The organism is Pedobacter sp. UYP24, assembly GCF_054057295.1.
Genome location: NZ_JBSRZD010000014.1, coordinates 1 through 57671 on the forward strand (window position 1 = coordinate 1; position 57671 = coordinate 57671).

Genomic DNA, 57671 nt, shown 5'->3' on the forward strand with positions numbered 1-57671 from the left:
TTAGCGTGTAATGTTTAATCAGTACATGTAAAGTTAAATTTAGGACGATGTCAAGTTTTTTCAGGATTAGTGTAAAGCTATATCAGGACTAGACAATTCGCTGTTTAAAGGCAATTTAAACGAGGCTTAGTCGTGGTTTCTTCGTGTACGAGGTACCTTGAGTCGCACAAACCGCGACTATACCACGAAGAAAATACAAGTAAACTCGAAATAAAGCCAGAATGGAACCACTTAAAATACTCCATCATTAACACCGGATGCTGCACAGCATTAATTCTACGTAAATGCGATATTAAAATCGCTAATGTTCTTTACTCCTCTAAAAATCAAGTCCTTTTGACAAAGAAGTTTAGTTAAATTTCTGAATACAATATAGGTTAACCCAAACGCCAATTTTAGGGCAAAAACAACCGATAAATAGGGTGTAAAATTAGTATTTTTATAGGTTTAAAAAATGCAATTAAAGCGCTGTAAATCAACCAGTTTAATTCAAAAAAATTCCATAATTTATTTGGAAATCTCAACTATTTTTCCTACATTTGCATTTACAATAAAACGAGCTTTTGATAAGCTTCAATTATACCAATTTATCGGGTAAATCCGAACAATTAGTACACACCTGGAATACTCCGCCACTGCTGATCAGCTAAAAATAATAGGCATGTGTTCCGGTTTCAATTTTTTAATTAGTCGACTAGTTAAATTTAAACTGCCAGCTGCGATAGCAGGCAGCAGTAGTTCATTGACGTATTAAAAGCCACTAAGGCTTTGAATTAAAATCGCTTTTACGAAATACCTGGCTCTTACCTTTCTCTTACCAGGCTCTTAGATGGCTGGCATAAAAATGGACATTTATACCTCCTTTAGGACCCTTATATCTGTGCCAACCATATAAAGCGAGACAAAAAGTGATGGAGATATAAAAAAAAGTAGTGCTTTGGACCTAAAAGCAGCCAGTTAACAGGGAGTATGATATTCGAATCAGATTGACCCTTCATAAAGAACAAAAGTACTTTAACGTAGGCCATTCATGCTAAAGAAATATGATATGCCGGTAGTAGCTGCTAAGATCTATGCTTTATCTGAACACATCGAAGCGGAACTGCAGGCAGCGGATAAGATAGGGTATGCTGATACGTTTCATAACAACAGGGAGTGTATCCTGAAAAATGTTTTCGGTGAAAAAGACAGGTCCTTTGTCAGCTTTGACAAAGCTGATTTCAGGATCATGGAAGATCATCTTAATGAGCTGGAATTAAACCAACCACGATGAGTGCCTATTTGCGCACCTTTCTAAAATCTATTCGGGTAAATGAGCTTCCGGCTTCCCTCTCAATTCCTGATCAACCAAGTGAGCCAGAAATTTTGAGAAAGGACCGATATCCTGTTCCGTACTTGCTTTCTCCAATGCAGCCATATAGGCCGCTCTTTGCTGAACGGGGATTACTGTCCATGGATAGCCCCCGGATGCCAGCATGGTGTTCATCAGTAATCGCCCGATTCGTCCGTTTCCGTCCATGTAAGGGTGAATAAACACAAATAAGAAATGCCCTAATACCGCCCTCACGCTCGCTTCGGTTTCTTCTGCCAGTAATTCAAATAATACCGGCATAGCATCCCGCATTGCATCTACATTCAATGGCGTATGTTTAGAACTGGAGATGAAAACCTGGTTATTGCGGTAACCGGCCAGATCAGAGGCTTCTAAAATACCGGCTGTTACACTCGGATCAAACAATTCACGGTACCAGCCAGGATGATCTTTATCCAATTGTTCGCCAGGGTTGCTACCGTTAAGGATGTTGCTGATCGTATCTTTCACTTTTATAAACGCCTGCCAATAGCCCCTTGCTGCCATGGCATCTTTTTGCTTTTTATCTTCAGGGTTTGAATCCTTATCCCAGGCACCGCTGCTTACTCTTTCGATGAGTTCGGGTGTGACACGATAACGTTCAATAGAAAGAGAGTGATAAGCGTCGGTGATAAATACGTCATCGATATGTTTCAGGTAAGCTTCCTTATTTTCGGTCATCCCTGGCGCTGCCGGAAAATGCGCAATTACTGTAGGTCTCATGATCTGCCACATCAGCCGGAGTCGGTTTGCATAAGGCGACCTTTCCCTCGCTGATAATTTGATAGTGATCTTTTCTTCAAAGGGGTCTAGTTCGCGTATAGTGTAATCAGCAGAGCGCATTGCGCCAAGAATATTGTCCGCGATCCTATTCTGTCCAATATTTCTGAAGGCACCAGACAACCTGCCTGCTATAGAAGAGTGACCATTATTCAGTAACACCGGTAATAATTCAGAAGCATCCCTGACCAGTGAAAGCACGGTTCGGGCATCGATAGGGTTGCGCGCATAAGTATTAGCGGAAGCATAGATCAGCGCTCCTGGAAGGTTGTATAGCCGGATACCGTTTTGTTGTGTTCTTAATATTTTGTCAGGAAGTTCCGCTTTGAGGTTAAATAAGGTCGTATTAAATGGAAGGTTGGTGATTGTATTATTGGCCAATGGCGATTTAATAATCAGTTGATGCGGTACGGTGTAATTACCTGAATGCAATAGCAGCGATTGTTCCGCTGAGATACACCAGTCATCCCCGTACTTAAAATCCAAAAATTTAATGCAAAAGTCCCAATAGGAAGTATACCAGGAGGTACTGTCCCCCGGGCGTTCCTCTGGGTCTTTAGGTATATACCACCCCTTGATAATCTCTTTTAGGAATCCTTTTTTTACCAGTAATGCGCGGATTGAATTTTTCGGTATCTCGGAAGTATGTATAGCAACTACTCCTTTCGCTTGTAATTCCTGAAGTACCTGTAGTGCTTCAACTAATCGTTCTCTCGGTGTTGCCATAATTATGCTAGTTGCTATTTAACGGTTTTATCAAAAAAATCAATAAAACAATTACAAAAAAATGTAGAAAAACAATCATAAAGCAATGTAATAAAAAAATTATAAACAGTATTAATAAAACAATTACAAACAAACGTACAAAAACAATTATTAAAAAATGAAACAAAACAAATATCAACGGTAATATCAAAACATATGAAATGATCAGGCCAATAAGTACATGGTTTTAAAATGTACAACCCTTATATCATCTCCCCTACCCATCAAAATAGAAAAAGACATATACAAGGTCTTGACTATACGACAAATGATCCTTATATTTGGTAAAAATGTCGGATATGACTGTTTTAAATAAAAAATTAAATCCAATTGCCAGCCTGGTCTACCTCCTTGGGGGTACTGATCTTGTGCAAGAAAAAATCCGCTCTGCCTTTGACTTGATTTCCCTTAGCAATAAAGGAATAAAAAAGGCTTCTATGGAGGCACTGATCGGTCATATGGGCATGACCAAAAAGAGCTTCGCAGAAGAGATCCTTAATTTATCTGTAAAAACCATAGAACGAAAAAAGGATGATGATCTTCTGGATAAGTACACTTCCAGTCATATTATAGAAGTAGCCAAAGTTGTTGAACACGCTTACGAGGTATTCGAAACGGAAGAACGTGTACAAAAATGGCTCAATACATCTAACAGGGCGCTGAATCAAATGAAACCTTTGCAACTTTTTAATATTCCTACGGGCATTGCTTTAGTAAATCAGGTACTTGGAAGAATTGAGGAAGGTGTTTATTCTTAATGTTCGTTTACCGCATTGCCAAAAGCAAGAAACGAACATTAGATTTATCCGGAAATGGAGCCTTTAAAGAAGGCGGCCGCTGGAATAATCCGGGAACGTATATGCTTTACACCAGCGAAAATAGTTCTCTTGCCTACCTTGAAAATTTGGTTCATTTTGAAGCAGAAAATACGCCACCTCATCTCTACATCATGACAATTGAGATACTGGGCAGTGAAAAATTGATTTACCAATTACCAAAATCTGCTTACCCATCAGACTGGCAGGAAATTGGCAATTTGCAGAACAAGAATACTGGAGATCAACACATGAACAAACTAAATTTCCTCGCAATAAAGGCAAGGTCTGCTGTTAATCCTGCAGAATTTAATGTGCTGCTTAATCCACTATTTCCTGGTTACCATGACCTGGTAAAAGTAGTATCAATTGAGCAACTTCAAATTGATGCGCGTCTGGTAAAATAACACGGAAACATCAATTTAATTCTTCTGTTTACAATTCTGATAAAATTCAGGACTAAGTGTTAACAAAATTATCAGCGTTTTTCTGCATTTTTGACATTGAGCAAAATACTGGAGCAAAACCAGCCTAAACTGAAAAAAAATGAATTGGAATAGTAAGATGATAGCGCAGCTGGAATGGTCGGGAGATATCATTAACCGCGAGCAAAAGCAAGTGGTGGCGGATAAAATAGCAGCTAAGGTTAAAAATGGACAGGTAATTAGCGCTGGTTCAGGATCAACTGCTTTTATGGCCTTATTCTCAATCGCTGATCGGGTACGCAAAGAGCAGCTGGATGTTAAGTTTATCACAACTTCCATAGAAATAGCTATGACTTGCACATCACTCGGGTTACAGCTTACCACATTATTAGAAAATAAGCCAGACTGGCTATTTGATGGCGCAGATGAAGTTGGCCCCAATAGTCAGCTGATTAAAGGAAGAGGCGGCGCCATGTTTCAAGAAAAACTCCTGATGAACTCTTGTGTAGAAAACTACATCATCATTGATCCTTCAAAAATGGTGGATAAGCTGGGTTCAAAATTCCCGGTTCCAATTGAAATATTTCCACAATCCATTTTATATGTAGAAAGCAAACTATTAGAATTAGGGGCGGCGAGCCTTAATTTAAGACCTGCTAAAGGAAAAGACGGACCTGTAATTACAGAAAATGGAAATCTAATAGTAGATGCCTGGTTTGACAACATCGGTTCAGATTTTGAACTTAAAATCAAATCCATTACCGGTGTTATAGAAAGTGGCCTTTTTCAGCAACAGAAATTCGAAATTTTAATGTAATAAAAAAGTCCCTGCCATTGCTGGCAGGGACTTATATTAACACTTTTAATATTTGTTATTGCGTTGCAATATCAATGATAACGGTACGGTTATAGAAACGTTCTTCTGGTAACCCATTGTTAAATGGCGCATGGTCAAGCGCTTCACCAAAACCAACTGTTTCTATTTTAACTCCTGTTTTTCCTGCTTTTGTTAAAGCTGCTTCAAGAATCTGCTGTGCTTGTTTGGCACGTTCTACAGATAATTTGGCATTAGATGTTTCAGAACCAATTACATCGGTATGACCGTGAATGATTACAGTTGAGCCATCTACTATCAGCGGAGCTACTACATCTGTAAGGAATTTTTCGTAAGTGGCCACAGTTGTTGCTTTGTTAAAGTTAAACAAGATGCTATAACGGCTTCCGTTTTCTATAACTTCAGGCTGTGCTTGTAGATGCAGTGTCGATTCCTTTTTAGTAGTCGCACCAGATTTTGTTGTACCGGTCATTACCACCTTATAATCGGCCGATTGATTAGCACCCAATACGCTTGCGCCTGATATACTTTCCTGATTTGCATGGAAAGGTCCAAAATGCTGTATTGTTCCGGCTTGATCTGTTAGGTCAATCGTATAAGAACTTAATACTTTTTCAGCCTCGGGCACATTAAACAAAATTTTACTATCCATAGGATCAGTCTGAACGGTGTTGATTTGAACCGGCCTCATCATGCCACCTCCAACTTCCATCATCAATGCTTTAGAACTACTTTGAATATCTACTCTCCTATCACCTTCTCTAAGCAGCTCAAGCTCTTTCTTACCACCTGGTTGCTCAGATGGATTGATAGGTTTGATACGTCCATTTATGGCAATTCTATTTCCCGCGATATCAAAAGCACTGGTTAAATAGTTTTTAATCGCAGTAGCGAAAGTTTTACCCTCTGCCGAACCATTCTTGGAAGCACCACTAAGGACAATATTTATCGACTGATCACTCCTCATGCGGTCGCCCACAATATTCAAAATGTTGTAATAAACATTCATCTGTCTTGCAGAACGTCCGGACATATCTGGTGTTTCTTGGTTGTGCAATTGCATTTCTCTAAAATCAGTTGCCTGATCTTTTGATAATGCAATATAACGTGCCGGTATGGCTGTACTGCCTTGATCAAAGAACACATAATTTAGTAAAGGCAAGGTTTCGCTAACTTTATGACTCACCATTTTATCCTTAGGTGCACGTATAGAGAAGTTAACTTCAGGAATCATTACTGGAGGCACAGCTGGAGTTTCTTCCATAACGGCCTTTTTACCTTTTCCAAGTTTTAATGCAATACCTGCCCTTAGCGTAGATACCGACCAGCTTTCTATAGACCTTACATCCTGACCAAAATACGGATGATAGGATACAAATGGCGATATCACAAACTTAGTAGCACTTGCCGAACTAGAAACAGGAATATCATATCCCATACCTACCTGACCAGACACGAGTGTTTTTCGCATTTGCGATAATTCTCCTTCTTTATCGGTTTGTTTTAACTGCGTGTAAGAGAAATCCTTCTGTAGGTTGACCGCCACTCTGGGGCCAGCGAACAGATAGAAATTTCCGCCACCAGGACTGAACCGAAGTGCTGGCTCAATGGTAAGGTAGCTCAGTTTAGTAGATAAAGTAGCCGGACAATTGCAGGGTGCTACCACCCCATCAAATTTTCCGCCTCTGCCATCATAACCCAAGTTTAATGTACCACCCCAAATATTACCGGGGCGGTATTCTATTAAGAATGAACCAAATGGACGTACTCCCTTGCCTTTATGGAAGGCAGTAGGAACAATCAATCCATCACTAAGCCGCTGGGTTGTACCAGTATAGCGACTAATGTTTGCTGCTCCAGATAACCCGAACCACCAGGTTGGCTGTGTGGTTTGGGCCTTCGTATTAGATTGTATCATCAGCAGCATCAAAACGGAGCTGATGAGTGTTTTTATAGTATTATTCATGGTTTAATTTCTTTTTAAAATAAATCAATTTAGATAACTAGCTTATTGTGGAACATTAATGGTTGTGTTAACCATAGTTACCGATGCCACTAATGAAAGTGCTCTTCCGTTTAAAACTGTTTGAACAGCGTTTCCAGCAGTAGAAAAAGTTACACCAGCAGAAGAAATGATCGTACCTGTCATCACTCCACCACCAGCTGCGTTTATAGTAGCTGCGCTTCCTACATACCAGTATACGTTTTTAGCAAGACCACCATTAATCAATACTACACTTCTAGCACCAGCCGGGCCAGCAATACCTACAGTAAGACCTGCGGATGTTTGGAAAACCCATTCTGCATTTGCATTACCTTGTGCATCAAGTGTTAGCGTACCGTTGGTAATTTTAAATGTTCCACTGGCAGATTTATAGACACCAGGTGCCAACGTTAATCCACCAAGCTCTCCTGCGCCTGGATCAGTTCCTCCTGGTCTAGCAGCCGGCGAAATGGCATTATATGCAACATTTGCGTCCAATAATGCCTTTTGGGCAATTGCAAATGAAGTTGCAGTTCCTGGAGCCGGTGGAGCAGTATAAATTCTACCGGTTACATTACCCACATTAAGAGGTGTTTCCGTATAGATCTCATTTGTAGTACCGTCATGAAATCCTGTTATTAAAGTTGATGCGGCAGTTGTACCTATACTACCATTATTAATTACCGTATTCAATCCTGAATTGGTGATACCAGCGTTTCCTCCAAAAGCACCAAATAATGCTGCACTACCTAATATAGATACTGGCGGAACGATTAGCGTAAAGTTAGCCGTGATGTTTTTATTGGAAGTCATAACCACAGCAAGTGGGCTAACTGAACCAGAAGCATCACCCGACCAACCGCTAAATACATAGCCTGGGCTTGGCGTAGCGGTAAGTGTAACCGTTGTACCGTGGTTATAGGTAGGCTGATCTGGTGTCTTTAGAATAGACCCATTTACTGCCGTAGTAGTTAATGTATAGGTATTTAATACAAAATTAGCAACAAACGTTCTGTTAGTACTTAATACAAAGGTGTAAGAAGGGCTGGTTGACACCACTAGACCAGAAACTTTATCTGTCCAGTTTACGAAGGTATAACCTGTGTTCTTTGCAGAAGTAATGGTTACTGATGTTCCAGATGGATATGATCCTTCGCCATCTGTAGTTCCGCCTGCGGCAGGATTGGAAGAAAGTATTACGGCAAACTGCGTTGCAGGTACCGCTTTAAAGTTTGCAACTAGTGTTCTGTTTCCAGTAACTACAAATTGATAACTAGAGCTTGTAGACGCGATTACTCCGTTTTCTGTCCAGTTAACAAATGTATAACCTTGATTTGCAGTAGCAGTTACGGTTGCAGTTGTACCTGTTGTATAAGGACCTGAACCTGCAGTAATACCACCTGCAGCTGGAGCTGAAGATAAATTAATAGCGAAACTACCTGCTGGAATGGCCGTAAAGTTGGCAACTAATACCCTATTACCTGCCATGGTAAATTGATAACTTGAACTAGTTGATACCACATTGCCATTTTCCGTCCACGATGTGAAAGTAAAGCCTGCATTAGGAACGGCCGATACGGTAACGGATGAACCCTGAGCAGATGTTCCGCCTCCGGTAACTGTTCCACCAGCCAACGGCAAGGCCGTTATAGTTACTTGTGGGATGGCAGTAAATGTCCATTTGTAATCTGCTACCATAGCAGATTGGAACCTATCTTTAGCACCAGTAGTAACTTTGCCTGAATAAACCGCAAATGGAGTTAAAGGTACAGTTGGTTTAAACGTAAATACTTTTGGATCTGCAGTAGTAGCCAATTTACCTGCAACAGCCGTAGCGCCTTGCGTAATAGTAAAAGTTTGTGAATTAATACTGGTGGAATCCATCTCTGTATTAAAGGTTATAGAGATGACCTTGTTAAGTGCCACATCAACAGCTTTATCCATTGGATCCGTAGAAACAATAACCGGACAAACGCCCGTTATTTCGCCTTTAAAGTTGTCTTTTTTACAGGCGCTGAGAAAAACAGACAGCACGACGGTAAAACAGAATAAGACAGCTAATAGCTTAGTAATTTCTTTTTTCATTGTATGTGGTTTATTTAAGTAATTTGAGAAATATCTCTCTCCCCAAGCCGGAATTATTCCCGACAGTAAGTATTTCAGAATAGGCAAAGGCAGTGCCGACAATCAGGGGAATTTTTTCAATAAATGATAATTACTATTTGACAAGTAACAATAATTAACAACGTTATAAATAGAAGCGATATTAATAATTAATTATAGTAAATATTAATTACTAAGCTATTCTTCCTGATTTAAGCCCCATATGTAAAATAATATCGAAAATCTGATAATTATGAAGTGCTCTTATAAAAGGATAAACTGTAGTTTTGAGACTAATTCTTTGTCCTCAAAAACTAAATTAAAGAAAAATACGTACGGCTTAATGTAGTTTTAGTGGAAAGATGATAACTTTAGGCTCAAATTTTTAGACTTATTCTTTATGGCAAAAGCATCCGAAATTAAAGTAGGCAATATATTACGTTTCAATGGCGAACTGGTAAACGTTACTGAGATAGTACATCGTACTCCAGGAAAAGGTGGTGCATTCTACCTTGGAAAATTCCGAAATATTAAAACAGGAAAGATAGTGGAAGCACGTATGGCTACGGATGAGCAGGTAGAGATTTGCCGTGTAGAGACCAATGATTTCCAGTATTTATATGATGAAGGAGATTATTTTGTAGTAATGGATAATGTATCCTTTGATCAATTTAATGTGCCTAAAGCATTATTTGGCCCATCAGCAAAGTTCCTGAAGGAAGGTATGGATGTTATTGTTTCTTTTGAAAGCGAAGAGCCTATTATGGCTCAGGCACCTAATTTTGTGGAATTGGAAGTTACTTATGCTGAACCTGCTGTAAAAGGCGATACTTCATCTGGTGCATTGAAAACTGTAAGTACAGAAAATGGCATCGAACTTAAAGTGCCTTTGTTTGTAAACCAGGGAGATAGAATCAAAGTGGATACCCGTACAGGAGAATATGTTGAGCGTGTAAAATAATAAATGCCTGCATCCATTAAGGATACTTATTATGCAACAAACTAAGATTACCACAGTTTTCACAGACATCGGCGGTGTATTATTAACCAATGGTTGGGACCGCACTGCAAGAGCGGAGGCCGCACAATTGTTCGGCCTTAACCTCCCAGATATAGAAGAGCGTCATCACCTAACGTTTGATACTTACGAGGTGGGTAAGATTACACTTGATGAATACCTGGACAGGCTTGTGTTTTATGAAGACCGTAGTTTTTCAAAAGACGATTTCAAGAATTTCATGGTCAGCAAGTCAACTGCCTATCCGGAAATGATAAAATTGATTTGTGATCTTAAGCATAAATACGGACTTAAAGTAGCGGTAATCAGCAATGAAGGCAGGGAACTGAATCAATACCGGATTAATACTTTCAAACTAAATGAATTTATTGATCTGTTTGTTTCCTCTAGTTTTGTCCACTTTAGAAAGCCTGATGCAGACATATTTAAAGTGGCTATAGATATCTCGCAATGCGATATTACCACCAGTGTTTACATTGATGACCGTATGCTTTTTGTACAGATTGCTGAAGGCCTTGGACTTATGGGTATTGTTCATACCAGTTATGAGGATACTAAAGCTCAGCTTGCAGCGTTGGGACTCATCGTATAAAAGCGAGTAAGGGTAACTTTACTAGTAACGCTTTTCATTCATCTCATTACGGTAGCGGTCTGGCGAAAAACCAGTTTGCTTTTTGAACTGTCTGGAAAAGTAAGAGAAATCATTAAAGCCCAATTCACTGGCTATATATCCAATGGGATGGTCTGTATGGTGAAGCATGCGCTTTGTCTCCAGCATTACCCTATCCCGAATCACTTCACTTACCGCTTTACCCGTCACTTTCTTGATGATGCCATTTAAATAATGGGATGTTACACAAAGCTGTTCAGAATAGAAGGCTATGGGTTGCTGGGCAGCATAATGTTTTTCCAGTAGCTGGCTAAATTTATCCAGTAAAACACTATGCCCCGTTGCACGACTGATATTTTTCTCCGCCTCGTATAGTCGTTCCAGAAAATTAAGTAACAGAAAGGTAAGGGAACTTAGTGCGAGTTTTGAATGTGGTGTTCTTGAAAACTCGGCATACATCAATTGTAAAATCGGCTGAAGCAATAGTTTTGTTTCCTGATCAAGTCTTAGGTGTGGGTTTTTGTAGCTATTCCTTAAAAAAGAAAGTTTATCTAAGGCTTCTTTACTGGTGAAATTTAAAATAAAGAATTCTTCCGTAAACATGATACTCTCGCCTTTAACCGCAGCATGTTTTTCGATATGGTGCACCTGCCCTGGCGACATGAAGTAAACCGTATCCTGAGAAAGCTCTGTTTTATATTCGTCTACTACGTGTTTAGACGCCCCTTCTCTGATCCACAATATTTCAAAAAAACTGTGCTTATGGGGCCATACAAAAGAATTTGGTCGTTTTAAATCCTCAAATGGCAGGATCAGGAATTGCTTTTCTCTTTCGTAAAAAGGCGAAAAATCAGCCAGATGATAGGTAGTAACCATAAGTTTTTTCCAGTTCAGTTGCACATGTAAATTATCACAAAAGTACCAATTAAGTTCGTGTTTATGCTAACATCTGGTTTCAGTATAAACTAACTTTCCATACCGAAATATTAAAATGGAAGTGCTGCAAAATTTACAACTATGGCAACTGATTTATTAAGCTTTGACACCCGATATCCTTCTGTAGGAGACCTTAAAGTAAAGGCAAAAAAAAGGATTCCTAAATTTGCTTTCGATTATCTGGAAGGCGGATGTAATGATGAGGTTAATTTATTGAGAAATGAGACCGACTTCCATAGTATCACTTTAATGCCGCAATATTTAAAAGAATATACTGGTGTTGATACCAGTACTGAATTGTTTGGCCACCGTTATGATGCACCATTTGGTATTTCGCCAATAGGCCTTCAAGGCTTAATGTGGCCTAATGCTGCAGAAATATTAGCCAAATCAGCTGTTAAACATAACGTTCCTTTTATTTTAAGTACCGTTTCTACAAGCAGTATTGAAAGGATAGCGGAAGTTACCAATAGCAACTTTTGGTTTCAGCTATACCACCCTGCAAAAACTTCCATGCGAGATGATATTATCCAAAGGCTACAGGATGTAGAATGCCCTGTTCTTGTTGTATTGGTAGATGTTCCCTCCTTCGGATATCGTTCCCGTGAGATCAAAGCAGGCTTGTCCATGCCACCCAAAATGAACATCAGCAATGTTTTTCAATCAGCGCTCAGACCTTCCTGGTGCATTGAAACACTTAGATATGGCATCCCGGAATTCGCTACGCTAAAAAAATACATGGACAAAAGCCTTGACATGGGACAGCTTGGAGCGTTTATGAATGCCTCATTTGACAAGCGTGTAGACATGAAAAAAATTGCTGAGATCAGAAATAAGTGGAAAGGGAAACTCGTACTAAAGGGTATTGTTAGTGATCAGGATACAGAAAAAGCAATTGCCTTGGGAGCAGATGGGATAATCGTTTCCAATCATGGTGGAAGGCAAATTGATGCGGGTGAGTCCTCAATCAGATCGTTAGAAAATTTAACTGCTAAATACAATGATAAAATTACCATTATGATGGATGGTGGCCTTCGTTCTGGACCTGATATTGCGAGAGCGGTAGCATCTGGCGCAAAATTTACCTTTATGGGCAGACCATTTATGTACGGGGTATCGGCCCTTGGCCATAAAGGTGGAGATCAAACAATCGCGATCCTTAAAACGCAGTTTAAACAAGCAATGGAACAACTTTGCTGTGAAAAAGTTACAGACTTACCTGAAACATTGATCACTCCTAAATAGGGAGATTATAGCCTATTTAAATTAATTCTAAATAAATTTGGTCAAGTAACATCTCTGAGTTACTTTTGCGACCTAGAATTAATCTAAATAAGCAATGAAATATTTATACTCCATCTTTTTTTTATCCGCATTATTACTATCAAATTTTACGCTATCTGCTCAACTCGCATCTGCGATTGCCAATGCATCCATACGTGGTAAGATAAAAACAAATGATGGTCAGCCTGCGGCTTCAGTTACCGTCCAGATTGTTGAAAACAATAGAAAGACTTCAACAAATGAGTTTGGTGTTTTTGTATTTAACAATGTAAAAAGTGGCGAATACACCATTAAAACCTCTTCAGTTGGCTTACAGGTACAAACTCAAAAGGTAACTGTTACAGACGGTGTAGCTGCAACTGCAAACTTTACATTAACAGAAAGTGGTTCTCAATTGGATGAGATTGTTATCTCAACTTACAAATCACCAAATGTAAAGTCTATTATCGCGGGTAAAATTGCTATTCCTTCAAAAGATCTTCCGCAAGCAGTTCAGATTATAGGCACACAAGTTATTGCCGATCAACAGGCTAACCGCTTAAGCGACGTTCTGAAAAATGTAAACGGTGTTGCTTATGGCGAAAACCGCGGTGGTGTAAGCGGTGAGACATTTTTTGCTCGCGGTTATAGTTTGGGAGGAAACAATGTTTTCAAAAATGGTGCACGGACGAGTACAGGTGGTATGCCAGAAACAAGTACCCTGGAATCTGTTGAAGTATTAAAAGGTAGTGCTGCCCTATTATATGGCGGCGTAAGTGGCGGTGCTGTGGTAAACCTGGTAACCAAGAAGCCTAAATTTGAAAATGGCGGTGAAATCTCTTTCCGTACCGGAAGCTATGATTTGTATAAACCTAGTATCGATCTTTATGGACCTATTTCCAAAAAACTTGCTTTCCGTGCTATTGGAACTTATGAGAAAGCTGGAAGCTATAGAAATAGCGTACATGCGAATAGGGTTTATGTAAACCCATCATTACTCTATAAGCTATCTGATAAAACTGACATATTATTACAGGGTGATTATTTAAAAAGTGATTATACACCAGATTTTGGTATAGGAACAATTGATAACAAAATTGTAAACATCGGTCGCGGCGCTTATCTAAATGCACCTTGGGCATACAACAACACCAACACGGTATCTTCACAGTTAAGTATTAATCATCAATTTAATGAAAACTGGAAAATTAATGTCCTGGGATCTCTACAATCCTACAACAGGGATTATTTCAGTGCAGAACGCCCATTTGCAAATGCAGCTGGTGTTGCACTTCGTAATGTTACCCGCTCTAAAACAGAAGAGTTTACTTATAACCAGCAGGTCAACTTAAACGGTGAATTCAACACGGGGAATATCAACCATAAACTTTTAGTTGGCGCCGATGCAGACCAGTCTAAAACCACTTCTAATGGATTTGTTTATGGTCCCTCTAATGCAACTACTTTCAATTACGGAAGTGTGAATCTTTTGGATCCTTCTACATTTTTCGGCTCAGGAGTTCAGCCTGATGTAACCAACACAACGAGAACAAAAGCTCCAATTTATAGAATGGGTGCTTTTGTACAGGATTTAGTAACATTAACAGAACAATTTAAGGTTTTAGCTGGTATTCGCTATACTTTCCAAAAAACACCTGCTACCACTGTAAATACACTAGCTACCCATGCTATTGGCAAAGGATCTGCTGCAGGTAAAACTGAAAAGGCCTTCTCTCCAAAAGTTGCCCTAATCTATCAGCCATTAAAAACTACTTCAGTTTATGTAAGTTATGCCAATAGTTTAATTGCAAATACCGGCTTAGACATCTATGGAGCAACACTTAATCCATCTTTAGTTGATCAATACGAAGCTGGTATAAAGAATGATTTCCTTGATGGGAAGTTAACTGCCAATGTTACCGCCTACAGCATTAAAAACAGCAACTTTGCTCAGCAAGCACTAGTAAAAGCTGATGGTACTGGCAACGGCGACAGCAATATTAAAGAATTGAACGGCAAAACTTTAAGTGATGGTGTAGAATTTGATTTGACTGGAACGATACTGCCGGGGCTGAATTTCATGGCAGGCTATAGCTATAACTTTATTCGTTATACAGAAACAAGAGATAAAACGACAATTACGTATGATGTACCCGTTACTGCTGCCAACCCGACAGGAAAAGCAACGACAACAGTTGGTGGTACAGTTGAAGGTCAGCGTTTAGTAGCTACCACTAAGAATACTGCCAATGGATCTGTATTCTACACCCTTCAAGACGGAAGTTTAAAAGGATTGAAATTTGGTGCTTCTGCGTACTATACAGGAAACCGCAACGGTGGGTATAATGATACTAAAACCCAAACATCAAGCAGACTTATCCCTTTAAGCGATTTTACCACCTTCGATATTTCTGGAGGATATTCATGGAAAAAGCTTTCACTGCTTGCCAAAATATCTAACATTACCAATGAGCTGAACTATTTTGCCCATGAAAACTATAGTATCAACCCAATTGCACCACGTCAGTTTATTACTACTTTGAGCTACAAGTTCTAGTGTAGCATCTAATCCGGTCATTCTAAACGATGACCGGATTAATTATCCCACAATTCCTGGGTTGGATGGGTTGATTTTATCAATAGTCATAACCGTCAACTCCGCTTGGTTTAACAACCTGATATTTTTTCCCTCTATTGTTATCCATTGTTTCTGCTGAAATTCATTCAGTACTTTAAACAATGTTTCATAAGCCACCGCAGCAAATGAAGATAGATCCTGACGAGACAGCTCGATGGCTATATACCCCCCATCGTTTGTACCAAATTGCTTTTTAAGATTTAACAACGCCAACGCAATCCTTTCCTTAACAGGCATGTGTACCAGATTTCTCATCCTCTTTTCTGACTCCTGTAGTTCATTAGCAAAAAGCTTCATTAATGAATAAGTAAGCTTTGGGTTTACGTTTAAGGTTGATTCAAAAAAATCAAGATCTATAGCGCAGATCACTGAAGGTTCAATAGCAGTGGTGGTTACTGGGTAGGTGAGTTCGTTGCCCAAGCCCATGTGCCCAAGTATATCTCCAGGTTGCGCAAACCTGATGATCAGTTCCTTTTCTGCATCCCATCGCTTATGTGTTTTCACTTTACCCGAATAAACAAAGTAGATGTGGTTAACCGGCTCGCCTTCTTTAAAAATATGCTGGCCTTTCTTCAGTTCATAGTTTTTTTTATGGGAAGTGATTGCCAGCGCCCAGTCTTTGCTGCAGTGACTGCATAAGTAACATTTATTGACGTCACAGACATTTTTAATTTCTTTCATTCAGTTCTAACTACAAGAGCTTACAATATTAAAAAAGATAAAGCTTTATTACGACTTACTAAACTCATTTGTTTAAAATATTTTCAATACAACATAATAATTGTATTTTTGCAGAAATTTATAGCAAATAGTATTGTTTAGGCAATATAATAATATCTAAGACCATACAATTAAGTAGTATTCAAAACATCCAATGAAAAGAAATATCCTTTCAAACTCTATTCCGGTTTCTCCATTATTAAAGGAAATTGAAAACGGGCAAAATGATACAGAAAACCTATTTTATAAAAAAGGGCGACTTATCCGCATTTCATTTTATGCAGTATTGGTAGCGGTGTGCATCAGCCTGATTGCTAAAGTCTTGATTTCGCTTATTAATTTGGTGACTAATATTTCTTTTTATGGCACTTTCAATTTGGATTTTAAGAGCCCGCCGACTAATCACCTAGGGCTTTGGGTTATTGCGGTACCAGCCATTGGCGGCATCCTTGTTGGGTTAATGGCTTTATATGGCTCAAAAGCCATTAGAGGGCATGGTATTCCAGAAGCCATGGAACAGATTCTGGTTAATGAAAGTAACATCAAACCCTCTATAACATTTTTAAAGCCAATATCTTCTGCTATTGCCATTGGAACTGGAGGTCCTTTTGGGGCTGAGGGGCCGATAATAGCTACAGGTGGAGCCTTGGGTTCAACTTTAGGGCAGCTTTTCAGGATCACCGCAAACGAACGTAAAATCATTCTGGCTGCCGGAGCAACCGCAGGTATGTCTGCCATATTCGGCACTCCTATTGCAGCGGTTTTTCTTGCTATAGAATTACTACTTTTTGAGTTTTCGCCGCGCGCCATATTGCCGGTAGCTTTAGCTTGTATAACCGGCGCGGCTGGTCACCACTTTTTATTTGAATCAGGACCGGTATTCGCCATGCCTGAACTTACCGTCCCATCCAATACTGCTTTAGGTGTTTATAGCTTTTTAGGAATTATTATCGGGTTTATAGCTATTGGAATTACCAAAATCGTCTACTTCATTGAGGATGCTTTTGAGAAACTACCAATCCACTGGATGTGGTGGCCTGCAATAGGTGGATTGGCAGTTGGAATTATCGGGTACTTTGCACCACATACCCTTGGGGTAGGTTACGACAATATAATCGGCATTCTATCTGGAACCTGGTCTCTAAAACTCCTTTGTATGATTTGTTTCTTCAAATTCTTGTCGTGGGCCATTGCTTTAGGGAGCGGAACATCTGGAGGAACACTTGCACCTTTGTTAACCATTGGCGGTGCTGCAGGTGCTATACTGGCATACGGCATTCTTCAAATATTTCCTGACGCCGGAATTACACTCCCATTGGGAGCACTTATCGGTATGTCTGCTATGTTTGCAGGCGCCTCACGCGCATATTTAACCAGTATTGTATTTGCGCTTGAAGCCACCATGCAGTCTCAGGCCTTGTTGCCCTTATTGTGCGCATGCACTGCTGCATATATGGTATCTTTCTTCTTGATGGAAAATACGATCATGACTGAAAAGATAGCCCGTAGAGGTGTTTTTACACCTGATTCATTTGAGCCGGATGTTTTACAGCAGATCACGGTAGAAAAAGTGATTGGGAATGAAACTATTGTTGTTAATGCTGAAAGTACAATAACTGAGATTAGAACTTGGTTAAGCAAAAATACCACTAACGACAACTACCTGATCGTGGTGGACAATTCTGGTGATTATTTAGGTACATTAAAGATTACAAAAGTTTACGCGCATAGTTTATCACCAGAGGTTAAGATAAAACAGCTGATAAAGAATCAAGCCCATTTCTCTATATCCATTAAAGATACGTTGAGAAAGGCCCTGCAAACCATGTCGCAAACGGGAACAGATATCTTACCTATCTTGTCTTCATCAGATAACCCTCACCTGGTGGGCGCAATTTCCTACCGCGAGATTGTAAAAGCTTATCAGGTACAAATGAATACGGATGAGCATGAGCATGTAAAAATATCATTGAAACGAAAAAGGATGAAGATGATAGTAAGGCGCAAAAAGAGAAACGCTTAATATAAATTCCACTTCGTCCTTCATTTTAAAATTAAATTTTTACTGTTTAATAACTGCAGTTGAGTTTCCATTTAAATGAAAATTCCATTTTAGATCAACTACACAAAAATGTATGTCATTCATATGATTGCATTAAAGAAAGAGATATACATGTGTTAGTAATTTTTAGTTGTTTAGTTGAAAATTCAAACAGATAGATTACAATTGAAAAGTGTGAATTATATAATTAATCTACAGAATTCGATAAAATCAACCACTATAAAAAAATCAGCTTTGTAAAGCCAGATGCCTGGTCGATCAGGGATATTCTTTTGGCATCCTAATTTTTATCTTTAAAAATTTAAGAATAACATTATGACAAAAAAATTAAAAATTGGAATATGGATGGATCATTCTGTAGCCAACCTATTGGATTACTCAGGATACCCTATGCCCATCAATACAATTGAATGCAAATTTACCCATCAAGTTAAGGAAGAGGCATTAAAACGTGGAGAACAAACCATGCACGTTAAAGAGCAAAGTGAGCAAGCGGATTACTACAGACAATTGGCAGCAATTATCATAAAGTATGATGAGGTCTTGCTTTTCGGGCCTACTGAAGCCAAAACTGAGCTTTACAATAGCTTTAAAGACGACAACCTCTATTCAAAAATCAAAGTGAAGATCCTACCAGCAGACAAGATGACAGAAAATCAGCAATACGCTTTTGGAAAGGCATATTTTGAAGGTAATTAAGAGCTATTTAAATTTCACAAACATTTATATAAAAATAGTAATATCACAGCTAAATTAAATCAACATGGAACTTAATTACACTGTTACAGCAATATTTCTTATATTAATAATCGCACTGATCATTTTTCTAATCCGCAGGAACGGAAAAGATGAGAGTACATTTGAAAAAGAAGTGATCGATTCAGAAAAAAGGGTTGAAAAGCATGATAACGATCATGTATAACCTGCGAATTTGCCTGATTAGCAACATCAAACTTCATGACCGACATCACGTTCATGCTCAAGTTATTCCACTAGCTTTATTGATATAAAAAAAAGAAAATGGAAGCAAATCTAAGTATCAATAACCTTCAGGAATTATTAGATCTAAACACATCTCAGTTCTCAAGCGCAGAAATTGAACTAAAAAGAAAACTGATAGAATGGGCAAACAATGTCAGTTCAATGCAGTTGAAGATGATTTTAAAAAAGTATATCAATTTTACTACTCAGCATCTTCAACGGATGGATGACTTTGTAGAAAAGGAAAAAATTAATTCCGAAAGCCGAACAAATCCAATCATGCTGGCTTTCATAAATGTGATAGATGAAAAATCGGCTGCATGCAAAAACCCAGAGGTTAAAGACGCATGTTTATTGGCAGGAGTTCAATCGATCTGTCATTTTAAAATTAGCAGTTATGGAACAGCTGCAAGTTTTGCGAAACTTGCAGGCCTTGAAAAATTTGCTAGTATTTTTTATGAATCAGAGGTGAATGAAAAACACATTGATGACGAGTTGACGCAACTTGCAACATACGAAATCAATGCTAATGCAATGAAACCACTAAGTTTGACACAATAACAAGAATTGCAAATCCCTTTGTAATAAATATTTATTCAAAATATGTTACGTTGTTGAATCCTTAATGCTTTGTGGGTCTAGAATGTTACACTTCGCTCAAAACGTCCGGTCATTGTGTCTATTAAAATTTTATATACAATGGCTTCAATTTTTCCATTGATATCTGGTGCAATCGCATGAGATGGACCCTGATGAGGAGTATTTGTTAATGGCATTAATTTATGAATAATCCCCTGCATTGCTTGGTGTTTTTCACTCTCATCTGTGATTTCTTCAAATTTACCAGTCAAGATAACACTCTTCCAAGTAAACGTATCTTTTATCTGATCTACTAGGAGGCATACTCTGGAATTTTTACGCATCATGTCTATTTTTTTTCCGGTTTTGGAATGCGCATAAACAGTTAGCCCTCTATAAACATAGTTTATGGGTACCACATAAGTTTCTCCGTCAGCATGACACCCCAGATGACCTATTACCTGATTGTTCAATAGTTCCTCCATTGCTGTTATTGTAAGTTCTCCTAGCATAATTTATTGTAAATTGAGTACCATCATTGGCATAATAACAAATTTAGTGGATGATAAAATAATAAATACTAACAGAAGTCATGGAACACAATGACCGTAGTCATACTCAAAAAATAATCCAACCCCTTCTACTTTACTCTTAGATTCAAAGAAATGATATTTGATGCCAAACCAGTAGAACGTGTGTAATGCCCATAACGCAATTCGAGCATATTCAGGTGTTGCCAGCCAAAGACTCCTTTTGGCGGCGAAAGTCTAATTCCAACTCCATAAAAATCACTATTCAAAGTAGACAGGTCAAAATCACTGGTAAAATAGGTTGTTCCAGGTAAATGTTGTCCATATTCAGTAAAGTACCTCGTTCCTATTTGATTATTATATCGGTAAAAAGGGCTGATTGAAATAAATGAGCTAAGTTTTACTGGAACTTCCAGTTCTGCCGTGTGTGCCTTAATCCCCCAATTGTCCATATAATAACGATAAAATGCGCGTACCAATATATGGTCAGTTGCAAAGTAATTTAACCGCGCTGCAATCGGTAATTTATATCTTTTATCCGGCAACGTTTCCGCTTGTAAAGAGCCATCTGTAAAATAATCACGCTGATATTTGGTAGCCAATAACCCCTTTTGAAAAGAAGGTTCTGTAAGAATAACTACCTGTAGTTTATCATTAATTACTTGGGAAACTGAAAAAGACGAACTAAATGAGTTACGCGGACTATTTTCATTCGATCTGGAATCCCCCTTAGAACCAGAGCCTTGGTTTCCAGTTCTTAACTCCACAGGTAAGATCACAGTCCATGTATCCAAAAAGGCCTGAAGTTTAAAATCAAACTGGGTATTTTTATTAGGTGATAAGCGTGTCAGGTTAAATCCAGCACCCATCGACTGGTAGTCAAATTCGCTTGAATAAGAACCTGTAAACCCAAACGAATTGCCTGTAGTTTCATTAGAATGTGTCCAGTTTAAGGAAGGATATATTCTGGTATCTGCACTGGATGCAGAAGAAATACTATTCGGGTCTATTTTATCTGAAGAAGCAGATGTGTAATGATCAATTCCCAGTTCAAAAAGAAACGTGTTCTTTTTACCTACTTTATTGAACTTAGATAACTGAAGGTCAATTGTATTGGCGAAATCACTTAACTTTTCCGTACCTATACCTCCTGTAACTGCAGAGTTATTGCCTGTCTGGTTATAATAAGCAGATACCAGATTTATCTCGTCAATCTTTAGTTTGCGACTTTGATAATTAATGCTGTCTGAATGAACGGATTTCATTTTAATTTGTCCTTGGGCACTTAAAACACCAAGAAAAAGCATGATTACATGCAAATAGATCTTTCTCATGATTTATATCACTTAATTACAGCCGCATCCCCCACCGCTTTTACCGCCATTTGCACCGGAGGCTCCTTCCCGATAAAGCTGAAAACTTTGTTCAAATTTTTGCACTTTCCTAGCAGAAAGTGCCATTTCAGCATCATTAAGCTTATTCTTTTGATAAGGTTTAACAGCGCTACAGGCACTTAAGATGCTCACTATAGTTAATCCGTAACAAAATAAAATCACTGCATTTTTTGAAGATCTCATATCAGTATTTTATATTAATATTTTTAGAAGTATATACACGGTTATCATCATCAATGATGACACAGGCAACATTATTAAGTTGATTAATTAGATCCAATCCCACCTCTACCCCCATTACTACAATTGGAGTAGCCAACGCATCAGCAAACTCAGCACTTTGACAAATTATACTCACGCTCTTAATGCCGCTAACTGGAAATCCTGTTTTTGGATCAATGGTATGTGAATATTTCTTGCCCTCAATTACAGCATATTTTTCATAATTCCCAGATGTCGCTATAGCCATATTGCTAATGTTCAAAGCAGAAAAAGCCTGGTGCTTTTGGTTAGGATCTGCGATACCAATAGTCCACGGCCTCCCATCTGGTTGCAAACCCCAGGTAATTAAATCCCCTGCAGCATTAACAATTCCACTTTTTATCCCCAAATCTACCATTACCTGCTTGGCCCGATCCGCTGCATAACCTTTCCCTATGCCTCCAAATCCAATACGCATGCCCACATTTTTGAGCATTACTGTTGAATTTTCCACATTGACGAGCACATTTTCGTAGTTGATCAGATCAATTGACTTTAGTGCTATATCCTTGTCTGGAAGCGAAGTCATATTCACATCAAAATTCCATAGCCGTTTATCGATTGACCCGTACGTAATGTCAAAAGCACCCTGTGTAATGGATGATATCTTAAAGGAACGAAGCACTAAACCAATTACTTCTTGATCAACTTCAACTGGTTTAATTCCAGCAAAACGATTGATTTCACTAACCTGACTGGTATCTTTAAACGTACTGAATAGTTCCTCTATGCGCTTAATTTCAGCAATACCGGCATCAATGGCCTTATTACCAAAATTCACATAGGCGCAGATTGCTGTAAACTCAAAACGGTTTCCCATTAGTTTTATCGTTTTACTACAAGACACCTGTTCGTTCATCAGGTTATTTAACATCATGTGATTTGACAATTTCCGCTACAAACTGATCCGGACTTTCATCAGGAAATCCATCCCAAGCCATTATCAATTTGCCCTTTTCATCTAAAAGTACTGTATATGGAAACTTTCCATCGGGATTGTACTTTTCTGCCATAGCTTCGTTTAATTTTACTTGTACAGCTAAAAGTTTATTCTTTTTTTGCCTTGGGAAGTCTGCGCGAACAAGTATGAGGTGATCCACAGCATAATTCTCGAAAATTTTAGTTTCCAGAATTTCTTTTCTAAGCCTAATGCATGGTCCGCACCAGTCAGAACCCGAGAAATTGATTAAAATTTGTTTATGTGAATCCCCTGCCTGTTTAATGGCTTCATCCATGTTTCCCATCCAACTAAGTGATGGTGCAACTAAAAATAGTATTGAAATAAATATCAGTTTCATAGTACTAAGAATAAACCCTTAAAGAAGTTCCAGTTAGTTGTGTATGATAAGTGGTCAAAGACCTATTGGCAGGACCGTTGGTAACCGACCCGATCTCACTAAATGTAGCTCCATGATTGGCACAGTAAAACCTAGCATTGTTACTCTGATATACAAGATTATAATTTTCATGAGTGCAGGATCTCTGTACTGCTATATAGCTGCCAGAAGAATTTTTAGCAACAATAATACCATTGGAGATGAGATAGCCACCATTATTCGTCAATGCAGCATTTGCTGTTGCAGATAAATCCAAAGTAAAATCAATTCCTGTTGGAGCAGAAGTTTCCGGAGATCCGCTGTTATTTTTTGAACACCCAACGCAATTAATTATTGCAAATCCCGCTGCGCTTAAACCGATACTGTTTAAAAAATCTTTCCTATCCATTTTAATTTATTTTCTTTAATACTCATTAATTACGAACAATTCTAACACAGAACACGGTATTAAGCAGGGGAATTGATTAGTCCCGAATCTGAATACAATATCAGGTGAAACTCTGTAGACATTATGAAGTTAATTGTTAAATAAGGTTAAACAGTACTCCTGCGTATTCCTATTTATGATTAAACCTGATCTCAAAAACGTGCATATTTTCTTGATATAGATAGTCTACATTAAAATTTTGCCGGCTGCAGATTTGTTTTAAAATTGCAAGCCCTAAACCAGTTCCCTCAGACCTACTGTCTTTATAAAAACGCTCGAATATCTGGTTTTGATCCAAAGCGGAACCAAGACCAGTATTTTTAAAAATCAGCCCCTCCTCTATTAAAGTAATTTCAATATTTCCGCCCTCATAGTTATGCCTTATGGCATTACTCAACATGTTATTAATCAATATTTCAAGCAGGTACCTATTGGTAAATAATTGAACTGGATGAAGTGTTGTGATTACACTCAAGTTCCTATTCTGTATCAATTCTTGAAAGTAAGAGATCCGCTCTACCAATAAAGATGAAACGTCTACATTTTCATGGTCACTAATTAAATTATTGTCAATTTTTACTAGCAAGAGTAGGGATTGATTTAGCTTCTTGAGCCTTGAAGTGGCTTTATAAAGATCCGTCAGGGTTTCACTTTCTTCCTTTCCGAGCTGATCAGACTGTAGCATGGTGTCCAGTTTAGAATTAATTATTGCAAGAGGCGTCATCATTTCATGTGAGGCATTCTCTGTAAAAAGTCTGATTTCCCGAAAATCTGAGCGAACACGTAGTGAAATATCTAGAATGGATTGGTTCAACTCTCTAAATTCTCTAATCGGTGAATCGATAGTCTCAAATGGTTTATCTTGATTTAAATTAAATGTTTTAAGATTTTCCAACAATTGCCGGAATGGGCTCCATAGTCTTCTGATCATAAACCGATTTATCAGTAAAAGAACAAGCAGCAGCATTAATACTGGTATGATGATCACCAAAAAAATACTTTTTATTTGCTCTTCCCGCTCCACCTTGGAAGTTATGATTAAAACCTGATAGGGCGTCCCATTAAAATTGACACCCGTAATTAGATACCTTGCGGATTCTTTAATGCTCTTTTTAGGATTATAAAATACAGTATCAGCAAATCTTTTCTCTTTGTCCTCTTTTTTGACTTTCTTATACTCAATGATGAGGTTATCAAAAAATTCTGGTGCTGGCAAAATATTCTTAGCATGGGTATAATCCTTGACCTCCATCAATTCCTCTGAAAGGTAACTGTCGATCTGCTGATTGAGGTAAAACCCAAGCGTGCGGTAAAAAAGGAAACCAATGACGATAAGACCCAAACTACTTACAAACAACAAAACACGGTTATAACCTGTAAATAGTTTCATTCCTATTGAAATTTGTAACCAACGCCATAAACTGAATGAAAATAATCTTTTGAGCCTCCATCAGTTAGTTTCTTCCTTATATTTTTGATATGAGTGTACATGAAGTCAAAGCTATCAGCCATATCTGCATCTTCACCCCAAATGTGAACAGCCACTGCTGATTTAGAGATGACTTTTGATTTATTGGTTACAAAATATAATAGAATATCAAATTCCTTTTTAGTCAAGTAGATCAGAATATTATTTATCTTGATCTCCATTGAAGTCACGTTAATTTCTATTTCGTTAAAGAACACCTGATCATTTCCATTAAAATTTCTTCTGCGTACTATTGCTGTGATCCTTGCATTTAACTCAGATAGGTGAAAAGGTTTGACTAAATAATCATCAGCGCCTAAACTTAATCCCTCTACACGATTTTCAATGGAGTCTCTTGCAGAAATAATCAATACCCCATCCTGCTTTTTCAATTTTCTCAAGAGCCGAAGTAGGCCTAATCCTTCACCATCAGGTAACCCAAGATCCAACAAAATGCAGTCATATTCATATAAACTGATTTTTTCACTGGCCTGATCAAAAGTTGCCGCAACATCGCAGATATTCCCCTCGGCAGTTAAATACTGCAGAATGCTTCTTCTAAGACTTTCTTCATCTTCTAAAATAAGCAACTTCATCATCTAAATATCTAATTAAAATCTGAAGACAAACTGTAGGAGGACTAATAAAACTTTAAGAGGAGATTTTAATCGAATTTTTCCAGTCTGATGATTAAAGTCTAAGAATACGATGACGACCATCATTCCCACAATTGCTATCAATCGCCAATTTTGGTAAAGTAGCCGGATAAATTTGGCGTTGATCCTTTACTTCATTAATATAAGCGATAAAACCATGAAATTACACATCAGGAATATGGTCAGTAACCCGTGTAGGATGATCGTAAAAAACGAACTCGACGTACTTGGGTTAAAGTATGACAGCATAGCACTGGGAGAAGTTGAGGTGCGAAATAATCCGACTACCGAGGAGCATCGAAAATTAAAAGCTGCGCTATCCAGATTTGGCTTAGAACTTATGGTCGACAAAAAAGCAATGTTGATAGAGCGGATTAAAAATACAATAATTGATATGGTGCACCATACCAGTGAGCCGACGAAGATGAAAAACTCGAATTATTTAAGCGAAAAAATAGAACATGATTATACTTATCTCGCCAATATATTTTCGCAAGAAACGGGAATAACGATTGAACATTATATCATAAACCATAAAATAGAACGGGCTAAAGAACTTATTCTTTATGATGAATTAAACCTAACGGAAATTTCTTATCTGTTAAACTATAGCAGTGTTGCACACCTTTCCAGGCAATTTAAGCAGGTTACCGGTTTCACTGCATCTATTTTCAGAAATGCACCCTTGAAAAGTCGCATTGCCCTTGAAAACGTATAAATTATGAAAAACAGAAAAAATTATTTATAAACCAAAATGATATCCATCTCACAACAGACTAAAGCAGAAATCCATTAGATAAGGAAAAATTAAAAGACTAGATTTCCCGAATAGTTAATATTGCTGCAATAAATAATTTGTACTTAGCCACTAATTTTAACAGTTCTTTTTCCTGAAACAAATTTACCTGACTTTCTTAAGTTAATGGTAAGCAAGCCATTCCGGTAGCTAGCAGAAATATGCTCGGCAGATACGTTTTCCGGGAGTTTAAATGATCCTGTAAAAGAAGAACGGGAAAACTCCATTCTTGTATAGTCCTCGTCCAAAACACTATTTTCCCTATTAGATTCTGCCATGATCGTTAGCTGGTCTTCGTCTGTAGATATTTTAAAATTTCTTTTCTTAAATCCGGGTGCGGCTATCTCCATTTTTATTTTACTATCCCTGTCACGGATATTTACACCGTGGAATGGATCGCCTGCATTGCCGAAAGTATCGGTATCCCAAAAATTTTCTAATATTGAAGCTGTTTTTAGCGATTTTGTTGATTTTGATGGACTTGACATAAGTTTTGATTTATATGAACCGTAAATCTCCATATTAAAATAAAACCATCACATGACCTGACGCATTAAAATGGATGATAGTCATCGGCATTTTTAAATGGCATCAATTGGACCTGAATCATGTAATCTTATGATCCAAATCATGAGATAAGACACAAGCTATATCGATCTTTAAATCAGCATAATTTAAAACGTAGTCCATGAAAAACACAGAAGAAACTCAACTTACTAAATCTATCCTGGTATTGACTGACTTCAGCAAAAGCGCGAAAAATGCTGCACAATACGCTACTTCGCTCGCGGCACTTTTAAGAGCCAACGTCATCCTATTTAATTCATTTTTGATTCCAGATTCTGGATTTGATTCCTGGCCATCTGACAATTCAGGCTCTCTTTCAAAGCGAAGTAAGGAAAATTTATTAATAGAAAAGCAACGACTTTCGAATATTGTTGCCAGTGGAAAAGGCACTTTTAAGCCTACTATTGATTGTATAATTGATGAAGGGACAATCGCAGAAAATGTATGCGCTATCTTAACAGAGAAAAAAAATATATTTTTGGTAATAATGGGCGGGTATAAAACGGATGTAAGGGATGATACGTCCTTTGGAGTGGAAATCACTAAGATCCTCAATAAAGTGGCATGCCCTACCATGATAATTCCACCATCAGAACACTGTTTAATTTAATTGGCTCAGTCAAAAAGCTACTTCCGCTCAAATAACCAACCAAAAGGCCTAACCTTGTTTTCTGGACGTAGTCCATATTTCCTAATGCTTTTCTCTACAATACAGGAAATAGCCTCGTCGATACTGTCAGTTACCAGGAACAAATGGTCATCTTCCATGCCGATTGTCGAATTTCTCTTCATGAGCTCAATATGTTCAAGCAAGTCTTTATGGTAATCTTTGCCAAAAATTATGATAGGGAAATCCTTTATAGTGCGGGTCTGGATTAGTGTTAGCGCTTCAAAGAATTCATCAAGTGTTCCAAATCCCCCGGGCATAACCACAAAAGCAAAAGAATATTTAACAAGTAGGATTTTCCGTATGAAAAAGTGATTAAGATAAATCCATTTATCTAAATATGGATTGGGCTTTTGTTCAACAGGCAATTGTATATTACATCCCACAGACCTTCCTCCAGCTTCTTTAGCACCTCTATTCGCCGCCTCCATAAGCCCGGGTCCGCCACCTGTAAGTATCGTAAAACCTAACTTTGCAAAGGCTGAACCTGCATTTCGGGTCAGTTCATAATATGGATGATCTTCCTTAAACCTTGCTGAACCAAAAACCGTAATACATGGACCAATAAAGTGCATTGCCCGAAAACCCCGGATCATTTCCCTCATAATCTTGAGGGTAAATTTCAGTTCTGCCCATCGGGAATGTGGACCACTTAAAAAAACAATCTCAGATTTATTCATTTCATCTTTGGTTGATATTTTCATTAGAATACTTGAAAATTGTTTTCTTGAAATACCAGCAATGGTATATCGATATTTCTTGATAGCTTTTGTGTACAGCTTCCAGTGAATAAATTTTCAAGGAAGGTTTTTTTACGATGTACCATTGCAAAAACATCTATCAACCCATTTTTAGCAATCCAGTTTAACCCGTCGATTGTGTCTTTGTTCTCTACATGTCGGTAATAAATATTAGGATAATTGACCTTGTCAGTTACCTGACTTAAAAAGTAATCTATTTCATGCTGATCTGCCTTTTTGCTACCGATATGAATGATCAATATTTCTGCATTAAAAGGCCTTGCAAAGCTGACCAACGATTGGATAATTCCGATATCTGTATCATCTAAATCGCTGGCAAAGGCAATTTTATGGATAACCCCAGAAAAATTCTTAAAAGGGACAAGTAAAACCGGATATGTTGCCCTGTTAACTAAATCTTGACTATTGCTACCCAAAATCATTCTATTTATCATGCCTGCACCAAACATTCCCATTACCACCAAATCAATCTCTTTATCTTTGGAAAGCTTATCCACCATATCTATTATAGGACCAATAAACGTACAGTAATTTACCAGAGACTTTCCAATACACAATTCATCTTCCTCAGTTCTTAACTCTGCTGCTTGAAATTCCAGCTCTTCAATTGCTAAATCCCTTACCTCAATATATTGATCAGGCAATACTGGTGTAGAAAATGCGACAACCGGCTTTATAGCATGACACAAAGTGAGATCTGCTTTTAAAGTGTTTGCTAAGTACTTGGCAAAATGGGCAGCATTTTTTGATGGAGCAGAAAAATCAGTGAGTACCAGTATTCTTTTCATTAGTCTTTCTTTAAATGGATGTTAGGAAGAACAGGGAGCTTCTTTCTATTTGGAAGCAGCCTTTTACCTCTTGTGTACATCGCTGCTTCCAGCGCCACATCAAGGTGAAGGATGTCTTTGTGAAAAACGGGAAGGCCATCAATGATTTCGCAGGTTAGGTAGGGTTTCTTTCTCAATTGATCTTTTTTTCCATTAAACTCCCACCACCGAAGCCGCTCCATATTTATCGCAATTTTTCTCACTTCTGATTCAGGAATTTCATAACAATCTCCTACATACTGGCCCTTGATCAGCTTCATATAGCTTTGCAAATGAACATAAGTTATCGACTTGGGTTGAACAGCTATATAACAGCTGTAAAGTCTGCAGCATTGTTTGCATCGGCCAGTTCCCCACCTGCATTAAAACCATTAATTTTTACTACCTGATCTATGTTAGCTTTTGAGTAGTATGGGTTTAACTTCCCATAATGAAGATGATTGATTAAGGTGATTAAAGCATCTGTTAATAATATATCAAATCTTGCTTTATACGCATCAGGCACCGTTTTAGGGGCTTTGGTCATCTCTGGTAATTGCTCATAGCTTAGCTCAGTTGGATGATAGTCGGCATGCGACAGCCCGTATTGCAATACACAATCCAAGAGCATCATAGCTTCCCATAATTGTTTTGAATCCTTTTGATTTTTAATCCAGGCAGGCTGAAAGCCAATTTTTGTATAATAGCGTATTACAGATTTTGGGTAGTGCAGTTTCGTTAATTTGCGCTTATCTGATAACTGCACCGAAATTTGTTTAGAAAAAGAACTTACCTGCCCCTTGGCTGGGCTAACTGTCAACAATATTGACATCAGCCAAAATAACACAATTGAAATGGTTTTCATGAATATTGAATTTATCATAGCAAATATTCTAAGTACAAAAATGAGCAGGAGTTGCGTGTGAGCAAATGACATCGGTCATTGTATACCATGATTAAAATCATAGCTGCACCCACCCTCCTAGCCTATCTTTATACATATGTCATTATCATCCCGTTTTAAAAACTTTCTGGAAGAAACCGGGAACCTATCACGCTTTACTGCTCGTTTTTTTTCAACAGGAATAAAACCCAGGTATGAAAACAGGGAACTTTTTAACCAGTGTTACAATATTGGATACCTGTCATTTCCCTTAGTAGGTTTAACCGCATTTATTATGGGATTGGTACTTACAATGCAGTTAAGGCCGTCGCTGGTTGACTATGGTGTTGAATCTCAACTACCGGTAATGGTAGGGTTAGCTATTGTAAGGGAAATTGGCCCAGTAATTACTGCATTGATATTTGCAGGAAAAATTGGAAGTAGCATCGGTGCTGAGCTGGGGTCAATGAAAGTTACGGAACAGATAGATGCCATGACAGTAAGTGGTATAAAACCTTTTAAATATCTTGTGGCCACACGTGTATTGGCAACTACATTAATGCTACCACTGCTCACTATTTTAGGAGATGCAATTTCTCTTTTTGGCGCCTATCTGGGTGTAAATATTCGCTCGGTAACTAGTTTTAGTCTCTTCTTTCTGCAGGTATTTAAAAGCCTGGACTTTAGCGATGTTCTACCCGCAATAATTAAAACCTTGTTCTTTGGTTTTGCTGTAGGAATTGTGGGATGTTATAAGGGCTTCAATTCCAGTAAGGGTACTCAAGGAGTTGGGATTTCCGCCAATTCAGCTGTAGTTCTTTCCTCTGTTCTGATCTTTATCATAGACTTACTGGCTGTGCAAATCACCGAACTTATGGGCCTTAATTAGAAGAAATGGAAGCATCTAAAGCTGAACATGTCATTGTTATTAAGGATTTGATTAAAACTTTTGGAGATAAAACCATATTGGATGGATTTAATTTGAATGTTCAAAAAAACACTAATGTAGTTATCCTGGGTAAATCCGGATCTGGCAAATCTGTACTTATCAAATGTATCATTGGGTTACTGCAACCAGATAGTGGCAGTATCCTTGTATTTAATGAAGATGTAACCCAAATGAATGAAGAAGAACTAGATCAGGCACGATCAAAAATTGGTTTTCTATTTCAAAGCAATGCACTTTATGATTCTATGACCATCCGGGAAAATCTGGAGTTTCCTTTATTAAGACATTGGATTGACATCACCAGGCCTGAGGTGGACCGCCTGGTTAACGAAGCCCTGGAAAATGTTGATCTGCTTCATACCTTAGAAATGATGCCTTCAGAATTGTCAGGTGGAATGCTGAAACGAGTAGCCCTTGCCAGAACCATGATCTTAAGGCCAGAAGTTATTCTCTATGACGAGCCTACGACAGGACTGGATCCAGTGACCTCCAGAGAAATAGAAAATCTGATACTTAAACTGCAAAAGAAAAACCATACCTCTTCTATAATCATTTCGCATGATATGAATTGCGTTAAGAATACATCAGACGTAGTGGTGTTGCTACTGGAAGGTAAATGTTACACTCAGGGTACTTATGAAGAATTGAAGCAATCTACCGATAAAAATATACAACAGTTTTTTGAATAAATTTAAAATGGAAAACAAGAAAATAAATAATATCAAGTTAGGGGCATTTGTACTGTCGGGATTAGTCCTAATGATACTCTGTTTTTTTATAATTGGCAAAAACAACAACATATTTGGGAACGACTTTAAACTCAGAGCTCGGTTTTCCAACTTAAACGGTTTGACAGAAGGTAATAATGTGCTATTTTCAGGCCTGCAGGCAGGAACGGTCAAAAAAATTGAACTCATTAATGATAGCACGATTGAGGTCACCATGCAGATTAATAGTAAGGTAAAATCGTTCATTCAAAAAAATGCATTAGCAACTGTAGGAACTGAAGGCCTAATGGGCAATAAGGTGGTAAACATAAGCCCGGTAAAGGGAAAAAGCAACAAAGTTGATGAAGGTGATTTGCTCCAGGTTAAGAACATGGCAAATATGGACGCGATCATAGAAAAATTATCTCAAACCAATAATAATGTGGCCACTATTTCAGAGGTATTAAAAGGTACTGTAATGCGAATAGACAGCAGTGCCATCTTAAAATTATTAAATGATGAGTCTATTGGCGTCAGTTTAAAATCATCGCTCGGGAATATATACAAAACGACGAGCAACGCAAATGAATTGAGCATCGGCTTAAACCACATCATTAATGACATTAGAAGTGGAAAAGGTAGCGCAGGGCTTTTGTTGAGTGATACCACAATAGCCGGTACACTTAAAGATGCGATTGTACAGGTACGGGCAGCAGGAGTAAATGCAAATACCATGACTCAGGAACTGAATGTTATTGTAAGAGGTATAAATAAAGACATAGCAAAAGGCAATGGACCAATCAATACCCTCCTCAAGGATTCGGCAATGGCCAATAACATCAGCTTAACAATAGAAAACCTGAAGAAAGGTACTGATGGGTTTAACCAGAACATGGAAGCCCTTAAACATAATTTTCTATTCAGGGGATATTTTAATGGTCTTGAACGTCAAAAGAAAAAAGAACAGGAAAAAGTACTGGAAGCAACAGAAAATAAATAAGGTTTTTTACTAAATTTAACCGACTACCTAAAAACATATCAAATGGAATTTCATAAAATATTAATCGCAATTGATAGCAATCAAAGTTCAGAAAAGGTAGCAATAAGCGGTTTACAGCTAGCTAAACAGTTTAATGGGCAAATAGCACTGGTTAGTATTGTAGACCCAGATAGCGTAACTGATAATGATGGAGCAACAACTAAGGAGTTAGATGATATGATGGAGCACAATCTAAACCACAGTCAGCTTCGTGTAATTGAAAAAGTATTCAAGGATTTCCCGGTCAAGAGCTATGTAGAAAAGGGCGTACCCTATAAGGTTATTATCGATATTGCTGAAAGGTGGGGCGCAGATGTTATTGTGATGGGAACACATGGCAGAAAGGGAATGCCACACTTATTAATTGGAAGTGTGGCAGAGCAAGTAATCAGACATTCAAAAAAGACAGTAGTTGTAATTCCGGTAGTTAATTAATTAACAGTGGCAAGCTTAAATAAAAGGAAGAGCCGTTATTAATCTTACTCTCCATCCATACTTTACCTCCGTGTCTTTTAATGATCTCAGCAGACAAGTATAATCCTAACCCAAACCCGGGAACAGACTTTGCATCAGCATTTTTTACTCTATAATAACGACCAAATAATTTTTCCTGATCTTCCGCCCTTATCCCGATCCCGCTATCTTTTACGCAAACTTCCACCATATCTTTAGCCTTTTTTAGTGAAATTTCGACACTTTTTATACCATTTGAATATTTAATGGCATTGGTGAGAAAATTATTGATGACCTGACCTATCTTTTCCCGGTCTGCTTGTAAGGCTACCTCCGGACTTTTCAAAAAAACTATAGCTGCATCCTTATTGATAAAGAGTGATTCCTCAATAATTTCATCAATCAAAGTATTGATTGAAAAAGTTTCTAAATCCAAATGGATTTGTCCACCCTCTGCACTGGACACAGTAAGAAAACCATTTACCATGTTGGTCATTCTCTTTATTAATACATTCACTTTAGATAAAGATTTATTTATAAAAACATCTTCTACCCTAAGCTTCATAGTAATCAACTGCAGATAGCCCTGTAGTGAAGTTAGAGGTGATTTCAAGTCATGGCTAACCATTGCAATAAAATCATTTTTTCTGATCTCATCTTCTTTATGGATAGTGATGTCATTTAGTACTCCTGCAAAATAAGTTGGATTGCCTTCCTTATCATGTGATAGATTACCAATTATTCTAACCCATCTAAGTTCATTGCAATGGAAATCCCGCAAAGAAAACTCCAGATCACATTTATCACCTTCATCAATGCTGGTCTCAATAGCCTTATTAAAGCGCTCGCGGTATTGCTCCTCAATTTGATCAACTACGTTTTTAAAAGTCATTTCTTCCTCTGGATAAAAGCCAAAAATCTTTTTGAAATGAACTGATGGCTTAAATTCTCTGGTCTTCACCTGAATGGAAAACGTCCCCAATTCTGCAGAATCTATGGTCATACCGAGCATTTGGTTACTGAGATCCAGTTCCACTTGCGTATTTTTTAGTTCTGTAATTTCATTAAAAGTGATGATTGCGCCTATGTTTTTCTGATCCGATTGACGCACGTAGGGCATAGTCATAACCTGATACCATTTCCCATTATTGGTTTCAATTTCTTTGGTAATGATACTTCCATCACGCAATACCGTTTTAATATCTTCAATTAGGGTTTCAAACTTAATATTGGTGGTGATGTTACTCAAAGGTCTGCCTATGTCTGTATCAAGCAGATTGATCTGCTTTACCGTGCCGGGCGAGAACTTCATTAACAGGAGATCATTATTGATAAACAACTGCCCGTTAATATTACTCCTGAAATAGTTATTAAGGTCGTCATTAATTTCAAGTAGTTCTTTATTCTTCAACTGATATTCTGAATTAATGGTATCCAGTTCCTCATTGACAGACTGCATTTCTTCATTGGTACTTTGCATTTCCTCATTAGCAGAGATCATCTCTTCGTTGAAGGATTGCATATTTTCATTGGAAGCATCTAGTTGCTCATAAGCAGAGTTTAGTTTCTCTTTCACTTCTTTAAGTTCCTGTTCCAAATCCAATGCATATTGATCATGAAAAACAGCTTCATCGTATTCCAAATTTTCCTTTTCTGTTGCACTAAAAGATTTGTCTTTTGAAAAAGTAACCATTAAAAGCCTTTGCACTTTATCTGTATCATACATAGGACTTACAGACAAATTCACTTTAACGAGATGGTCACCTTGTTTAATTTTTAAACCATTCAAACTTGCCTTCTTGCTATTCTTTAGCACACTGTTACTTAATGTATTGAATGCTATTGCCAATTTTTTGGGTAACAGTTGCTCAAGACGTGATGTGAAAAGTTTTGGAAGCAAATATTTGGTAGTATCTCCGTATGATTTTAACACTTCCTTATTTTCATCAATGCAGATTACCAGGTAATCCTGCTCTTCGGCAAGATTGGAATGCATCTTTTCGGAAAGAGACTTGAGGTTATCGTTAGCGACTGCATCATTACCAGCAAATTTAGCCCTCGGCCTGATCGTTAAAGAGTCGGGCATCGAGAATGCATCAAAACTGGCAATACGCTTTGATTTTATATTTTTATACAGCTTATACGGCTTACTTACTATCTCTAAGTTCTGCATGATTGGCATAGGATTCTCACTGGATCCTAAGAACAAGTAGCCATCCATTTTTAGACCAAAAAGTAACATCGAAAATATCTTTTTTTGTAATACAGGAGACATATATATCAACAGGTTACGACAACTGATGAAGTGCATATTACAATAAGGAGGGTTTTTGACGAGATCATGCTGTGCAAAAATTGCCATCTTCCGTAAACCTGGATTAATCCGATAGTCATTACCTTCTTTTATAAAATGTCTTTTTAATCGTTCAATAGACATATCCTTAGCAATATCCCGAGAGTATACTCCCCTGCCGGCATGCGCCAAAGCAGCACTATCGATATCGGTAGCAAATATCTTAACTACTGTATGCTCTTGTTCCCCCTTTAATTGTTCAGAAATAAGGATAGCCAACGAGTATACCTCTTCTCCGGTCGCACATCCTGCTACCCAAATCTTTAACTCTTCTTTTGGGAGTAAATTTTTTAGTATTTCAGGCAATATATGATGTTCAATATATTCAAAAGCCTCCTTGTCTCTAAAAAAAGAGGTCACGCTAATCAAAAAATCTTTAGAAAGAAGTTCAATCTCTTCGGGTGATGACTTCAAAAAATCAAGGTATGTTGCCAATGTCTTAAAATTATGATTAGCCGCCCTTCTTTTCGTACGCCGGGATATGGTAGATAACTTATAATCTGAAAAGTCAAGAGGAGAACTTTGCCTGATCAGCTCTACAATAGCTTTCAAACTAGCGTCATCGTTTTGACGTTCTATTTGTAGAATCCCCTCATTTTTAACATAATCTTCTATAACATCAGGCATTTCCGCTGGCTCCAATATAAAATCTACCATTCCTGTAGCAATGGCTTTTGATGGCATACTGGGGAAACCGGAGGTTTCGGGGTTTCTAGCCATGACCATCCCCCCACCTTTTTTAATAGCAGAAACACCTTCAGACCCATCGCTTCCCAAGCCGGAAAGAATAACACCAATTGCTTTTATACCACAATCTGCAGCTAAAGAATTAAAAAATATATTAATGGTCAAGTGTGAACTCCTTGTTTCTTCTTTATCCCTTAGATATAATCTATTGTCTGAAATAGTCATGTATTTATCGTGCGGAATAAGATAAACCTGGTTACATCTTACAACCGTTCCATCAGTAGCTTCTTCAACTATAAGCTTACTGTGCTTAGCGAGCACCTCAGCCATTCTACTTTTAAAAGATGCTGAAAGATGCTGAACAACAATATAGGATACACCATCCAAAGGTGTATGGTCAAAAAAAGAATTGATTTCTTCTAGTCCCCCGGCAGAAGCACCAATTGCTATAATATATTCTGGTTCATTCATAAAAACAATAAATTTCAAGTAAAGTGATCGCATTAGATGATGACTAAAGGTATTATTTAAGTTTATATAAACCGCTGACCTCCATCATCCCGCCCTATGATTAAGGTCATCAGGTAATTAATTAAAACTTAACCATTTATTGGTTGTATCTTTATTGTACAGATTAAGATAATCTGGGAACCAATATTTTATGGAAAAAGCCGTTCTGTTAAAAGCGATTATAGATAATGCAATTGACGGACTGATCACCATCGATGAGTATGGAATAATGGAATCCATGAATCCTTCTGCCTGCAGGCTTTTTGACTATACTGAACTGGAAGTTCTTGGAAAAAATGTAGCGATGCTAATGACCCATCATGACAAAAGTCATCATGATGGTTACCTGTTTAGGTATAAAAAAACTGGAGATGCCAGCATAATAGGGGTAGGACGAGAGTTAACAGGCCTTAAAAAAAACGGAAGTCATTTTCCTTTTCGTCTTGGTGTAAGTGAAGTTAAATACTCGGGCCGAATTATATATGCGGGTTTCATTCATGACCTGACCAAGGAGAAAAATGCAGAATTAAAACTACAGGAGTATGCATCTTTATTGGAAGAGCAGGTCCAGGAACGGACTTTATCCTTAAGAGAAATTGTTAGAACTTTAGAAAAAACGGAGGAAGAACTAAACTTTTCGCTTGCAGCGTTACGTGAAACGGTAGCAACGCTAAAGCAAACCCAAGAAGAATTAAATCAATCACTCGATAAAGAGAAAGAACTGGGTAAGCTTAAAAGTAGATTTGTGTCCATTGCCTCACATGAATTTCGTACCCCATTAAGCATGGTACAATTATCTGCTTCATTAATAGAGCGACATGCCCTTCCTTATGAAAACCAAAATATTGTAAAACATGTCTCGAAAATTAAAGATGCTGTTTTGAATGTGACCGCTATTCTGAATGACTTTCTTTCTTTGGAAAAAATAGACGGTGGTAAAATTCATGCCCATTTCAGCCATTTCAACTTAGCAACATTTGCGGAAGAAATTACTGAAGACATGCAAATTGCACTCAAGGGAAATCAGAAAATAGTTTATAGTCATAGAGGAACAGAATACCGTATCCTTCTAGACCAAAATATATTAAAAAACTGCATCGTCATTTTAATTGATAATGCGATCAAATATTCAGGTGAAGATAGCGAGATACAGTTTCATACAAAAATAAATAAACACAACTGTACCATCAGAATATGCGATAATGGCATAGGTATTCCCGTTGAAGAACAAAAGCATCTTTTTGAAGCTTTCTTTCGTGCCCACAACACCGGGAATATTTCTGGTAGCGGTCTTGGACTAAGTATACTTTCCAGATATACCGGCCTGATGAATGGTAAAATTAGCTTTAAAAGCAGAATTAATAAGGGTACGCTCTTTGTCCTCACATTTCCAAGAACATGAACAAAAAAATACTCATCATTGAAGACAATGATGCGATCAGAGAGAATATCATTGAAATACTTGAAATGGCCAAATATAAAGTCTATCAGGCCGACAATGGGAAAACAGGGGTAGAAATGGCCTTGAAGCACTTGCCAGATACCATTTTGTGCGACATTATGATGCCTGAACTGGACGGCTATGGGGTATTGTACATGCTGAACAAATACCCTGAAACATCATCTATTCCTTTTATTTTTTTAACAGCAAAAGCCGATCACATAGATTTGCGTAAAGGTATGGAAATGGGAGCCGACGACTATTTAACCAAACCTTTTGACGATATGGAATTGTTAAATGCCATTGAAATCAGGCTTAAGAAAAAGGAAAATTCTGCACATCATCAACAAAATAAGGTCAATGAATTTAAGGCCCTGGTGAACAATACTGACGGCCTAACAGAATTTGCTAAAATCATTGAAGGACACAGAAACCGCGAATTCAAAAAAAATCAGGTAATTTACTATGAATCAGACTTTGTTAAAGGATTGTATCTGGTGATAAGTGGGAAAATAAAAACCATCAAATTATCCGAAGATGGTCGGGAACTGATGACTGGAATGTATACCGCAGGCGACTATCTAGGAATGAATACCGCTCTAACCAGCAATCCTACTACTGATACTGCCACCGCATTAGAGGATAGTATTGTATGTATGATCCCCGCAGAGGAAATGGAAAAAGTATTAAATTTATATCCCGATGTTTCGAAAAAATTTATCCATCTGTTATCCCAGGATAACCGAAACAAGGAGGAACAATTGCTTGGGCTAGCTTATCATTCTGCAAGAAAGAAAATGTCAGAGGCGCTGCTGCGTGTTTATCATCAACAATCTGTTAAAGACGATTTGCTTAATATTAGCCGGGAAGACTTAGCCGCAATGGCTTGCATGGCCATAGAAACAGTTAGCCGAACCCTATCTGACTTCCGTGATGAAAAAATAATTGACCGGAGCGGAACATCTATTACTATTCTTGATCTCAATAAGCTTTCGAAAATGAAAAACTGATTAGGAAATAAGAACGGGAGTGCTTACTCCCGCTGAATAATCTAATTAATCAGCGCATAATCGTACTCTACTTTCAGTTCATTGTCAACAAACCAAACACCAGGTGCATTCCATGCGATACGCTGAGCCTCGTCTTTCTGATAAATAGACCTAACTTTTCCATTTAGCGTAACCCGGTGACCCGCCACTTCAACCTGAATATCTTGATTATTGATCGTCCAGTTCCTGTCAATCGCACGTTCTATTTCCGTTTTTTCTACGGCATCATGGATTTCAGACTCAATGATAAGGTTGTTAGTAACGCCTTTTACTCCAGAAAGATTTTTGATAGCATTTTTTGCAGCATCTTTTTGATAGTTCCAGTTGATTACACCGGTAAGCGTTATCCAACCATCTTCTACTTTAACCTCAATCTTCTCCCCTGGCACTTTCCAATTCCACTTATAAGCATTTAGGACCTCTCTCGCAATTTCCTCATCTTCTTTATGAATAGATCCCATATATTTAACCTCGATTCTTTCAACAACAGCTTTTACACCTGCCACTTTTTTTGCTGCATCTTCTGCTTCCGCTTTCTTGGCATAACTGTCAACCATACCTGTTAAGGTAACAATACCGTCTGTTACTGTTACGCCAATTTGAGCCGCATGCAATAGAGGTTCCCATTTTATTGCATCCTGAACGTCTTTCTGTAATGTTTCATTGTTTTTCATTATCAAGGATTTATGTAATTTTTTCAATAGCAAAGTTTGCCCTATTTTATTCCCTGATTGTTATACTTTTCTCTAAAACTGTTGCATAATTCATACTATATCTCGATATATGGTATTATAAACCAACTACACGTAAAGACTGTTTTATCTTCACTCAGCCAGGTTGATTTTTTGCTTAGATAATACCATTTAATAATTCCTACATAAAAATATTCTACTACAAACCTTGGTATTGAAAATTTCTAAATTGAACTTCTCCATCACCTACTGCAAAAAGTCCAGGGCGTAAATAACCCCATCCTCCTAAAATATTGTGATGATAGCCAGATATTTCAGTAACAAAATCCATGCGTTTCCACTCTTTTCCATCTAAACTATAATAACATAACAGATCATGATGATCATTTACTAAGCGTAGATAAACATTATCCTGTGTTATATTTGAAACTAACCTACCTCTGTCTCCGTTATTATAAAGCCGATAAATAGATTTATCTGAAAATTCTAAACCAACGTAATATTTGGAATTATAATATAAAAGTATCCCCCCTTTCGTATTCCCCGTTCCTGATGAGACGTTAACAGTAACCTGATATGAATTATTTGCCGGCATAATCGTAAGCGGCTGAGTATTCTGAGGAGAAGTACCGATTCCCTTAATTGAAAGTGTATTGTTGACTACTTTATAATTTGATTTATTCTCATTCTTGAGAACATTCCACTGACTTCCCAATTTATCGCCAGAAAAATCGTCTGAAAGTTTCATGCCATGTACAACTGCTTTCCCAGAAGGTTTTTTTAATGGTTTTGCCGGGTCAGCGCCTGCGGGCACCTTAAACCAACCATCCCTTGTCCATTCTATTGGTAAAAGCAGTACTTGACGGCCTATTGTACGATTACTACTCTCGAATCCATGAAAAATAATCCACCATTTACCATCCGGCGAGTCTACTAAAGTTCCATGTCCTGTAGAAGCCCACTTATTATTTCTGTCGGCGTTTCTGACAATTGGATTGTTCGGACTATTTTCCCATGGGCCAAAAGGAGTTTTGGAACGGGCTGATACAACCATATGACTGGTAGGTGGACCTGCCGTTCCGCCTTGGGCAGCGGTCATATAATAATATCCATTTCTATAAGTTAGTTTAGGTGATTCCAGGCAAAAGCATTCGGTAATCCATTCTTTAGGATATGGCCAACCCTCATAAACTTTCTTTGACGGACCTGTTACACTTAGTCCGTCATCAGAAAGAGGAACCATTCGTCCGTCATTCAAATGAAGATAACGTTTACCTTCAGGCGTTGCTACATGTCCAGGGTCTATACCTCCGGTTTTTAAGTCCAATGGCTTACTCCAGGGACCGGCAGGATTGGCAGCAGTAACCACCCAGTTTGTTCCGCCCGCAGGAAAATAAATGTAAAACAAGTTCTTATATTTAATAATATCCGGTGCCCATACGCCACCTACATTTTCTTTTAATGCATTGGCAATTGGTTCCCAATTCACCAAGTCTTTGGAATGCCAGATTAATAGTCCAGGTAAATTATCGAAAGATGAATTTGTCATATAGTAATCTTCTCCATCTCTTACAACAGAAGGATCTGCAAAATTACCTTTGAGAACAGGATTAAGAAATGTACCATTCCCTAAATCTGCTGCATATTGATTCTCGATAGATTTAACCTTTTTTTGGGCAAAGCAAAAAGAGGGAAATAAAAATAGAATGTAAAAAACTGACGATTTAAAACTCATTTAATTTTTTTATTTAAAAAGATTGCACCCATACACTAATGTCTAGTCAGACTATTTGGCTTACACAAATAACCGGATTAAATGGTATCAATGGTTGCCCCATGGTACATATTTTGTATCAATATGTACATAAATTCCATATTAACACTATTGATTCTTTAAGGATTGAATGTATTGTAAGGGTGATTTCCCATACTCTTTTTTGAATGCTCTTGAAAAATTAGATCTGCTTTGTAATCCAATCCTATCTGCTACTTCATATATAGCGATGTCTTCATGCGTCATAATCTGAATCGCTTTTTTTAACCTTATAGTTCTGATAAATTCAGCCACCGACTGGTCTGAAATGCTTTTTATTTTTTGATAAAGTTTTGTCCTGCTGATGTATAAATTGTCACATAAAAAATCGACGTCTAATTCAGGGTCTTGAATGTTTTCTTCTATCACTGCTAGCAGTTTATTCATGAATTCCTTGTCTTTCTCAGTGTGAACAAGATCCGTAGCTTCGGCAAGGTAATTTTTATTAAAATATTCTTTTAATTTCTCCGCCTGTTCAAATATGTTTTGTACAGTTAATAATAAAAGTTCCGTGCTTAAAGGCTTACCAAAATAAAAGTCAGCACCCACCTCCATACCTTCAATCTTTGCATCCAATGTGTCTTTAGCGGATAAAATAATGAAAGGAATATGCCTGGTCTCAAATCTTTCTTTAACCATTTTACAAAAATCGATACCATTTAATACTGGCATCATTACATCACTTATAATTAAATCAGGGGTGTGCTCAATTGCAATCTCAAGCCCTGCCATGCCGTCTTCGGCCTCGTAAATAAAATAATGATGTTCAAAAATTTGCTTTAGGAACCTACGCAATTCCTTATTATCTTCAACAAGCAAAATATGTTTGCTAATCCCTGGCAATTGCTGAGGTACATCATTTTCAGCAACCGCAGTCAATATAGCATGATCGACAGGTTCTAGTTTGGATTCATAAACATTTTCCGGCGCTATTTTCTCAGACTCATTATAGTTGTGTTCACCTAGTGGAATACCGATGATGATTTCTGTCCCTTTATTTTTTTCACTGTACACATAAATATCACCTTTGTGCAATTGAGTCAGACTTTTAACTAAGGCAAGTCCTACACCGGAACCAAGGTGTTCTGTACTAATTCTATAGTATCTTTCAAAAATTTTATGGACAGACTCATTTGAAATTCCAATTCCAGAATCAGAGACACAAAAATAGATGTATTCATTTGACCTATGGTGCTCATTTAACAATTGAAAGCCTGTAATGTAGGCGGGTTTAAAGCTGTTGATCTCTGTGAATACCTCTAGCGATACTTCTCCTCCATCCTCCGTATATTTAAATGAGTTACTTAACAAATTAAAAAGAATTTTTTCTACTATTTGGATGTCAAAGTAGCCATTTAACAACGGTGTTGACTCATTAAATGTATGGTCAATTAACTTAAAATTGATATTCTTATTTGACGCCATAATTTCAAATTCTTCAGCAATATCCACACAGAATTGATTTATCGGGACCGATTGGACATGCAATTTTATAATTTGATCTGCTACCTTTCTAAAGTTCATGAGCTCACTAACTAGATTGAGTAATCTTTTCGCATTCCTGAACATGAGTTGGTAGGCATCGTCTAATGTTGCATTGTTATTTTGACGAAGCAAATTTTCCAACGGACCCAAAATCAGCGTAAGCGGTGTACGGAATTCGTGGGATATATTGGTGAAAAACATCAGCTGCTGTTCTGAAAGCTCTTCCTTTTGTTTATGCATCTCTTCTCGCTTGTTTTCATTCACTTCTCGCACAGCAATCTCTCTTTTCAATCGAAACCATCTTGCCTGGAAAATATAGACAGCCGCTAGACCCGTAAAAAATATCAGAAAATAAACAACTTTTGCAAAATCAGACTTCCACCAGGGTGGTGTAATAATGATAGAGGTTTCGGCTTGTTTATTACTCCATATTCCATCGCTATTGGTGGCTTGAACAATAAATTTATACCGTTTAAAATTCAGGTTACTGTATGCTGCACTGGGGTTTTTTCCATCAGTAAACTTCCATTGGTTATCAAAGCCAACAAGTTTATAGCGGTACCTGCATTTTAAAGGATTGGCAAAATGCATAGCTGAAAAGGAGATGATAAAGTTGTTCTGAAGGTAATTAATATCCAATTCCGTTCCATAGCCAATAGCCTTGCCATTGTTATAGTTTTGAGGTTGATTATTAATCAATATATCCGTAAGTATAGGCCGGGCTTCAATTTCATTTGCCTTTATCTCTTTTGGAAGAAAGTAGTTAAGCCCATTAATTCCACCAAAATATAGTCTTCCATCTTCCCCTTTAAAAGAAGAGCCTACTTTAAAGCTGTTTCCCTGCAGACCGTCGTTTTTATCATATTGAATTAACTTTCCAGTACTCGCATTGAAACACTGCAAACCATTTCCGCCCATCCAGATATTGCCTTGATCGTCAATTTCAAGGCTTTCTACATCTTTAAAAATATCGGTGTTCTCATTGAAAGTTTTAATGCTATACCTGCTGCTTTCAAGCAGAGAAAGCCGGTTCAGCCCTCCTCCTATTGTCCCTATCCAATAAGTGCTATTATTTTGCTTACTTATAGGATAGGTATAGTCTGAACTTAAAGAATTTGGTTTTGAAGATGCCCGATACGCAAAACTTTTTATAATATTTCCCTGGTTGTCGATTTCAAGTCGCTTTAAACCATTTGTACTGGAAACAAACAATTGAGGCTTATTTTTATCAGCGAAGATAAAAAAGCCTTCACCATAATATTTTACTTGAAAGGTATTTTGTTTGTCTTTGTAAATTACTCCAAATTTGTTGGCATGGTTTCCAAACCAAATGTTGCCATAGTAATCCTTAACAAGCGTTTCAATTATAAAATCCGGAAATTTATCATACCCTTTAGGCTTCCATAATTCCTTCTTGTTCGCTTTAAGTATTTCTATACCAGAGCTACTACCAATCCATAAATTATCGTCATTATCTTTTGTTAATGCGGTAATATCATCTGACTTTAACTTTAAATGGGTATTGTAACTATTGAAAAAAGTAAAATTCTTTGTTTCTACATTATATAAGTTCAACCCATTTGCGGTTGTACCAATCCATATATTTTTTCCATCTACAAATATGGAGCGCACATAATTACCAGATAGAGAATTTGAAATTTCAGGATTATTTTTAAGGGTATAAAACAGCTTTTGATGGAGATCACAGTAATTGACCCCGCCCCCGAAAGTGCCTACCCAAAGACAGCCAGATCGATCAATTATTCCTTTCGTAAGCGAATTTGAGTTGAGACTGCGTGGAGAACTGTTATTACTGATTTTCTGAACAAAAGAGAAATTATTATCAAGCCTAATCAAATTCCTACCAGTCACAATCCAATAATCTGCAGATTTATTTTGCATCATGTTTCTGGCGGCCTGAAGATCTGGATCAGAATATCGTTTGTAAATTGAAAAACTTCCAAGTGAACCTGGTGGCTGATTCAATAGGTAAGCTGTGTTTCTTGTTGTTGTAATTAGATGTTGTTTAAGGTCAAAAGAAATTAGTAAAAAGTCTTCTTCCGATAACCCTTCTATTAATATTTTTCTAAATTTTAACTTCGTATCCAATCTCCAAATACCTTTGTTACTGGAGAGGTATATCAGGCTGTCTCCATCATTAATCATATCTGAAAATCGCACATCTTTTGGCAAATCCAGTTGCTCCTGTTGAATGGTATTTCCTTCAATCTTGTACAGTTTTAATGCTCCTGACTGAAGACCATACAGTAATTTTCCAGGTGGTTTTATAATTTTTCCCAGCCTTAACAAACTGCTTTTACTGCGCTCAATAAGATCAATATATTGCTCTGATACTGGATCGAAATATTGTAAGCCACCTTCCGTTGAAAGCCATATTTTACCATCTTTATCGGGAAATATATTCCTTATCCTATTTCTGAAAGCATTTTTTAAAGGATTGTTGTTGTTATAATACTTCTTTATTACATAGCCATCAAACCTATTGAGTCCAAAATAGGTTGCTATCCAAATATAACCATATTTGTCCTGGACCAGATCATTTGCATCGGTGTGGGATAAGCCTTCGTCTACTGTAAGGTGATTGAATTGATACGCGTAAGACTGGCTGAAAACAGACGTGACAACGATCATGTTAATAATTACTATCAGCAAAAGAGATTTGATATGTTTTATATTCATTAACCGGTTCGGTTGTTCTATTTCCATTGTTAATTGATCTCTATTAAAACAAGAAACACTCTATTATATGATAGCTCGTTTGATGCTCCTCTAAATTTGTCTGGTTGGTTATTTGCATAACAAAAATGCTCTTATATGTTGATTTATTAAACTATTGTATCATAAAAATGTACATGATGTCTTTAAAAATGTATGAATTGACAATCTAGACAACAAATAAATATAGTTCTTTACAGTAGTAATTTTCAGAGAACAACAACAATAACTCACCGCAGCAACAAATTATGAGTACTATCCGACTAAGCAAAGGCATTTTCAAATTTATATTACCTTTTATCGTCTTTTCAGTTCAATACATGAGCTCCACAGCACAAGATAATGAAGGAAACCGGTTTTCAAAATCTGATACGGCATCTGTGCCAATAGAGATTGAGAATCCAGAAAATATAGGTATTAATAAGGAGCTTAATCATGCTACCTTAATGCCCTATGGTAATTTGGCTGAGGCTTTAAAAGCAAACCGTAGCGCTTCATCATTAGCTATCAGCTTAAATGGCAGCTGGAAATTCAATTGGGTAGACTGGCCACAGAAACGACCTGTGGATTTTTATAAACCTTCTTATGATGTTTCTAAATGGAATGACATCAAAGTACCCTCCTCTTTTCAGGTGATGGGGTATGGAACTCCTGATTATAGCAACTTTACCTTGATTTTTCAAAGCGATTTTCCAAGAGTAATGACCACGCCTAAGGATAAAAAGTACACTACTCTACATGAAAGAAATCCAGTAGGAAGTTATCGTCGTGATTTTGACGTGCCTGCAAATTGGAAAGGCCGCCAGATCTTCATTTCTTTTGATGGTGTGGATGCAGGCTTTTTCATTTGGGTAAATGGAAAAAAAGTTGGCTACAGTGTCAATAGTCGTAATGTTGCTGAATTTGACCTGACCAAATATGTTCATCCCGGAAAGAATATGTTGGCTGTTGAAGTATACCGTTTTACCTCAGGCAGCTATCTTGAGAATCAAGATATGTGGCGTTTAAGTGGTATTTTCAGAAATGTTACCTTATGGAGTGCTCCTAAGGAACACATCCGTGATTATGCAATAAAAACAACACTAGACAATCAATACAAAAATGCAGAACTTAAGGTATCTGCCAAAGTAAAAAATTATGGCAACATTGCCATCCCTGCCCGCCAAATTGAAGTTACACTTTATAATGGAGCAGTTAAAGTTCCTGGAGCATCTGTAAAGAAGGCTGTTCCTGCATTGCAACCTGGTCAAGAAGTGATGGTTAATACTAGTTTTCATGTAACCAATCCAGAAAAATGGACAGCGGAGACACCAAAATTATATACCACAGTAATCAATATAAAAGATGGCGCTAAAACAATAGAAACACTCTCCTCACGCACTGGATTTCGCGAGATTCAAATTAAAGGAAGATTATTTTTAGTGAATGGTGTTCCAATTAAGCTGAAAGGCGTAAACCGTCATGAGAACTGGCCGAGTGATGGTCATGCGGTTACTGAAGAGGAAATGATAAAAGACATTGTACTGATCAAGCAAACCAATAGCAATCATGTACGTACCTGCCATTATTCTGATGATCCGAGATGGTATGAATTGTGCGATCAGTACGGCATTTATTTAGTTGCCGAGGCAAATGTTGAATGCCATGCGCAACAGAACCAGTTTAATGAGGAACCGACCATTAAAGCTGCAATCATTGAGCGCAATGTAGCCAACGTAGAAAATTTCAAAAACCATCCTTCTGTTGTAATCTGGTCTCTAGGTAATGAAAATGGAAGGGGTGGCACAAATTTTAAGGCTGCCTTAACTGCCATAAAGAAAATTGACGACAGGCCAACGCATTATGAGGGCTTCGGCACCGGCGACGGTAAGAACCCTGCTGATATTGATAGCCAGATGTATACCAATACCGGGAGCCTGGAAAACGCCGCAAAAGACAGCACCCTCACCAAGCCATTTTACTTATGTGAATATGCACATGCTATGTTCAACTCCATGGGTTCTGTTGATATTTATAATGAACTGTTTGACAAGTATCCTGCTTTGTTAGGTGGCGCTATATGGGAATGGCAAGATCAGGGGCTATACAATAACCGGGATCCTAAACATCCAATTATAGCTTATGGCGGAGGCTTTGGTGATTATCCGAACGACAAGTACTTTATCCATAAAGGCGTTGTGTTTTCAGACAGGTCGCCGAAACCGCACTTTCCAGAACTTAAGCATGCTTACCAGTGGATCAGTATCCACGCAAAAGATTTAAAAGCCCAAACAGTTACGGTTAAAAATCGCTACCAGTTTACCAACTTAAATAGCTTTACTGCCAGATGGGAACTAAGTGAAGATGGGAAGGTTATTTCATCAGGACCTTTAGCGGTAGGATCAATCGCACCTGGACAGGAAGAGAACATTACAATTCCCTATAAGGTAACTCCAAAACCAGGCGCTGAATATTTTGTGCGCGTGTCATTTCATTTAAGTACGGATAAACTTTGGGCCTCCCGTGGATTTGAAATCGCCGAACAGCAATTTGAGCTTGGTAAAATCGTACCTGCCATAAGCAGTAATACACAAGGTGATAACTTGGCACTAATTGAGTCTGCAAACGAGATCAGTATAAATGGTACCGATTTTAGTATTGGTTTCGATAAGACCAAAGGGACTTTCACACGTTTAGTAGAAGACGGCAAAAACCTGCTGGGAACCGAGGGCGGGCCAATGCTACACCTATGGCGTGCACCCCACCAAAAGGATGACATGTGGGCTTATAAAGACTGGGAAAAGAATGGCTTGAAAGAATTAAGCTGGGTTTCAAGTGACGTTAAAGGTGTTAGAATAGCACCTAATGTGATACAAATAAATGCAACTTTAACAGGTACAGGTAAAGAAAACTTCGTTGTACATCATAAGGTAATGTATACTATAAATGGTAAAGGTGAGATCAAGTCAGAAAATAGCGTTGATTTTAGCGATCCCAAATTAGTACTTGCGCGAATTGGAGTTCGCATGTTCCTGAATAAGGATTTAAATGAGTTTGACTACCTGGGTCGTGGACCAATGGAAAATTATAGCGACCGCAAAAGCGGTTTTGATGTTGGACATTATGCAAGTAGTGTTATTAAACAAATGACAGGATATGAAAAACCAATGGAGCAAGGTAATCATGAAGATGTGCGCTGGGCAAATCTAAAGTCGGCCAACGGGCTGGGTTTATCTGTTAAACAAGTTGATGCGGTAATGCAAGTTGCCGCACTGCCATACAGTGATGAAGAGATGGAAAACGTAGAATACAAAATTGACCTACCTAAAAGTAAAGGAACTGTACTCTGCATAGGCCATAAAACTTTGGGTGTAGGCTCAAACGGATGTGGTCCACAGCCATTGGAGCCTTATAAAGTATATGCTAAAGCAACAACATTTAGCTATTGTATTGTTTTATCCAAGTCTAATAAGTAAAATTGCTGCCGTTAACAAATAACCAATAAACCTCTTCAATTTTTAACCATGAGAACTTGCCTTTTCCTATTTATTTTAACCCTTAGTTTATCTGCCAATTGCTCAGCTCCCGCACAAACGAGAAAGCTAAAGGTATCCAACTTGTTTTCTGACCATATGGTATTACAGCAAAAAACAAAAGTAAATATATGGGGATGGGCTTCACCGGGACAAAAAGTTCGGGTAGCTGGCACTTGGGGCAAGTTAATTTCAACAGTTACCGGTGTAGATGGTAAATGGAAATTGAAGCTGGCAACCCCGGCTGCAGGGGGTCCTTACCAAATCAGTATTCAGACCGATGATAGCACCATTCAAATAAAAGATGTGTTGGTTGGTGAGGTTTGGTTGGCATCTGGCCAATCCAATATGGACATCCCATTAAAAGGATGGCCACCGGGCGATACCATCTTCCATTCATTGCAGGAAATCAAAAACGCAAACTATCCGGCAATCCGTTTCCTAAAAATTCCTTTTGGCGTATCAACAGTACCATTGGACACTGTTGGCGGTAAATGGACAGCCTCATCAAGTGAGACAGCAGGAAATTTGAGCGCCACCGCATATTTTTTCGCAGTGCAACTTCATAAAAAGCTAAAAGTTCCAATTGGTATTATCCAATCTTCTATTGGTGGAACACCAGCTGAAGCCTGGACAAGTAAAAACTACTTGACTAAAATTGGAGATTTTAATTCAAAAATAGATGAACAGGATCCCTCAAACCAAAAGGCAGCTAAAATTAACAGCAATTCTCCAACAGTACTTTTCAATGCGATGATTAACCCACTAATACCCTATGGGATTAAAGGCATTATTTGGTATCAGGGAGAATCAAATGTTGGAAGAGCACAACAATACAAACGTCTTTTCCCAAATTTAATTGAAGATTGGCGAAACAAGTGGGGCGAAGAACTTCCGTTTTACTATGTACAGTTAGCCCCTTATATTTATAACGCTGCAGATCAGCACGAACAAGGGCAAAAACTACGGAATGCACAGAACTATGGTTTGAAATTACCTAAAACTGGAATGGTGAGTACGCTCGATATCGGTTATTTTAAAACTGCCCATCCCCCCTACAAACAACAAGTGGGTGAGCGTTTGGCACGCTTTGCATTTAAGAATGAGTACGGTGATAAAAACTTGGTAGCCTCTGGTCCGGTATTTAAAAAAGTCACTCTCGCTGGAAATAAATTAATTGTCGAATTTAATGGTATTGGAAGTGGTTTAATAGCCCCAGCTAATCGGTTAGAAAATTTCGAAATTGCCGGAAAAGATTCCGTTTACGTTAAAGCAGATGCAAAAATAGTAAACGATAAAATCATTGTCAGCAGCCCCACCATAAACAAACCGCTATTTGTCAGGTATGCTTGGGGTGACACCAAAATAGCCACTTTATTTAATAAGGAAGGCCTACCAGCTGCAACGTTTACTTCAGAAAAATAAGTAATTTAGCCAACAGATATTAAACCTGATCAGGATCACCCAATGGATTCTCCGCCTGTTTAAACATAGCCGCTTCACTTTTAGATCTTACAGAAGTATCACCGCGACTGGGCACGGGTGTATTCATCCCGTCATTAATCGTTGCTTTAACTGTTTGAACGTGTTTTACCTTGGCCTCTTTATCAGTCAATTCTTTTTTCTTTGCCATGATTATTATCGTTTAATTTTGTAAACACAGCAATCAATACAAGATACTTACTGCTTACAAATACAACCAATGACGCGGGAAATTGTTTGATCCAACACCCTTTTACCTACTGTTGATTATCTGGTAATCTGCCAAGCGTTTTATAAACTAAAATTGTTAGCTACACACTGATTATATACTAATATATTTAGTATATATTTGCCATAACCTAAGTTTAACATTTGGTGGGAGCAGAAAAACAAATCATTCATATGGATCAGGATGCATTCTTTGTTTCGGTGGAGGTCAAAAAAGATCCCTCACTGATCGGAAAACCTGTTATCATTGGCGGCACGTCCGACCGGGGAGTAGTTGCCTCCTGCAGCTATGAGGCCAGAAAATATGGCGTACACTCTGCTATGCCTTCGCGTATGGCCAAACAATTATGCCCACATGCGATATTTATCAGGGGAAACATGGACGCGTATTCCAAAGCCTCTCATGAGATCACCGATATACTGAAAGAACGGGTGCCGCTGATTGAGAAAGCGAGTATCGATGAACACTACATCGATATGACTGGAATGGACCGGTTTTATGGGGTCCAGAAATATGCACATGAACTTCGGGCAACAGTAATGAAGGAAACAGGGCTACCCATTTCCTTTGGCCTCAGCATTAATAAAACGGTAAGCAAGATGGCCACCAACGAATGTAAACCTAACGGAGAAAAAAACGTGGAGGCCAGTGTAGTTCAACCATTTTTAAATCCCCTTTCCATACGTAAAATTCCAGGACTCGGCGAAAAGACCTTCATTAAGCTAAGTGATATGGGGATCAAAAAGATCTTCACCCTTTCACAAATCCACCCCGATCAAATGAGTATGCTGTTGGGGAAGAGCGGACTTTCACTACTGGAAAAATCTAAAGGTATAGACAACTCCCCCATCATCCCCTATACGGAACAAAAGTCGATAGGCAGGTCCAATACCTTCAAAGCAGATTCTATTGATGTAGACATGATCCTGCACATCATGATTGCCCAGATTACCGAAATTGCTTTTGAACTTCGGGAGAAAAAAAAACTCGCCTCCTGCATCACCGTGCAGATACGCTATTCCAACTTCGAAGACGTGACTAAACAGGCAGCAATCCCCTATTCGTCCTTAGATGATGTATTCATCAACAAAGCAAAGGAACTATTTACCCAGCTGTATACCCGAAGAATGTCGCTGCGCCTGGTTGGCGTGAAGGTCTCTAATTTGGTAAGTGGTTTTGAGCAAATTGATTTGTATAGTGAATCCGTAGCGCAGTATAACCTGGTTCAGGCTATGGATAAAATCAGACGGCGCTATGGTCCTGACAGCGTGATGCGCGCATCAATTATGAATTTAGACAGTTAGCCGCTAATGTACCTGAACGTCCATTCTCAATATAGCCTGCGCTATGGCACCCTTTCCATCAAAAAACTGATTGATGAAGCCATCCATTCCGGAGTTACTCAAATGGTACTTACAGACATCAATAATTCCACTGGTGTAATGGAATTTATCAGGGCATGCCGTACCAAGGGCATCAAACCTATTGGAGGGATCGAGTTTAGACGAAACAAGAAATTACTGTACATCGGCATTGCCCGTTCTAAAGAAGGGATGAAGGAACTGAACGATTTTTTAAGCTGGCACAACCTGGAGCAAAAAGAATTACCGGATAAACCCTGGTCCTTTAAGCAGGCATTTGTAATCTATACACATGGCTATACCGAAACACTGCAAGAAAACGAATACATAGGAATCAGGTTTGATCAGCTGCATTCGCTATATGGGAAGGAATTGGGTAACGTAAAGGATAAATTTGTCGTTTTACAGCCTGTAGTTTTCTCTGGCAAACTGGAGTACCGGATGCATGAATACCTGAGAGGCATTGATCTGAATACGATTTTAACCTTGGTAGAAAACGAAGATAAATGCAAACCAACCGACCAATTTATGAGCGCCGGCCAGCTGGAAGGCAAGTTTGGAAAGTATGCGTACATGATGGACAACACCCGCAAACTAATGGACAGCTGTTCGATGGAGGCTTATCCTGAGGGCAAAATTAAGCTGAACAAAAAAACCTTTAGCGCAACTAAAAAGGACGATAAGGCTTTACTAACCAAACTGGCCATGGAAGGTATGGTACAACGCTTCGGTAAGGACAATAGGGAAGCTTTAAAGCGGGTTAACAGCGAATTGAAAGTTATTGACAAGCTGGACTTCTGCGCCTATTTTCTGATCACCTGGGACATCATTCGTTACGCTTCAGGTCAGGGATATTACCATGTAGGTCGCGGCTCTGGCGCCAATAGTGTGGTGGCGTATTGCCTGCGGATAACCGATGTAGACCCCATAGCACTGGACCTTTATTTTGAAAGGTTCCTGAATGAATCCCGATCATCTCCACCCGATTTTGACCTGGATTTTAGCTGGGATGAACGGGAAGACGTGCAGGATTATATATTTAAGCGTTACGGCAGGGAGCATACGGCGTTGCTTGGCACCATGTCTACTTTCAAAGACCGCTCCATTATTCGGGAGATTGGCAAAGTAATGGGACTTCCCAAAACAGAAATTGATGGTTTTACTGATCCGACGCGCAGGGAGGAGAACCGGGAAAATGCGACGTTCAAAAGAATCCTTGCCCTCCAAAACCTGATGGCCAGCATGCCCAACCAACGTTCTATTCATGCTGGTGGTGTACTGATATCAGAAGAACCAATTACTTATTATACGGCCCTGGATTTGCCTCCAAAAGGTATGCCCACCGTACAATGGGACATGTATGAAGCCGAGCTGATTGGTTTGGATAAGTATGACATTTTATCTCAGCGTGGAATAGGGCACATCAAAGAAGCCGCTCGTCTGGTAGGACAAAACCTGGGCCGCAAGATAGATGTTCACGATGTAAAATCATTTTTAAACGACCCGGTATTGAATGCCAAACTGAAAACCGGAAATACCATCGGCTGCTTTTATATTGAGTCGCCAGCAATGCGACAACTGTTAACTAAGCTGGCCTGTAGCGATTACCTTACCCTTGTTGCGGCCTCCTCTATCATCCGGCCGGGTGTGGCCCAATCGGGTATGATGAAAACCTATATCCAAAATTACCATCAGCCAGATTCCGTTCAATACCTGCATCCGATAATGGAAGAGCAGCTCAACGAAACCTATGGGGTAATGGTATACCAGGAAGATGTGATTAAGATATGTATTCATTATGGTGGTATGGATGGAAACGATGCGGACATTTTAAGGCGGGGCATGAGTGGCAAATACCGGTCTAGAATGGAGTTTGACCGTTTGGTAGAGAAATTCCATGAGGGCGCCCGCATACTAGGCAGACCTGTGGATATTACAAATGAAGTATGGCGACAGGTATCTTCTTTTGCAGGATACAGTTTTAGTAAAGCGCATTCTGCAAGTTTTGCAGTAGAAAGTTACCAGAGTTTATACCTCAAGACCTATTTCCCGAGGGAATTTATGGTTGCCGTGCTCAACAATTATGGAGGGTTTTATAGCCGCTGGCTTTATGTACACGAACTCCAAAAAGCAGGCGCTAATGTAGAACTGCCCTGCATAAACCATAGTGAAACTGCGGTTACCATACACGGAAAGCTGGCCCACCTGGGCTTGATCGGCATACAGGGATTAGAAGGGAGTCAGATAGACCTGATTCCAAAGGAGCGCAGGCAAAATGGAGATTACCTGGGACTAGAAGATTTTGTAAAACGGACAGGCATTGGCCTGGAACAGGCTATTATTTTAATCAGACTTGGCGCCATGCGCTTTACCGGAAGGAGCAAAAAGGAACTCCTTTGGGATGTGCATACCTTACTTGGCAATAAGATAAAACCGGCAAATGAAGTTGAGCTATTTGAATTAAAACCGAAGGCCTATCAGCTTCCTGTACTCATCAACACCAAACTGGAAGATGCCTACCATGAGTTGGAATTATTAGGCTTTCCTTTGTCGCTGTCTATGTTTGATTTGTTGCAGACTAAATACCGTGGTGGTTTGGTAGCCGATGATCTGATCCGGCATGTAAGTAAAGAAGTCAAGATGGTAGGCCGATATGTTTGCGAAAAGACGGTGCATACCAAAAATAATAAGAAGATGTGGTTTGGAACGTTTGTAGATGTAAATGGTAATTTCTTTGACACCACACACTTCCCTAATAATACGCCCGTTTATCCTTTCAGGGGTGCAGGATGCTACTTGATTCTGGGTAAGGTAGTAGAAGACTTTGGTTTCCCCAGTGTGGAGGTAATCAAGTTTGCTAAACTGGAGATTTTAGAAAATCCAGTAATGAATAGCTGATTTACCCTAATACTTACATAGGGGTATTGTAGCACTCAAAGTACCTTTATAGGTACTTTGGAGGGGAAAAGGGTACCTCTAGTGCTACAAGATACCTAGTAGCCTGCACGAAAGGCCCTCCAAGCGATGTAGGTGCTATTGAAAATATCAGGAAATCAACTGTACTATTGGTTTGCCATCGTTCTCGGATTGTATGCGGTTTAAACGTGGTTTAGTCGTGGTTTCTTCGTATTTGAGGTACCTTCAGTCGCACAAAGCACGACTAAACCGCGAAGAAAACCCGAATTAACGCAAAATGGAACCACTCCAAAGGCCCTATCATTTTTATCAGAAGATGCACAGCTTTACCGCTGTTCCGTCGCAATTTAAAAACCCTTCCTATTCTTTATTCGTCCACAACACAGGTCCACGTGGTTAAGAAGTTTATCAGCGGTTAAGAATATGATACTACTTGATTTTGATACTAATTATTGGGGTAGAAAACGGTAAAAACTAAGCTTAAATCGAGACGTTGCATATGAGTAAAAAATATAATTAACAGACTGTAAATCAGCGTATTTAATTCAAAAAAATCCGATATTTTATTTGGAAATACCAACTATTTTTCTTACATTTGTATTTATAATAAAACGAGCTTTTTATAAGCCACAATTATACCATCGGGAACGCACTCCGCCATCGCTGATCAGCAAAAAATAACAGGCAAGTATTCCGGTTTCAATTTTTTAATTAGTCGACTAGTTAAATTTAACCTGCCAGCTGTGATAGTCGGCAGCAATAGTTCATTGACGTATTAAAAGCCATTGGGGCTTTCAAAAAACCACTCTTAGGCTTTCAAGGAAGGAGCTTCTATCGGATAGCATAAATTAAAGATCTACAACAATTGGAAATTCACGATATCCCGAACCTTGGGTCCATCGGATTTTGTAGTCCCCTTTATATTTTGTTCTTTTTGCGGGATCGGTACCGTCCCACTCCAATATAAAGGTCTGCAAGCCAACTTTCCCCTTAAAAAGCGTACTGATCAATTAATTATTAACAGAATACAGGTCAATTTGCAGGATACCCGGTTTCCACGATTTGCTAATGATGATGGAGGGTGCGGTCTTGGAAATCCCTGCATCCAGCCATTTAACATCTGCGGTCAGCTTAAAGTTATCCAGAAATTCTCCCATCCCATAAGCGGCATTCCAGCAAAAATCTTCGCCTTTGGCATTTGCCACAAAAGCAGGATTGTGGGTCATCCGTTGCAACAGCTCTTTTGGGTTGGCGCTCAGTTTTACAGGTATTTTGGTTTGTGCGTAGCACAATACTGAGCAATGTAACAATACCAAAAGGAGGATTTTTCTTTTCATTCTATAAGTTGAATTTAAGCAAAAATTAAGAACAATTAGAAGCTACGCTAATAGCTTGATGAGAACTTTTCAATTTTTACTTACTTTTACAAAAAAAAAGTAACATGCCTTTTAGTTCATTTGGTCTTTCTGATGTTTTATTAAAAACCCTGACTGATCAGAATTTTACAACTCCTACCCCTATTCAAGAACAGTGTATCCCGGCAATTTTAAACAGAAGTGATGTTTTAGGTATTGCTAAAACGGGCTCTGGTAAAACTGCTGGTTATGTTTTGCCAATTTTAATGAACTTGCAGCAAACATTATTGGTAAAAAACAGACATGCCAATGTATTGGTATTGGTACCCACACGTGAACTGGCAGAGCAAGTAAAAGATGTTTTCAAGTCTTTTAGCAAAAATCTTTTGCAGCCCGTTAAAACCTTAGCTGTATATGGCGGCGTGTCCATTAATCCGCAAATGATGGCCCTACAAGGGGTAAATGTACTTGTGGCCACACCAGG

General features: G+C 38.3%; 49 protein-coding genes (1 of these 49 running past the window's edge). 25 read left to right on the forward strand and 24 right to left on the reverse strand.

Annotation, left to right across the window (positions count from 1 at the left end):
• The first annotated feature begins 1030 nt into the window (after positions 1 to 1030).
• Positions 1031 to 1273 carry a hypothetical protein gene (locus ACVWYN_RS17080; protein WP_457290098.1) on the forward strand — a complete coding sequence of 81 codons (243 nt, stop codon included), beginning with the start codon at positions 1031 to 1033 and terminating at the stop codon, positions 1271 to 1273.
• A gap of 27 nt (positions 1274 to 1300) precedes the next feature.
• Here ACVWYN_RS17080 and ACVWYN_RS17085 read toward each other — a convergent pair whose 3' ends face one another.
• Positions 1301 to 2857: a Fic family protein gene (locus ACVWYN_RS17085; RefSeq protein ID WP_457290099.1), complete on the reverse strand. Its 1557-nt coding sequence runs from the start codon at positions 2855 to 2857 to the stop codon at positions 1301 to 1303.
• 338 nt (positions 2858 to 3195) lie between these two features.
• On the opposite strand from ACVWYN_RS17085, the gene parS reads away from it, so the two are divergent.
• The 3 genes from parS (at position 3196) to rpiA (ending at position 4953) form a co-directional block, all read left to right on the forward strand.
• On the forward strand, positions 3196 to 3654 hold the full coding sequence (gene parS / locus ACVWYN_RS17090) for a type II RES/Xre toxin-antitoxin system antitoxin (protein ID WP_457290100.1): 459 nt from the start codon (positions 3196 to 3198) through the stop codon (positions 3652 to 3654).
• On the forward strand, positions 3654 to 4118 hold the full coding sequence (locus ACVWYN_RS17095; RefSeq protein WP_457290101.1) for an RES family NAD+ phosphorylase: 465 nt from the start codon (positions 3654 to 3656) through the stop codon (positions 4116 to 4118). Before parS ends, ACVWYN_RS17095 begins: the two co-directional genes overlap by 1 nt.
• Positions 4119 to 4257: 139 nt before the next feature.
• On the forward strand, positions 4258 to 4953 hold the full coding sequence (gene rpiA, locus ACVWYN_RS17100; RefSeq protein ID WP_457290102.1) for a ribose 5-phosphate isomerase A: 696 nt from the start codon (positions 4258 to 4260) through the stop codon (positions 4951 to 4953).
• Between the two features lie 55 nt (positions 4954 to 5008).
• On the opposite strand, the gene ACVWYN_RS17105 is transcribed toward rpiA, so the two are convergent.
• Together ACVWYN_RS17105 and ACVWYN_RS17110 are read right to left on the reverse strand one after the other, a co-directional pair.
• On the reverse strand, positions 5009 to 6937 hold the full coding sequence (locus ACVWYN_RS17105; RefSeq protein ID WP_457290103.1) for an OmpA family protein: 1929 nt from the start codon (positions 6935 to 6937) through the stop codon (positions 5009 to 5011).
• A 42-nt stretch (positions 6938 to 6979) separates the two neighbouring features.
• Positions 6980 to 9040, reverse strand: a complete 2061-nt coding sequence (locus ACVWYN_RS17110) for an InlB B-repeat-containing protein (protein WP_457290104.1) — start codon at positions 9038 to 9040, stop codon at positions 6980 to 6982.
• A gap of 418 nt (positions 9041 to 9458) precedes the next feature.
• On the opposite strand from ACVWYN_RS17110, the gene efp reads away from it, so the two are divergent.
• Both efp and ACVWYN_RS17120 read left to right on the forward strand, forming a co-directional pair.
• Entirely contained in the window at positions 9459 to 10019 is a 561-nt protein-coding gene (gene efp / locus ACVWYN_RS17115; RefSeq protein ID WP_457290105.1) for an elongation factor P, read from the forward strand.
• A gap of 31 nt (positions 10020 to 10050) precedes the next feature.
• On the forward strand, positions 10051 to 10668 hold the full coding sequence (locus tag ACVWYN_RS17120; protein WP_457290106.1) for an HAD hydrolase-like protein: 618 nt from the start codon (positions 10051 to 10053) through the stop codon (positions 10666 to 10668).
• A 21-nt stretch (positions 10669 to 10689) separates the two neighbouring features.
• On the opposite strand, the gene ACVWYN_RS17125 is transcribed toward ACVWYN_RS17120, so the two are convergent.
• Positions 10690 to 11562: a helix-turn-helix domain-containing protein gene (locus tag ACVWYN_RS17125; protein WP_457290107.1), complete on the reverse strand. Its 873-nt coding sequence runs from the start codon at positions 11560 to 11562 to the stop codon at positions 10690 to 10692.
• Between the two features lie 141 nt (positions 11563 to 11703).
• Between ACVWYN_RS17125 and ACVWYN_RS17130 the strand changes: the two genes are divergently transcribed.
• Together ACVWYN_RS17130 and ACVWYN_RS17135 are read left to right on the forward strand one after the other, a co-directional pair.
• Complete coding sequence (locus tag ACVWYN_RS17130) at positions 11704 to 12867, forward strand: alpha-hydroxy acid oxidase (protein ID WP_457290108.1); 1164 nt, start codon at positions 11704 to 11706, stop codon at positions 12865 to 12867.
• A gap of 94 nt (positions 12868 to 12961) precedes the next feature.
• Positions 12962 to 15442, forward strand: a complete 2481-nt coding sequence (locus tag ACVWYN_RS17135) for a TonB-dependent siderophore receptor (RefSeq protein ID WP_457290109.1) — start codon at positions 12962 to 12964, stop codon at positions 15440 to 15442.
• A gap of 42 nt (positions 15443 to 15484) precedes the next feature.
• Here ACVWYN_RS17135 and ACVWYN_RS17140 read toward each other — a convergent pair whose 3' ends face one another.
• Positions 15485 to 16204: a Crp/Fnr family transcriptional regulator gene (locus tag ACVWYN_RS17140; protein WP_457290110.1), complete on the reverse strand. Its 720-nt coding sequence runs from the start codon at positions 16202 to 16204 to the stop codon at positions 15485 to 15487.
• A 193-nt stretch (positions 16205 to 16397) separates the two neighbouring features.
• On the opposite strand from ACVWYN_RS17140, the gene ACVWYN_RS17145 reads away from it, so the two are divergent.
• The 4 genes from ACVWYN_RS17145 (at position 16398) to ACVWYN_RS17160 (ending at position 19847) form a co-directional block, all read left to right on the forward strand.
• Complete coding sequence (locus tag ACVWYN_RS17145) at positions 16398 to 18266, forward strand: chloride channel protein (protein ID WP_457290111.1); 1869 nt, start codon at positions 16398 to 16400, stop codon at positions 18264 to 18266.
• 354 nt (positions 18267 to 18620) lie between these two features.
• Positions 18621 to 19004 (forward strand): hypothetical protein, encoded by a 384-nt coding sequence (locus ACVWYN_RS17150; protein WP_457290112.1) that lies wholly within the window; start codon positions 18621 to 18623, stop codon positions 19002 to 19004.
• A gap of 64 nt (positions 19005 to 19068) precedes the next feature.
• On the forward strand, positions 19069 to 19227 hold the full coding sequence (locus tag ACVWYN_RS17155) for a hypothetical protein (protein WP_457290113.1): 159 nt from the start codon (positions 19069 to 19071) through the stop codon (positions 19225 to 19227).
• 98 nt (positions 19228 to 19325) lie between these two features.
• Positions 19326 to 19847: a YciE/YciF ferroxidase family protein gene (locus ACVWYN_RS17160; RefSeq protein ID WP_457290114.1), complete on the forward strand. Its 522-nt coding sequence runs from the start codon at positions 19326 to 19328 to the stop codon at positions 19845 to 19847.
• 77 nt (positions 19848 to 19924) lie between these two features.
• Here ACVWYN_RS17160 and ACVWYN_RS17165 read toward each other — a convergent pair whose 3' ends face one another.
• The 8 genes from ACVWYN_RS17165 to ACVWYN_RS17200 all read right to left on the reverse strand — a co-directional run bounded on the left by ACVWYN_RS17165 (position 19925) and on the right by ACVWYN_RS17200 (position 25878).
• Positions 19925 to 20377 carry a pyridoxamine 5'-phosphate oxidase family protein gene (locus tag ACVWYN_RS17165; RefSeq protein ID WP_457290115.1) on the reverse strand — a complete coding sequence of 151 codons (453 nt, stop codon included), beginning with the start codon at positions 20375 to 20377 and terminating at the stop codon, positions 19925 to 19927.
• 128 nt (positions 20378 to 20505) lie between these two features.
• The gene (locus ACVWYN_RS17170) at positions 20506 to 21729 is read right to left on the reverse strand and encodes a DUF3570 domain-containing protein (RefSeq protein ID WP_457290116.1); all 1224 of its coding nucleotides are present in this window, start codon (positions 21727 to 21729) and stop codon (positions 20506 to 20508) included.
• 12 nt (positions 21730 to 21741) lie between these two features.
• The gene (locus ACVWYN_RS17175; protein ID WP_457290117.1) at positions 21742 to 21972 is read right to left on the reverse strand and encodes a DUF4266 domain-containing protein; all 231 of its coding nucleotides are present in this window, start codon (positions 21970 to 21972) and stop codon (positions 21742 to 21744) included.
• 1 nt (position 21973) lies between these two features.
• Entirely contained in the window at positions 21974 to 22927 is a 954-nt protein-coding gene (locus ACVWYN_RS17180; protein ID WP_457290118.1) for an FAD:protein FMN transferase, read from the reverse strand.
• A complete protein-coding gene (locus ACVWYN_RS17185) occupies positions 22914 to 23348 on the reverse strand; it encodes a thioredoxin family protein (RefSeq protein ID WP_457290119.1) in 435 nt (144 codons plus the stop codon). Before ACVWYN_RS17185 ends, ACVWYN_RS17180 begins: the two co-directional genes overlap by 14 nt.
• A gap of 4 nt (positions 23349 to 23352) precedes the next feature.
• A complete protein-coding gene (locus tag ACVWYN_RS17190) occupies positions 23353 to 23775 on the reverse strand; it encodes a QcrA and Rieske domain-containing protein (RefSeq protein ID WP_457290120.1) in 423 nt (140 codons plus the stop codon).
• Positions 23776 to 23944: 169 nt separating this feature from the next.
• Positions 23945 to 25204: a sensor histidine kinase gene (locus ACVWYN_RS17195; protein ID WP_457290121.1), complete on the reverse strand. Its 1260-nt coding sequence runs from the start codon at positions 25202 to 25204 to the stop codon at positions 23945 to 23947.
• A 2-nt stretch (positions 25205 to 25206) separates the two neighbouring features.
• The gene (locus tag ACVWYN_RS17200; protein ID WP_457290148.1) at positions 25207 to 25878 is read right to left on the reverse strand and encodes a response regulator transcription factor; all 672 of its coding nucleotides are present in this window, start codon (positions 25876 to 25878) and stop codon (positions 25207 to 25209) included.
• 259 nt (positions 25879 to 26137) lie between these two features.
• Here ACVWYN_RS17200 and ACVWYN_RS17205 point away from each other — a divergent pair, with 259 nt between their 5' ends.
• Entirely contained in the window at positions 26138 to 26656 is a 519-nt protein-coding gene (locus ACVWYN_RS17205) for a helix-turn-helix domain-containing protein (protein ID WP_457290122.1), read from the forward strand.
• Between the two features lie 143 nt (positions 26657 to 26799).
• Here the strand turns inward: ACVWYN_RS17205 and ACVWYN_RS17210 are convergent, their stop codons facing one another.
• Positions 26800 to 27222 carry an Hsp20/alpha crystallin family protein gene (locus tag ACVWYN_RS17210; protein WP_457290123.1) on the reverse strand — a complete coding sequence of 141 codons (423 nt, stop codon included), beginning with the start codon at positions 27220 to 27222 and terminating at the stop codon, positions 26800 to 26802.
• Positions 27223 to 27422: 200 nt separating this feature from the next.
• On the opposite strand from ACVWYN_RS17210, the gene ACVWYN_RS17215 reads away from it, so the two are divergent.
• Positions 27423 to 27911, forward strand: a complete 489-nt coding sequence (locus ACVWYN_RS17215) for a universal stress protein (RefSeq protein WP_457290124.1) — start codon at positions 27423 to 27425, stop codon at positions 27909 to 27911.
• 17 nt (positions 27912 to 27928) lie between these two features.
• On the opposite strand, the gene ACVWYN_RS17220 is transcribed toward ACVWYN_RS17215, so the two are convergent.
• Genes ACVWYN_RS17220 through ACVWYN_RS17235 form a run of 4 tightly spaced genes read right to left on the reverse strand, consistent with a single transcriptional unit; the run spans position 27929 to position 30400 of the window.
• Positions 27929 to 28672 (reverse strand): LOG family protein, encoded by a 744-nt coding sequence (locus ACVWYN_RS17220; protein WP_457290125.1) that lies wholly within the window; start codon positions 28670 to 28672, stop codon positions 27929 to 27931.
• Positions 28672 to 29517, reverse strand: a complete 846-nt coding sequence (locus ACVWYN_RS17225) for a universal stress protein (RefSeq protein ID WP_457290126.1) — start codon at positions 29515 to 29517, stop codon at positions 28672 to 28674. The genes ACVWYN_RS17220 and ACVWYN_RS17225 overlap by 1 nt, the downstream gene beginning before the upstream one ends.
• Complete coding sequence (locus ACVWYN_RS17230) at positions 29517 to 29816, reverse strand: hypothetical protein (RefSeq protein ID WP_457290127.1); 300 nt, start codon at positions 29814 to 29816, stop codon at positions 29517 to 29519. The genes ACVWYN_RS17225 and ACVWYN_RS17230 overlap by 1 nt, the downstream gene beginning before the upstream one ends.
• A gap of 44 nt (positions 29817 to 29860) precedes the next feature.
• A complete protein-coding gene (locus ACVWYN_RS17235) occupies positions 29861 to 30400 on the reverse strand; it encodes a L,D-transpeptidase scaffold domain-containing protein (protein ID WP_457290128.1) in 540 nt (179 codons plus the stop codon).
• A gap of 136 nt (positions 30401 to 30536) precedes the next feature.
• Here ACVWYN_RS17235 and ACVWYN_RS17240 point away from each other — a divergent pair, with 136 nt between their 5' ends.
• Genes ACVWYN_RS17240 through ACVWYN_RS17255 form a run of 4 tightly spaced genes read left to right on the forward strand, consistent with a single transcriptional unit; the run spans position 30537 to position 33548 of the window.
• On the forward strand, positions 30537 to 31307 hold the full coding sequence (locus tag ACVWYN_RS17240) for an MlaE family ABC transporter permease (protein ID WP_457290129.1): 771 nt from the start codon (positions 30537 to 30539) through the stop codon (positions 31305 to 31307).
• 5 nt (positions 31308 to 31312) lie between these two features.
• Complete coding sequence (locus tag ACVWYN_RS17245; protein WP_457290130.1) at positions 31313 to 32056, forward strand: ABC transporter ATP-binding protein; 744 nt, start codon at positions 31313 to 31315, stop codon at positions 32054 to 32056.
• A 7-nt stretch (positions 32057 to 32063) separates the two neighbouring features.
• On the forward strand, positions 32064 to 33074 hold the full coding sequence (locus ACVWYN_RS17250) for an MlaD family protein (protein WP_457290131.1): 1011 nt from the start codon (positions 32064 to 32066) through the stop codon (positions 33072 to 33074).
• A 42-nt stretch (positions 33075 to 33116) separates the two neighbouring features.
• On the forward strand, positions 33117 to 33548 hold the full coding sequence (locus tag ACVWYN_RS17255; protein WP_457290132.1) for a universal stress protein: 432 nt from the start codon (positions 33117 to 33119) through the stop codon (positions 33546 to 33548).
• Here the strand turns inward: ACVWYN_RS17255 and ACVWYN_RS17260 are convergent.
• Entirely contained in the window at positions 33541 to 37077 is a 3537-nt protein-coding gene (locus tag ACVWYN_RS17260; protein ID WP_457290133.1) for a chemotaxis protein CheB, read from the reverse strand. The genes ACVWYN_RS17255 and ACVWYN_RS17260 overlap by 8 nt on opposite strands.
• A 190-nt stretch (positions 37078 to 37267) precedes the next feature.
• Between ACVWYN_RS17260 and ACVWYN_RS17265 the strand changes: the two genes are divergently transcribed.
• Both ACVWYN_RS17265 and ACVWYN_RS17270 read left to right on the forward strand, forming a co-directional pair.
• Entirely contained in the window at positions 37268 to 38518 is a 1251-nt protein-coding gene (locus ACVWYN_RS17265) for an ATP-binding protein (protein ID WP_457290134.1), read from the forward strand.
• Positions 38515 to 39567 (forward strand): response regulator, encoded by a 1053-nt coding sequence (locus ACVWYN_RS17270; RefSeq protein ID WP_457290135.1) that lies wholly within the window; start codon positions 38515 to 38517, stop codon positions 39565 to 39567. The genes ACVWYN_RS17265 and ACVWYN_RS17270 overlap by 4 nt, the downstream gene beginning before the upstream one ends.
• Before the next feature lie 41 nt (positions 39568 to 39608).
• Here ACVWYN_RS17270 and ACVWYN_RS17275 read toward each other — a convergent pair whose 3' ends face one another.
• The 3 genes from ACVWYN_RS17275 to ACVWYN_RS17285 form a co-directional block, all read right to left on the reverse strand.
• Entirely contained in the window at positions 39609 to 40280 is a 672-nt protein-coding gene (locus tag ACVWYN_RS17275; RefSeq protein WP_457290136.1) for a BON domain-containing protein, read from the reverse strand.
• 217 nt (positions 40281 to 40497) lie between these two features.
• Positions 40498 to 42033, reverse strand: coding sequence for a family 43 glycosylhydrolase (locus tag ACVWYN_RS17280; protein WP_457290137.1), 1536 nt, complete (start codon positions 42031 to 42033; stop codon positions 40498 to 40500).
• A gap of 147 nt (positions 42034 to 42180) precedes the next feature.
• A complete protein-coding gene (locus ACVWYN_RS17285) occupies positions 42181 to 46323 on the reverse strand; it encodes a hybrid sensor histidine kinase/response regulator transcription factor (protein ID WP_457290138.1) in 4143 nt (1380 codons plus the stop codon).
• 257 nt (positions 46324 to 46580) lie between these two features.
• Here ACVWYN_RS17285 and ACVWYN_RS17290 point away from each other — a divergent pair, with 257 nt between their 5' ends.
• Together ACVWYN_RS17290 and ACVWYN_RS17295 are read left to right on the forward strand one after the other, a co-directional pair.
• Positions 46581 to 49787: a glycoside hydrolase family 2 TIM barrel-domain containing protein gene (locus tag ACVWYN_RS17290; RefSeq protein ID WP_457290139.1), complete on the forward strand. Its 3207-nt coding sequence runs from the start codon at positions 46581 to 46583 to the stop codon at positions 49785 to 49787.
• A 48-nt stretch (positions 49788 to 49835) separates the two neighbouring features.
• Complete coding sequence (locus ACVWYN_RS17295; protein ID WP_457290140.1) at positions 49836 to 51269, forward strand: sialate O-acetylesterase; 1434 nt, start codon at positions 49836 to 49838, stop codon at positions 51267 to 51269.
• A gap of 19 nt (positions 51270 to 51288) precedes the next feature.
• Here the strand turns inward: ACVWYN_RS17295 and ACVWYN_RS17300 are convergent, their stop codons facing one another.
• Positions 51289 to 51477 (reverse strand): hypothetical protein, encoded by a 189-nt coding sequence (locus ACVWYN_RS17300; RefSeq protein ID WP_457290141.1) that lies wholly within the window; start codon positions 51475 to 51477, stop codon positions 51289 to 51291.
• A 224-nt stretch (positions 51478 to 51701) separates the two neighbouring features.
• Between ACVWYN_RS17300 and dinB the strand changes: the two genes are divergently transcribed.
• Together dinB and dnaE are read left to right on the forward strand one after the other, a co-directional pair.
• The gene (dinB, locus tag ACVWYN_RS17305) at positions 51702 to 52859 is read left to right on the forward strand and encodes a DNA polymerase IV (RefSeq protein WP_457290142.1); all 1158 of its coding nucleotides are present in this window, start codon (positions 51702 to 51704) and stop codon (positions 52857 to 52859) included.
• Between the two features lie 6 nt (positions 52860 to 52865).
• A complete protein-coding gene (gene dnaE / locus ACVWYN_RS17310; RefSeq protein ID WP_457290143.1) occupies positions 52866 to 55814 on the forward strand; it encodes a DNA polymerase III subunit alpha in 2949 nt (982 codons plus the stop codon).
• A 1028-nt stretch (positions 55815 to 56842) separates the two neighbouring features.
• Here the strand turns inward: dnaE and ACVWYN_RS17315 are convergent.
• Positions 56843 to 57169 carry a hypothetical protein gene (locus tag ACVWYN_RS17315; protein WP_457290144.1) on the reverse strand — a complete coding sequence of 109 codons (327 nt, stop codon included), beginning with the start codon at positions 57167 to 57169 and terminating at the stop codon, positions 56843 to 56845.
• A gap of 104 nt (positions 57170 to 57273) precedes the next feature.
• On the opposite strand from ACVWYN_RS17315, the gene ACVWYN_RS17320 reads away from it, so the two are divergent.
• On the forward strand, positions 57274 to 57671 hold the start of the coding sequence (locus tag ACVWYN_RS17320; protein WP_457290145.1) for a DEAD/DEAH box helicase. The gene runs 739 nt beyond the window's last position; only the first 398 of its 1137 coding nucleotides appear in the window; its start codon is at positions 57274 to 57276; its stop codon lies beyond the right edge, outside the window.

What these genes read in the sequence shown, in the direction of transcription:
- ACVWYN_RS17110 (WP_457290104.1), bottom strand. Translation starts at nt 9,040, where the DNA reads ATGAAAAAAGAAATTACTAAGCTATTAGCTGTCTTATTCTGTTTTACC.
- ACVWYN_RS17190 (WP_457290120.1), bottom strand. Translation starts at nt 23,775, where the DNA reads ATGGATAGGAAAGATTTTTTAAACAGTATCGGTTTAAGCGCAGCGGGA.
- ACVWYN_RS17170 (WP_457290116.1), bottom strand. Translation starts at nt 21,729, where the DNA reads ATGAGAAAGATCTATTTGCATGTAATCATGCTTTTTCTTGGTGTTTTA.
- efp (WP_457290105.1), top strand. Translation starts at nt 9,459, where the DNA reads ATGGCAAAAGCATCCGAAATTAAAGTAGGCAATATATTACGTTTCAAT.
- ACVWYN_RS17210 (WP_457290123.1), bottom strand. Translation starts at nt 27,222, where the DNA reads ATGTCAAGTCCATCAAAATCAACAAAATCGCTAAAAACAGCTTCAATA.
- dnaE (WP_457290143.1), top strand. Translation starts at nt 52,866, where the DNA reads ATGTACCTGAACGTCCATTCTCAATATAGCCTGCGCTATGGCACCCTT.
- ACVWYN_RS17105 (WP_457290103.1), bottom strand. Translation starts at nt 6,937, where the DNA reads ATGAATAATACTATAAAAACACTCATCAGCTCCGTTTTGATGCTGCTG.
- ACVWYN_RS17160 (WP_457290114.1), top strand. Translation starts at nt 19,326, where the DNA reads ATGGAAGCAAATCTAAGTATCAATAACCTTCAGGAATTATTAGATCTA.
- ACVWYN_RS17080 (WP_457290098.1), top strand. Translation starts at nt 1,031, where the DNA reads ATGCTAAAGAAATATGATATGCCGGTAGTAGCTGCTAAGATCTATGCT.
- ACVWYN_RS17130 (WP_457290108.1), top strand. Translation starts at nt 11,704, where the DNA reads ATGGCAACTGATTTATTAAGCTTTGACACCCGATATCCTTCTGTAGGA.
- ACVWYN_RS17150 (WP_457290112.1), top strand. Translation starts at nt 18,621, where the DNA reads ATGACAAAAAAATTAAAAATTGGAATATGGATGGATCATTCTGTAGCC.
- ACVWYN_RS17180 (WP_457290118.1), bottom strand. Translation starts at nt 22,927, where the DNA reads ATGATGTTAAATAACCTGATGAACGAACAGGTGTCTTGTAGTAAAACG.
- ACVWYN_RS17125 (WP_457290107.1), bottom strand. Translation starts at nt 11,562, where the DNA reads ATGGTTACTACCTATCATCTGGCTGATTTTTCGCCTTTTTACGAAAGA.
- ACVWYN_RS17120 (WP_457290106.1), top strand. Translation starts at nt 10,051, where the DNA reads ATGCAACAAACTAAGATTACCACAGTTTTCACAGACATCGGCGGTGTA.
- ACVWYN_RS17290 (WP_457290139.1), top strand. Translation starts at nt 46,581, where the DNA reads ATGAGTACTATCCGACTAAGCAAAGGCATTTTCAAATTTATATTACCT.
- ACVWYN_RS17240 (WP_457290129.1), top strand. Translation starts at nt 30,537, where the DNA reads ATGTCATTATCATCCCGTTTTAAAAACTTTCTGGAAGAAACCGGGAAC.
- ACVWYN_RS17260 (WP_457290133.1), bottom strand. Translation starts at nt 37,077, where the DNA reads ATGAATGAACCAGAATATATTATAGCAATTGGTGCTTCTGCCGGGGGA.
- ACVWYN_RS17215 (WP_457290124.1), top strand. Translation starts at nt 27,423, where the DNA reads ATGAAAAACACAGAAGAAACTCAACTTACTAAATCTATCCTGGTATTG.
- ACVWYN_RS17095 (WP_457290101.1), top strand. Translation starts at nt 3,654, where the DNA reads ATGTTCGTTTACCGCATTGCCAAAAGCAAGAAACGAACATTAGATTTA.
- ACVWYN_RS17195 (WP_457290121.1), bottom strand. Translation starts at nt 25,204, where the DNA reads ATGAAACTATTTACAGGTTATAACCGTGTTTTGTTGTTTGTAAGTAGT.
- ACVWYN_RS17295 (WP_457290140.1), top strand. Translation starts at nt 49,836, where the DNA reads ATGAGAACTTGCCTTTTCCTATTTATTTTAACCCTTAGTTTATCTGCC.
- ACVWYN_RS17235 (WP_457290128.1), bottom strand. Translation starts at nt 30,400, where the DNA reads ATGAAAACCATTTCAATTGTGTTATTTTGGCTGATGTCAATATTGTTG.
- ACVWYN_RS17275 (WP_457290136.1), bottom strand. Translation starts at nt 40,280, where the DNA reads ATGAAAAACAATGAAACATTACAGAAAGACGTTCAGGATGCAATAAAA.
- ACVWYN_RS17165 (WP_457290115.1), bottom strand. Translation starts at nt 20,377, where the DNA reads ATGCTAGGAGAACTTACAATAACAGCAATGGAGGAACTATTGAACAAT.
- ACVWYN_RS17140 (WP_457290110.1), bottom strand. Translation starts at nt 16,204, where the DNA reads ATGAAAGAAATTAAAAATGTCTGTGACGTCAATAAATGTTACTTATGC.
- rpiA (WP_457290102.1), top strand. Translation starts at nt 4,258, where the DNA reads ATGAATTGGAATAGTAAGATGATAGCGCAGCTGGAATGGTCGGGAGAT.
- ACVWYN_RS17230 (WP_457290127.1), bottom strand. Translation starts at nt 29,816, where the DNA reads ATGAAGCTGATCAAGGGCCAGTATGTAGGAGATTGTTATGAAATTCCT.
- ACVWYN_RS17265 (WP_457290134.1), top strand. Translation starts at nt 37,268, where the DNA reads ATGGAAAAAGCCGTTCTGTTAAAAGCGATTATAGATAATGCAATTGAC.
- ACVWYN_RS17175 (WP_457290117.1), bottom strand. Translation starts at nt 21,972, where the DNA reads ATGAGATCTTCAAAAAATGCAGTGATTTTATTTTGTTACGGATTAACT.
- ACVWYN_RS17205 (WP_457290122.1), top strand. Translation starts at nt 26,138, where the DNA reads ATGATCGTAAAAAACGAACTCGACGTACTTGGGTTAAAGTATGACAGC.
- ACVWYN_RS17145 (WP_457290111.1), top strand. Translation starts at nt 16,398, where the DNA reads ATGAAAAGAAATATCCTTTCAAACTCTATTCCGGTTTCTCCATTATTA.
- ACVWYN_RS17285 (WP_457290138.1), bottom strand. Translation starts at nt 46,323, where the DNA reads ATGGAAATAGAACAACCGAACCGGTTAATGAATATAAAACATATCAAA.
- ACVWYN_RS17245 (WP_457290130.1), top strand. Translation starts at nt 31,313, where the DNA reads ATGGAAGCATCTAAAGCTGAACATGTCATTGTTATTAAGGATTTGATT.
- ACVWYN_RS17220 (WP_457290125.1), bottom strand. Translation starts at nt 28,672, where the DNA reads ATGAAAATATCAACCAAAGATGAAATGAATAAATCTGAGATTGTTTTT.
- ACVWYN_RS17085 (WP_457290099.1), bottom strand. Translation starts at nt 2,857, where the DNA reads ATGGCAACACCGAGAGAACGATTAGTTGAAGCACTACAGGTACTTCAG.
- ACVWYN_RS17155 (WP_457290113.1), top strand. Translation starts at nt 19,069, where the DNA reads ATGGAACTTAATTACACTGTTACAGCAATATTTCTTATATTAATAATC.
- ACVWYN_RS17135 (WP_457290109.1), top strand. Translation starts at nt 12,962, where the DNA reads ATGAAATATTTATACTCCATCTTTTTTTTATCCGCATTATTACTATCA.
- ACVWYN_RS17200 (WP_457290148.1), bottom strand. Translation starts at nt 25,878, where the DNA reads ATGAAGTTGCTTATTTTAGAAGATGAAGAAAGTCTTAGAAGAAGCATT.
- parS (WP_457290100.1), top strand. Translation starts at nt 3,196, where the DNA reads ATGACTGTTTTAAATAAAAAATTAAATCCAATTGCCAGCCTGGTCTAC.
- ACVWYN_RS17270 (WP_457290135.1), top strand. Translation starts at nt 38,515, where the DNA reads ATGAACAAAAAAATACTCATCATTGAAGACAATGATGCGATCAGAGAG.
- ACVWYN_RS17280 (WP_457290137.1), bottom strand. Translation starts at nt 42,033, where the DNA reads ATGAGTTTTAAATCGTCAGTTTTTTACATTCTATTTTTATTTCCCTCT.
- ACVWYN_RS17250 (WP_457290131.1), top strand. Translation starts at nt 32,064, where the DNA reads ATGGAAAACAAGAAAATAAATAATATCAAGTTAGGGGCATTTGTACTG.
- ACVWYN_RS17300 (WP_457290141.1), bottom strand. Translation starts at nt 51,477, where the DNA reads ATGGCAAAGAAAAAAGAATTGACTGATAAAGAGGCCAAGGTAAAACAC.
- ACVWYN_RS17225 (WP_457290126.1), bottom strand. Translation starts at nt 29,517, where the DNA reads ATGAAAAGAATACTGGTACTCACTGATTTTTCTGCTCCATCAAAAAAT.
- ACVWYN_RS17315 (WP_457290144.1), bottom strand. Translation starts at nt 57,169, where the DNA reads ATGAAAAGAAAAATCCTCCTTTTGGTATTGTTACATTGCTCAGTATTG.
- ACVWYN_RS17185 (WP_457290119.1), bottom strand. Translation starts at nt 23,348, where the DNA reads ATGAAACTGATATTTATTTCAATACTATTTTTAGTTGCACCATCACTT.
- ACVWYN_RS17255 (WP_457290132.1), top strand. Translation starts at nt 33,117, where the DNA reads ATGGAATTTCATAAAATATTAATCGCAATTGATAGCAATCAAAGTTCA.